A 55,177-nucleotide genomic window follows, 5' to 3' on the forward strand; every position below is an offset into this window, starting at 1 on the left:
TAGCGCGATCGCGCCTGTCGATTGTTTTATCGCCGCCACGGCCGAGGCGAACGGCCTGATCGTGGCCACGCGCGATGTCGCGCCGTTCGAGGCGGTGGGGCTTCGCGTGATCGATCCGTGGGCGCGGTAGCGCCCGGTTTCTGGCACCCATCACCTGCGCTGGAATTGGAAACGCGCCGTGCAACACGGCGCGTTCTGCGTCAGGCAAGCGCGCCCGGCCCGTGAAGCGATGGCGGGCGGGCGCGAGCCCCCGGCGCGACTTAATCGATTCCGTGAAACACCGCGTCCTCCGGCCCGAGATAAGCCGGCGGGCGCCACGTCGCGTCGCGCATCGAATGCTGGACGAGGTTCTCGACGCCGAGCAGCACCGCGAAGATCGCCATCCGCACCGGAATGCCGTTGTCGGTCTGCCGGAAGATCGCGAGGCGCGGGTCGCGGTTCAGGTCGACCGACAGGTCGTTCGCGCCCGGCCGGCTGTCGCGCGGCAGCGGGTGCATGATCAGCGTGTCGGGCTTGCAGACCGAGTCGACGAGCGCCTGGTTGATCTGGAAATCCGGCGTATAGCCTTCGAACGATTCGTCGGTGAAGCGCTCCTTCTGGATCCGCGTCGCGTAGACGACGTCCGCGCCGCGCAGCCCGGCCGCGAGGTCGGTCGTCTGTTCGACCACATGGCCGTTCGTCGAGATCTGGTCGACGATGTAGGCCGGCATCTCGAGCATCGGCGGCGACACGAGCGTGAACTTGAGCCCGCGGTACAGCGCGAGCAGCTTGACGAGCGAGTGCACGGTGCGGCCGTACTTGAGATCGCCGACCAGCGCGATGTGCGCGCCGTCGACGATCTTGCCCAGCCGCGAGAACTCGCGCTGGATCGTATAGAGATCGAGCAGCGCCTGGCTCGGGTGCTCGCCGGGGCCGTCGCCGCCGTTGATCACGGGCAGGTTGGTCGCGCGCGCGAACTCGGCCACCGAGCCTTTCTCCGGGTGGCGGATCACGAGCGCGTCGACGTAGCCGGCCATCACGCGGCTCGTGTCGTAGATCGATTCGCCCTTGGCCATCGACGAGAACGTGAAGCCCGTCGTGTCGCACACCGAGCCGCCGAGCCGGCAGAACGCCGCGCCGAACGATACGCGCGTGCGCGTGCTGGCCTCGAAGAACAGGTTGCCGAGCACGGCGCCTTCCAGCACGCGCGAAATCTTGTGGCGCCGCGCGATCGGCTGCATCACGTCAGCCACGCGAAACAGTGCCTCGACCGATTCCCGCGAGAACTGGTCGACCGACAGCAGTTGCGGTTTGCCTTCGAACAGGAATTGCTTCGCGAGCCCCTGGTTGTCTACGCTTTGCGTATAGACCCCGCCTTCCGGTGCCGAACGCTCGACGATTTCCGACACGAAGCGCTCGACGATCTCGGGCATCCCGCGCGATTCCTGCGAATCGTCGGGCAGCAGCCAGGTATCCAGTGCGCGCCGGCTGACGCCGATTCGATTGGCGAACGCTTCGCGAGTCATGTTGAGGCGGCGCATCGCGTCGCGGAGGAAGGCTTGCTGGGGAACGGTCATCGGCGGCTCCTGGCGGAAAATATACGCGGTGCGTATATTAGTTCCTGGCGCACTGAAGTCAAGGAAAATCTGCGCGATCGGGCTGTGCGGTGCGTGTGACACTCGACGGGCTCGCACTGGCGCGCGGCGTCCGCCTCCGTATAATCAGGTCAGGCCCCGTGTCCTGCATCGGCAGGGCGCCATGCCGCAAACGATTCGCCCGGTCGGGCTTGTTGATTCGAAGGAGAATGAGAATGACGCGTACGATTGCTGCAATGTTGCTGGTTGTGAGCGCCGCACTCGCCGGCTGCAATACGGTCGCCGGCGTGGGCCAGGACATTTCGAAGGGTGGCCAGGCGATCAGCGATACGGCCGAAAAGGCCAAGTAAGCCGACCGGTTCCGGAATGCAGAAAGCGCCGGGCCGTCCCGCGATTGCGGGGCGGCCCGGCGCTTTTTTTGGGGGCGGCGTGGCGTTGACGCCGGCGGCGTCAGGCGTGTTCGACGAACGCGTAGCGGCCTTCGACCTTGCGCGGCGTGAACCAGCCGTAGTCGGGGAACATCCGGTTGCGCACGAACCAGACGTAGCCCACCAGCACCAGCGTGACCGCAAGGCCCGGCAGCGCGGTCGACGGATCGCGTCCGAGCTCGGCGACGGTCTTCGGCAACTGCAGCAGCGACAGCAGTATGAACGCGTGATACGCGCCGACGCGATGGGTCGCGAAGCCCCAGATGAACAGCAGCGACAGCGGCACGGTCAGCGCGAGGAACACCACGACGAGGCCATTGCCGAGCGCGCCCGACACGCCTAGATCGCCGGCAGCGGCGGAGAAGTAATACGCGAGCATCAGGCTGATCGCCAGCTGGAGGGTGCCGAGCGCGACCAGGATCCAGGTGTGCACCTTGTTCTTGCGACAGCGTTCCGGATCGGGGCGCGACGCGATCAGGCTTGCGATCACGCGATCCTTGAGCCCCTGTCCGGACAGCTCGGCCAGTACGTCGGCCTTCCTCGTTCCCGCGGACAGCAGCACCGCGATTCTTGTTTTGGCGTCCTTCCTGTTCATTGCTTGGCGGCTTGTTGTTCGATGGTTGTCAAAGGTTCCGGCCACGCGAATATTGCATCTTGCGCGGTGGTGCGCAACGGTTTTGCCGCGCGCGGACACATTCCTACAGTTGCCGGCGGCGTCGCGCGAACGCGGGGATCGACCGGCCTGGACTTCTTCAACAACGAGATGAGCACGAATTCGGATCAGTCGGCGGCGGTTTGCGCCGACGGCGCGGGACTGGCCGGCTGTACCGAGTTCGCCGGTTGCGCATCGCGTGCACGCGCGGGCGGTTCGCGCCGCCGCGTCGCGCCGACGAGCATGCCCGCGACGACGAGCGCGATGCCGGCGACACGCGTGCCGGTCAGCGTCTCGCCGAACAGCGCGACCGCGAACAGCACGGCCGAGACCGGCGCGACCGCCGTGAACAGCGCGGCCTCGGTGCCGCTCGTGCGCGCGGAGCCCGCATACCAGCACAGGTAGCCGAGCACGGTCGGCACCAGCGCGTAGTAGACAATTGCCGACACGGCGCCGACGGTCCAGCCGGTCGCCGCCGCGCGCCATTCGAACGCGGCCGGCACGACGGCGAGCACGAAGCCGAGGCCCGACATCGCGGTGGACAGCGCGAGCGGCGGCAACGGTGCGGCAACCCGCCGGTTCAGCAGGATGAAGACGGCTTCGCACGCGACGGCGGCCAGCACCAGCGCATCGCCGGCAAGCGTCTGGAGCGACGGCATCGTCTGGCCGGGCGCGAACGTGACGAACAGCACGCCGGCCGTGGCGAGCGCGGCAGCCACCCAGTCGCGCGGCGTCTGCCGCTCGCGCAGCACGACAGCCGCGATCAGCGTCGACATCGCCGGCAGCGTGCCGAGCATCACGCCCGCATCGAGCGGCGACGACAGCTTCGTGCCGCTGATCAGCAGCACCGTATAACCGACGCCGCCCGCCGCGGCCTGGATGACGAGCAGCACGGCGTCGCGTGGGGAAATGCGCGGCCAGCGCATTCGCTGCGCGCGCATCAGCGCGAACAGCAGCGGCGTCGCGATCAGGAAGCGCAGCGCCGTGGCCGCGAACGGCGGCAGGCCGCCGGCCGCGAGACGGCTCGCGATGACGGTGCTGCCGACGCCCGCCATCGCGGCGGCGAGATAGAGATAGCCAATCAGTCGTGTTTTCATGCGCGCATCGTCGCGTACGGCGGCGGTGCGCGTCTTGAATGAAATTGCAGCGGGCGGGAGGGAGGGCGTGGCGAGTGCGGTGCGTGGGGCCGCCTTGCGAGCGTGCGTCAGTGTTGGCGTCAGCCGATGCCGCAGCAGCAGCGTCAGCCACCATCGTCGACGCGGGACCCGCGTTCGATCGCGTTGCGCGCGGACGCCAGTGGCGTCAACCGGCCTGCGTAAACCGCCCCGGCGTGATTCCGAACTGGCGCGCGAATGCGCGCGTCAGGTGGCTCTGATCGGCAAAGCCGGCTTCGGCCGCGGCATCCGCGATCGGCAGGCCGTTGGCGAGCAGCGCGCGCGCCAGCCGCGCGCGCGACTGGATCAGGTACGCGTGCGGCGTGATACCGAGTTCGCGTGCAAACCCGCGCAGCAACTGGAAGCGGCTCACGCCGCTCAGGTCGGCCAGTTCGGCGAGCGAAACGGGCGCGGACGGCGCCGCGTCGAGCCGTTCGCGGGCGATACGGATCGCCGGCGCGACGCCGGCCGCCGGAAGCGTGCGGTTTGCGTGCCGGGCGAGCAACCCGGCGACGAGCATCACCAGCGCCTCGTCGCGGGCGAGCGGCTGGGTTTCCCCGGCGACGATGCGCGCATGCAACCGGCCGACGGCGGCCGTGAGCCGCGCGTCGCGCACCGCCGGATGCGCAAGCTCGACGCCGCCGAGGCCTTCTTCCGCCGCGACGCCCGCGACCAGCGCGGGCGCGAGGTACAGCATCCGCCAGCGCCGGCCCGTGCCGGCATCGATCGGCGAGCCGTCGTGCATTTCGCCCGGGTTGACCATGATCGCGTCGCCGGCCAGCGCGTCGACCTGCCCGCGGCCGCTCCACGACCGGTGCGCGCCGCTCACGATCACGCCGACCCCGAATTCGTCGTGCGCGTGGCGCGGAAACGCGCGGTCGGATTCGAGGCTGATCGCCTCGATGCCTTCGCCGGTCCGTCGGTAGTGGGTGACACGGTGCATGTGCGCTCCTCGCGCCGGGTGCGGCGCGGATCACGTGCACTTTAGCGCGTTCCGGCGCCGCGCGCCCTTCATCCTTTTGGCCGATACCGCGCGCCGCGCGCAGCCCGCACCATGTGCACATGAGCAGCGTACACGGCCCGCCGGGCCTGAAGCTGCGCGGGAGGCGGCAGGTGGAACGACAGGATCCGGTATTCATTCAGGTTGGCGCGCTCGCGGACGGCTTCGCGCCGGAAGCGAACATCCTCGCGCCCGTCGACGCGCTCGCCGGGCGTACGCTGGCGCTCGGCGATGCATCGGGCGCGTGGCGCGTCTATACGTTCGAGCAGGGCGCGCTGCAGTGGCGCGACGCGGCGACCGACGCGAGCGGCCGCGAGCCGTGCCGCGTGACGCGGCTGCGCGACGCGCTGTACTTCGTCGACTACATCGACACGGCCGCGCGCGCGACGTCGGTCAGTCTCGTGATCGATCTCGACAGCCGCGTATGGACGTCGGTCGTCGGCGTGCTGCCGACCGAAGCCGACACGCGCATCGACGCGTTCACGCGCGTCGCGCGCGGGCTGCCGCTGACGGCGGTCGACGCGGAATTCCGGCACGGCACGCTCGGCGGTCACGCACGGCCGGGGCCGCTGCACGGGCCGACGCGCGAGCTGATCGGCAAGCGGACGATGTACCGCTACAGCCCGACCGAATGCTACGAGCACATCTACCTGAACGAGAACTTCTACGCGTGGCAGTGCCTGCAGGGCGTCGAAGGCGGGCTGGCCGATGTCGACCGCTGCCATTACTTCCGGATCGACGACGCGCTGTATCTGTTCGTGTGGCGCGAAAAAGTGGTGCCGACGCTCGGCGTCGTGCTGATCGATCTTGCTCAGCGCAAGACCGACGGCAAGATCTTCGGCTACCACGGCGGCGATTTCGGCACGCTGTCGAACTTCCAGATCGGCGCCCATGCGCAGGTGCTGAACGAAACCGCGCATCCGCTCGGCGGCGAGGCGCAGCGATGAATGCCGTGCCGGGCAGCGGCCGACTGCGTGCGGATTTCAGCGGGCGCGTCGTGCTCGTCACGGGCGCCGCGCAAGGGATCGGCGCGGCGATCGCTCGCCGTTTCGCGGAATCCGGCGCGTTCGTCGCGCTCGCCGACCTGAACGGCGAGGCCGCCGCCGCGCAGGGCGATGCGCTCGCCGGCGCGGGCGGCGCTGCGCGCGCGTATCGGGTGGACGCCGCCAGCCGCGACGAACTGGGCGCGCTGGTCGCAGCGGTCGAGCGCGACGGCGGCCGGCTCGATGTCGTCGTCCACAACGCCGCGTATTTTCCGCTGACGCCGTTCACGCAGATCGACGAGCCGACGCTCGAGCGGACGCTGTCGGTCAACCTGTCGGCGCTGTTCTGGCTCGCGCAGGCCGCGCTGCCCGCATTCGAGCGCGCGGGGGCCGGGCGGCTGCTCGTCACATCGTCGGTGACGGGGCCGCGCGTCGCCTATCCGGGGCTCGCGCACTACGCGGCGTCGAAGGCCGGCGTGAACGGCTTCATTCGCGCGGCGGCGCTGGAGCTTGCGCGCCGCAACGTGACGGTCAACGGTGTCGAGCCGGGGATGATTCGCACGCCGGCGGCCGGCAATCTCGGCGACGCGTCGGTCGCGGCGCAGATCGCGCGCGACATTCCGCTCGCGCGGATGGGCGAGCCGGAGGACATCGCGAACGCGATGCTGTTTCTCGCCTCGGATGATGCTGCGTACATCACGGGGCAGACGATCGTCGTCGACGGCGGTGCGACCTTGCCGGAGAGCGGCGCGGTGCTGGGAGACGTGTGACGGCGGTGTCGAACCGGCATCCGTCGTGGCCGTGGCGGGACCGCGGCCGGCAGGTTCCGGTGGCGGCACCGTCGCAGGTCCGCCGCACGTCGCCGCGACTACAACCAGCCGTTGCGGATGAACTCGACGATCGAATAGCGGCGGTTCTCGAGATCGTGCTGGCGGACGGCTTCGACGATGCGCGACACGCCATCCGCATAGGGCGTCGCACCGTACACGCGCGATTCGAACTGCAGGCTGCACGCGCCGTCGTCAATGCGTATCCGGTGAACCGCATGGCGGCCGAGCTGATCGTCGGGGATCGCGAATTCGCTGCGCTGCACGTCCGGGTCGCGCACGGAGCGGATGTCTTCCGGCCGCACGCCGAGCGACTGGCCGATGCCGACGGCCGTGCCGGGGACGGACGTCTTGCCTGCCTGATGCGACTCCGTCAGGCTGATCTCGCAGTCGCGAAACAGGTGGCCGCTGGTTTCCAGCATGCTCATGAACTTGAGCATCAGGATGTTCGTGTTCGGACACAGCACGACCGGGAAGCCGTGCGTTCCGGTTTCGAGGTCGGAGCCGGTGGACAGTTCGACGAGCGGCGACGCGGTGGCCTCGCAAAACGCGATCGCGGCGGGGAGTTCGCGGCCGGAGCCGGCATGCACGACGATCGATCGGGCGTCGTTACGTCGGGCGTCGCTATGCCGTTCGCCGGTTCGTGCACGGTCCGACCAGGACATCACGCGACAGGTTGCCGGGTCGAGCTTGTGCGAGCCAAGCAGCTCATTGGCCAGCTTGCCGGTTCCAACGACGAGTACTTGCATGGGATTGACGGGTTGAGGTTCAGTATTTGATACGGGATCGGCGTAGGCGTCGGGTAGCCCGGCACGGCCCGGTCGCGGCTCGCGCCACGCCGAACGGGCCTCGTGCATTATGCCCGGCTGTCTGCATGCGTGCCTGTCGGGCCTCGCGTGCGGAGTCGCGGCGCATCGGCTCGCCGACGCCGTCGGCAGCCACGCGGTCGCCGTGTGTAGCCGAACGAGCCGTGCCGCTACGGCGTTGTCACGCCGGTCCCCTCGCGCAATCCGTTCGTCGTCGAGCGCGAGCACCGGGCGAGCCTCGCCTGCGGCGTCGCGGCGGCCCGCGACGTATGGACCGCGTTCCGCTTCGCGATGCCGCCGCCGGGCTGACGTCCGGGCAACCAGCGCGAAACAACGGAGGAACTGCGCCGCAGCGTAGTCGCCGCGCGCACGCAGGCGTGAACGGCGCTACGCTGTCGAAGCGCCGGCCGCGCACGTCCGTGCCGCGGCCGGCATGACTCATGCATCAACCACCCATCTTCGATCCAGGAGAGCACATCGATGGAACACGACCTGAAAGGCAAGGCAGTCGCGATCACCGGCGGATTCGGTCATCTGGGCGTCGCGACGGCCGCATGGCTGGGCCAGCGCGGCGCACGCGTCGCGCTGATCGGCCGCGGTGCCGCGCCGGCTGCGCAGACGCTGCCCGGCGTGCCGGCCGACGCGCTGCGCATCGGCGGCATCGACCTTGTCGACCCGCAGGCCGCCGCACGCGCGCTCGAATCGGTAAACCGCGAATTCGGCCGGGTCGACGCGCTGCTGAACATCGCCGGCGCGTTCGTATGGCAGACGATCGCCGACGGCGACGCCGCCACGTGGGACCGCATGTACGAGTTGAACGTAAAGACCGCGCTGAACGCGTCGAAGGCCGCGCTGCCGTACCTGGTCGCGAGCCCGGCCGGACGTATCGTCAACATCGGCGCCGGCGCGGCGTTCAAGGCCGGCGCGGGCATGGGCGCTTATGCGGCCGCGAAGGCCGGCGTCGCGCGTCTCACCGAGGCGCTGGCGGCCGAACTGCTCGACCGCGGCGTGACGGTGAACGCGATCCTGCCGAGCATCATCGATACGCCGCCGAACCGCGCGGACATGCCCGACGCGGATTACACGCGCTGGGTCCGGCCTGAACAGATCGCGGCGACGATCGGGTTCCTGCTGTCGGCCGACGCACAGGCGATCACCGGCGCGTCGATTCCGGTGAGCGGCCGCGTGGCGTAGCGCGCGCGGGCGGGGCTCGCCGCATTGCGGCTCGCGCCGCGGCCGGCCGTGCGTACAATGTCGCACCGGAAACGCGCGAGCCCAGCCTGAGACCATGAATCAGCCCAAGATCCTGATCGTCGAAGATGAAACGGCGATCGCGGACACGATCGTCTACGCCCTCGGCACCGACGGCATGCAGACCGTCCACTGCACGCTCGGGCAGGCGGCGCTCGACCAACTGCGCGACACGCGCTTCGACCTGGTCGTGCTCGACGTCGGCCTGCCGGACCTCAGCGGCTTTGAAGTGTGCCGGCGGCTGCGCACGTTCACCGACGTGCCGGTGATCTTCCTGACCGCGCGGCACGACGAGATCGACCGGATCGTCGGGCTCGAAATCGGCGCCGACGATTACGTGGTCAAGCCGTTTTCGCCGCGCGAGCTGGCCGCGCGGGTGCGCGTGATCCTGCGGCGCTTCTACCGGACAGCCAGGCCGCAAACGACGCCCGCGCCGGCAGATGCGCAGGCCGCGACAACCGCGCCGGGCTTCGTGCTCGATACCGCCGGCGCGCGCGTGTCGTGGCTCGGCCACGCGCTGGACCTCACGCGCTATGAATTCGGCCTGCTGGCGCTGCTTGTCCGGCATCCGGGGCGCATCTATTCGCGCGAGCAGTTGATGGACCTCGTATGGCACGAGGCGCTCGATTCGGCCGACCGCACGGTCGACACGCACATCAAGACGCTGCGCGCGAAACTGCGCGCGATCGATCCCGAGCGCGACCCGATCCGCACGCATCGCGGGATGGGTTATTCGCTGCAACCGTAACGACCTGCACCGCCATGCATATCGGCCTGCGCATCTTCTTCGGCTTTTTCCTGATCGTCGGTCTTGCCGCGCTGATCACGCTGCGCGTGTTCGTGCAGGAAGTGAAGCCCGGTGTGCGCGAAGCGATGGAGGACACGCTCGTCGACACCGCGCAGGTGCTGGCGACGCTGGCCGCCGACGACATGGCGAACGGGCATATCGCCGACGGCGCCTTCGCGCGGCAACTCCAAAAACTGCACGAGAGCCCGGTCAGCGCGAACGTATGGGGCATGCACAAGAATACGATCAGCTACCGCATCTACATCACCGACGCGCAGGGTATCGTGCGCTACGACTCGACCGGCAGCGCAGTGGGGCAGGACTATTCGCGCTGGAACGACGTGTACCGGACGCTGCGCGGCGAATACGGCGCACGCAGCACGCGCGCCGATCCGAACGACGACAGCAGCACCGTGATGCACGTCGCGGCGCCGATCCGGCGCGGGAACGAGATCGTCGGCGTGCTGACGATCGCGAAACCGAACCAGACGGTCGCGCCGTTCATCGCGCGCAGCCAGCGCAAGATCATGCTGTACGGCGCGTTGCTGATGGGCGGCGCGATCCTGATCGGCGCCGCCTGCACATGGTGGCTGGTGCTCGGGCTACGGCGGCTGCAACGCTATGCGCGCGCGATCGCGGCCGGCGAGCGCGCGGCGATGCCGCTGCAGGGCGCGAACGAGCTGGCCGAGCTCGGGCGCGCGGTGGAGAGCATGCATCAGCGTCTGGAGGACCGGCAGTACGTCGAAACCTACATCCATACGCTCACGCACGAGATGAAAAGCCCGCTGGCCGCGATCAGCGGCGCGGCGGAGCTGCTGCAGGAAGAGATGCCGGTCGCGAACCGCCGGCGCTTCACCGAAAACATCCGCCGCCAGGCCGGCCGACTCGAACAGATGATCCGCAAGCTGCTCGCGCTGGCCGAAGTCGAGCAGAAGCAGCGCCTGTCGGTACACGAGCCGGTCGCGCTGCTGCCGGTGCTCGAACAGCTCGTCGAGGATATCGAGCCGCGCGCGCGCCAGCGCGGCGTGAGCCTGCGGATCGACGCAAACGACGCTTCCGATCCGGCAGTCGTCGAAGGCGATCCGTTCCTGCTGCGCCAGGCGCTCGGCAACCTGCTCGACAACGCGCTGGATTTCGCGCCGCAACGCAGCACGATCCGGATCGCGCTCGAACGGCAGCCGGCGGGCAGGGCGCATGTCGCGGTCGTACGCGTTATCGATGACGGCCCCGGCGTGCCCGACTACGCGCTGTCGCGGGTATTCGAACGCTTCTATTCGCTGCCGCGCCCGGACGGGCAGGATCGCAGCACGGGCCTCGGGCTGTGTTTCGTCCGCGAAGTCGCGATGCTGCATCGTGGCCAGGTCGCGCTCGCGAACCGCGACGAAGGCGGCGCGTGCGCGACGCTCACGCTGCCGTCGCCGGGCTGAGCGCGCTTCACGCTCGCCACACATTCGCTTCACACCGGCTTCAATCGGCCTTCACCGGGCCCGCTCATGCTGACCGCATCTTCCACTCCGGTATCCGTCAGCAATGAATCGAGTCCTGTTGTTCAAGTCCGTGATCACCGCGTTTCTCGCGCTGGCGATCCTGATCCCGCTGCAGATGGTCCAAAGCATCGTGCAGGAACGCGCCGAGTATCGCCGGAGCGCATTGCAGAGCATCTGGGCCAGCTACGCGGGGCCGCAGACGGTGACGGGGCCGGTGCTCGTCGTGCATTACACGGAAGTCACGCGCGTGCGCGACGACACGCCGGCCGGCGGCGCGGCGAAAACGAGCCTGAGAAGCGAGACGAAGCGCCTGCTCGTGTTTCCGAAGACGCTGAACGTCGACGGCACGCTCAAGGTCGAGGTGCGCTATCGCGGCATCCACAAGGCGCTCGTGTACGGGCTGGATAGCCGGCTGACGGGCACGCTGATGCTGCCGGACCTGAAGAAGCTGCCGCAGGCCGACGGCCACGTGAGCTTCGCGGTCGACAGTGCGTATGTCGCGATCGGCATCGGCGACATTCGCGGGCTGAAGGCGCAGCCCGACCTGCGCCTTGGCGGCAAGCGGTACGACGTGGAGCAGGGCACGCGGCTGGACAGCCTGCGCCAGGGCGTGCACGCGACTATCGATCTCGCGGCGCTGGCGGACGCAAATGCAGGGGCCGTCGTGCCGTTCAGCATCGGCCTGCCGCTGGCGGGCGCGGAATCCGTCGCGTTCGCGCCGGTGGCCGACCAGAACGATTTCTCGCTGAAATCGACGTGGCCGCATCCGAGCTTCGGCGGCGCGTTCCTGCCGGGCGAGCGCACGATCGATGCGCATGGTTTCGCCAGCAACTGGCACGTGACGTCGTTCAACACGAAGGCGCGCGAGCAGGTCGCGACCGGCAACGGGGAGGGGGCGATCGAGATGGCGTCGGTATCGGTGATCGAACCCGTGAACGTCTATCTGCAGGCCGAACGCGCGACGAAGTACGGCGCGCTGTTCGTGATGCTCACGTTCGCGAGCTTCTTCATGTACGAACTCGCGAAGCGGCTGCGCATTCACCCGATCCAGTACCTGCTGGTCGGGCTGTCGCTCGCGCTGTTCTTCCTGCTGCTGCTGAGCCTGTCCGAGCACATCGCGTTCGGTCATGCGTATCTCGCGGCGAGCGGCGCATGCATCGGGCTGCTCGGCTTCTACCTGTCGTTCGTGCTGCACAGCGTGAAGCGCGGCGCGACGTTCGCGGCGCTGCTCGCGATGCTGTACGCGGCGCTCTACGGGCTGCTGCTGTCGGAGGACAACGCGTTGATGCTCGGTTCGCTGCTGCTGTTCGCGATCCTCGCCGGCATCATGACGCTCACGCGCCGCATCGACTGGTATGCGCTCGGCGCTGCGTGGCAGCCGCTGGGCGACAAGTCGGGCGCGGATGCCGTGAAGCCGGGTGCGCAGGCGAAGTAAGCGCGGATCTTGCATGCGCGTCGGCCGGTGGTACCCCGTCCGGCGCGCACTGTGGCGCGGGACGGCCGTGATTCACGCGTGAGGCGAAGGCCGCCGAAATCGCGTCAGCGGAATTTCGGCAACGGCCGCGATCTCGATCAGCAAATCCGGATGGTAGAGACGCTCGACCTGAACGGTCGTCGTCACGGGATAGGGTTCGGCAAAGCAGGTCTTGCGGATATCGCCGGCCTGCATGAATGCATCGATGTCGGTCGCGTAGTGGACGAGCGAGATCACATCGCGCATTTGCCCGCCCATCGCGGCCAGCACGTCGCGGATGTTGTCGAGCGTCTGCCGCACCTGCATGCGCATGTCGCCGTGGCCGACCAGTTGTCCGTCGCGGTCGAGCGCGACTTGCCCCTTCAGATGCACGATCCGGCCGTCTCCCTGGATCACGGCCATCGAGAACGCGCCGAACGGCGCCCAGACTTCCGGCGGATTCACTGCTTCAGCCATGACTCGACTCCTGGCGATCGGTGGGAAAGACGCGGCTGCACGGAGGGCGGCATTCAGGAACGCAACGAAAAGCGCGTTTTCGGCGCGCACCGCCCGCTTCGCCGGCAGTCGCGCCATTATGGATGAACGCATGACCACCGCCGCACGACGACCACGACGACATCGCCAGAACGCTGTCCGGTGCGACAGGGGCCTCGCGGCACCCGACGGGATCGCGTGCATCGAACTAACGAGCGGGCAGTGTGCACGCGTCTGCGGACGGACGTGACGCTGCCGGCAGGCCGGGCGGCATACACTTATACTGGTGAACGTTCCTCGTCATTCGATCTTCGCCGTGCCCACGCCTGCCCCTACCGATCCATCCGATCCGTCCGAGGACGATCCCCGTCCGACCCCGCCCGAACAGCCTGAACTGGAAGACTGCTGCAACAGCGGCTGCTCGCCGTGCGTCTTCGACCTGTACGACGAAGCGCTGGCGCGCTATCGCATCGAGCTGGCCGAGTGGGAAGCGCGGCAGGCGCAACGCAAAAAACACCGATGAGCCGAATGCCGGCGAGCGGCTGTGCATTCACCTTTCCGCCGCAGATCCCGCCGGCGGTGCGATCCACGCCCCGCGTCACGCACCTGCATGCAGCCGCCGATGCAGCGGCCCGAGTGCCGTCGACAGTGCGATGCACGCAAGCAATACGGCGGTCAGCGTGAACATCGACGTCCGGAACCCCTGCACGTAATCGACCGCGGCCGGATGCACGCCGAGCCGCGCGAAGAACACGCCGCCGATCGTTGCGGCGCCGACGGCCGCGCCGATCTGCAGCATCGCGCTGACCATCCCTGACGCGACGCCCGCGCGGGCCGCGTCGACTTCCGCAAGCACGATCCGCACGACCGACGGCAGTACGAGCCCTTGCCCGATGCCGATCGCCGCGATGCCCGCGTAGAAGCCTGGCCCCGGCGCGCCTTCGCGGGCGAGCGCGGCGGCGGTCGCGACGCCGGCCGCGAGCATGACGAAGCCGAGCGTGAGCACGCGATAACCGCCGAACCGGCCGACGAGGCGCGGCATCAGCAGCGGGCTCGCGAGGAAGCCGAGCCCGAGCGGCAGGATCGCGAACCCGGACGCGAGCGGCGACCAGTTCAGGCAGCCCTGCAGATAGATCCCGTAGCTCAGGAAGAACGCGCTCAGCATGTAGAACAGGAACGCGAGCAAGAGCCCGAGCGCGACGACCGGGTTGCGGAACAGGCGCACGTCGAGCAGCGGATCGCGGCCGCGCGCAAGCCGGCCCGCCTCGACCGCCAGCAGCGCCCCGAGCATCGGCAGCGCGCCGACGACGCACGCGATCATCCACAGCGGCCAGCCGGCCTCGCGGCCCTGCGTGAGCGGATACACGAGCATCAGCAGGAACAGCGACATCAGCACCGTGCCCGGCACGTCGATGCGCTGGCCGCGCGGTGGCCGGTTTTCCGGGATGAAGCGCCAACTGCCGATCAGCGCAAGGATGCCGATCGGCAGATTGACGAGGAAGATCGCGCGCCAGCCTAGCCCGAACGGATGCAGGCTGATCAGCGCGCCGCCGCCGAGCTGGCCGATCACGGCCGCGAGGCCGAACGCGAAACCGTAGAAGCCCATCACGCGCACCTGTTCCTGCGGGCTGAACACGCTGCGGATCGTCGCGAGCACCTGCGGCGCGAGGATCGCAGCGAACAGGCCCTGCAGCACGCGGCCGCCGACGAGCACCGCGCCGCTGCCGGCGAGCCCGCACAGCGTCGACGCGAGCACGAAGCCGGCCATGCCCAGCATGAACATGCGCTTGCGGCCGTACAGGTCGCCGAGGCGGCCGCCCGTGATCTGCACGACCGCGCTCGCGCACGCATAGGCCGACACGACGAGCTGGAGCTCGGCCGGGCGCGCGCCGATGCCGTCGCGGATGGCCGGCAGCGCGAGATTCACGATGAAGTAGTCGAGCGGCGGCAGAATGGCGCCGACCAGCAGGACCACGAGCGCCCAGCCATGATGGCTGCGCGGCGTCGCCGCGGCAGCCGCGCCGGCCGGTGCGCAAGGGGCAAGAGTGTGGTTCGTCATGAACGAAGGGTCCGAAAAGAATGAGGGCCGTATGCGCGCGCGGTGCAGGCCGGCCATTGACCCCGTATTCTGGGTGCGGTCGACGAATCGGAAAAGCGGGAAAGGATGGTAGCATCCATCGGGTTAATCGATGGATGGAGAATGGCGATGCGCGGTTTCGATCTGGACCAGTTGCGCACTTTCGCGGCGGTCGCGGACGCCGGCAGCCTGACGGCCGCCGCGCCGCTGCTGCACTTGTCGCAGTCGACGGTCAGCGAGCAGGTGCGCAAGCTCGAATTGCGCGCCGGCATGCCGCTGTTCGTGCGCAGCAAGCGCGGCGTCGAGCCGACGCCGGCCGGCACGCGGCTGCTGCAGCACGCACGGCGGATCGTCGCGCTGAACGAGGCCGCGTTCGACGAGCTGCGCGGGCAGGCGATCAAGGGCGAGCTGCGCGTCGCGATCACCGACTATTACCGGACGAATGAAGTCGCGGGCCTGCTGGCGCGGCTGCGGGAGTGCTACCCGCAACTGAGCCTGCACGTGAGCGCGATGAAGAGCGCGGACATCGAGGCGGCGCACGCGAGAGGGCAGATCGATCTCGGCGTCGTGATGAACCTGTCGAGCGGGCCGTTCCGGCCGGCGTCGGCCGACACGCGCTGGGTGCTGCGGCGCGAGCCGCTGTCGTGGGTCGCGTCGCCCGCGCTCGCGGAGCAATTGCCCGAGCCGCTGCCGCTCGTGCTGCTGCCGGACGACTGCATGATGCATCAGATCGCGGTGCGCTCGCTCGACGAGCAGCACATGCCGTACGTGCTCGTGCACAGCGCGTCGGGTGTCGCGGGGCTGCAGTCGATGCTCGCGGCGGGGCTCGGTGTCGGCTGCCTGTGCGCGTCGGCGATCGGCGACGGCATGATGCGGCTCGGCGCGAAATACCGGCTGCCGCCGCTGCCCGACGCGGTGTTTTCGCTGACGCCGCCGATGCCGGGCGAACGCGAAACCGTCACGCAGGCGCGCGAGGTGCTGTCGCGGCAATTGCTGATGTAAAAACGCGCCGCGCGACATGCAGCGGCGCGTATTCGAGAGACGCGGGAGAGGGCCTACGCATGAGCATGAACGACGAACTGAAAAGCCAGATGGCCGACAGGCTGCAGGACGCGCTGGAGCGTGTGGTCGACGAGCGCTCGCTGATCCATTTCCTGCGCGTACTCGGCCATGACTGGAACACGGAGCGGCAGCTCGAAGCCGACGTGCCGCCGTCGCCATACGCGCGTGCCGCGCTCGGCTGGGAAAACCGCTCGATCGGCGAGTACCTGGAGGCGATGGTCGACTGGGCCGAAGCGTCGGAGGAAGGATTGCGCTTCTACGACGTGCCTGACAATCCATGGCGGCGCATGGCGGACATCCTGTTCGCCGGGAAAATCTACGAGTAGTACCGTCCGGGCAATTCGAGCCTTTTATTCGGCGGCTTCTCCGTCGGCATACGCGCGCAGCCCGTCCGCCAGCGCATCGAACACGGCCCGGCAGCGCGGGCTCGTCCGCAGGTCCTCGTGCATCACGACCCAGGTTTCCAGCTTCATCGCGGGCCCGTCCGGCAGCACGCGCACGAGCCGCACGTCGCGCTTCGCGAGCCCCGTCTGGCAGAAACCGACGCCGTAGCCGGCGCGGATCATCGCGAGCTGCGCGAGGTTGCTGTCGGTGCGCAGCGCGAACGCATCGCGCTTCCATAGCGGCATCCCGCGCCCTGCCGAGCGGATGAACGGCGTGATGGTATCGAAGCCGATCAGCGCGTGATGCGCGAGTTCGTCGATCGTCGCGGGCACGCCGTTGCGCGCCACGTAGTCGTCGCGCGCATACAGCCCGACCTCGATCGCGCCGACGCGCCGCGCGACGAGCGCGTCCTGCGCGGGAGGCGCCATCCGCACCGCGATGTCGGCCTCGCGGTTCAGCACGTCCTGGATGCGGTCGGTCGGCACCAGTTCGATGACGAGCCCCGGATGATCGCGCCGCAATTGCGCGAGCATGGGCGGCAGCACCTCGACGGCGATCACGTCGCTGGCCGAGATCCGCACGGTGCCGCGCACGCCGGCGCCGTGGCTCGCGGCCGCGCGCTCGAACGCGGCCGCCGCGCTGCGCAGCGCCTCCGCATGGCCGCGCAGCGCGAGCGCCGCCTCGGTCGGCAGCAGGCCCGACGGCGAGCGCGTGAACAGTGTCTGGCCGAAGGCGGCCTCGAGCGCCGCGACGTGGCGGCCGGCCGTCGGCTGCGTGATGCCGAGCGCGCGCGCCGCGCCGGACAGCGAGCCTTCCGTCAGCACCGCGAGGAAGGTGCGGTAGCGTTCCCAGTTCAGATCGGTGGTCATACATAAATGTATAGCTGATATCCGATACTATGCAATTCCTTATTAGCCTTCCGCCCGCCAGAATGCATCTCACGACGGTTTCATTCAAGGAGAACGGCAATGACGACGAACGCAGGTGCGACGCAACGACAGGCACTCGTACTCGGCGCGAGCGGCGGGATCGGCGGGGAAGTCGCGCGGCAGTTGCGCGATGCCGGCTGGCAGGTGCGCGCGCTCAAGCGCGGGCTCGATGCCGACGTCGTGGAGCGCGACGGCATCACATGGATGCGCGGCGACGCGCTGGATCGCGAGGCGGTGGTGCGGGCCGCGCGCGGCTGCAGCGTGATCGTGCACGCGGTGAACCCGCCCGGATACCGGAACTGGCCGACGCAGGTGCTGCCGATGATCGACAACACGATCGCGGCGGCGACGGTGGCGCAGGCGACCGTCGTGCTGCCCGGCACGGTCTACAACTACGGTGCCGACGCGTTTCCGGTGCTGCGCGAAGACGCACCGCAGCATCCGACGACCCGCAAGGGCGCGATCCGCGTCGAACTCGAGCGGCGGCTGCAGGAAGCGACCGCGCAGGGCGTCCGCACGATCATCGTGCGCGCGGGCGATTTCTTCGGGGCGCGTGCCGGTAACAACTGGTTTGCGCAGGGGCTGATCAAGCCGGGGCGGCCCGTCTCGACCATCAGCGTGCCGGGGCGGCCGGGCGTTGGCCATCAGTGGGCGTATCTGCCGGACGTCGCGCGCACGATGGTCGAGCTGATCGAGCGGCGCGACACGCTGGAGCCGTTTGCGCGCTTCCATCTCGGCGGGCATTGGGACGCGGACGGCACGCAGATGGCCGAGGCCATCAGTCGCGTGGCGCAGCGGCACGGAATGCGGCCGGCGGTGCGGCGCTTTCCGTGGTGGCTCGTGTGGGCCGCGGCGCCGTTCGTCACGACGCTGCGCGAGATGCTGGAGATGCGCTATCTGTGGCGCGAGCCGCTCAGGATGGACAACGCGCGGGTGACGGCGGTGCTCGGCCGCGAGCCGTTGACGCCGCTCGATACGGCGGTGGAGGCGACGCTGGCGGGGTTGGGGTGCTTGCGTTGAACGGCGGCGCGAGAGGCTGAGGCGAACGAAACGTGCGGGCATGAAAGCATGCGTGCACGCCTTTCACTTCGGCATCCGTCAGGCCCGCTGTTCCCCGTCACGCCACGACCGGCAACACCTCGACCGCATACCGGTGCCGAAGGCTGCGCCCGAGCACCGGGTCGTGCAGTTCCATCTCGAACGCGTCGCCGTCGCCCATCGCCGCGATCGCGCCATGCACGGCGACCGTGCCGCCATACATCGCGCAGCGCGCGGGCATCGTGCGGCGATCGTCGAAGCGCTGCCACAGCGCGTCCGGCGCGAGCAGGCCGCTGACCGCGCCGTGCTGATACGCAATCCGCTCGCCGTCACGCGCGATCAGCCACGAACGCATCTCGATCGCATCCCAGTGAGCGGCGACATCCGCGTAAAGCCACGCGTCGCACCCGAGCGGTTTCGCGCACACCTGCTTCGACACCGCGACGCCATACGCCTCGACTTCGCGATCCGTATGATCGGAGCCGACCGTGACCAGCGTGCCGGCCGGGCTGTCGAGCAGCACGCATTCGATCTCGCCGCCCGAGCGTGCGCCGAGTACGCCGATCGACGGCGCCTGCGTCAGCAGCGCGGACGACACGCGATAGAAGCACGGCGTGGTCGAAGGCGGCGCGACGCCGAGCGCCGCGAGTTCGTCGATGTGCGCGCGGATCGCCGCCGGATCGCGGCCGGCCCAGCCGGCAATCACGACGCGCTCGATCTCGACGTCGACGGCGGCAGGCGCGCGTTGCCGGGAAATCACGTTGAACGACAGGGCTTGCATGCGGATATCCGTTTGAAGTGCGAAGGAATGAATCGGCTTGCGGCGGCGCTCATTCCGCGAGCGGCCGGTGCGCGGTCTCGCGCGCGGCGAGGAGTGCGATCGACGTGACGACGAGCGCTGCGGTGACGTACAGCGACACGGCCGTCGTCGTACCCGTCTGCCGGAACAGCGTGGCGATCACGAGCGGCGCGAAGCCGCCGCCGACGATGCCGGCGAGCGTGTACGCGAGCGACGAGCCCGCATAGCGCACGCGCGTCGGGAACTGTTCGGTCACGAACGCGCCCTGCGGGCCGTACATCACCGCATGGATCACGAGGCCGATCGCGACGGCCGCGACGATCGCACCGGGGCGCGCCGAATCGAGCATCACGAAGAATACGAACGCCCACACGACGCCGGCGATCGCGCCGGCGAGGTACACGGGCCGGCGTCCGAAGCGGTCCGACAGCGCGCCGAAGAACGGCACCGCGAGCGCGTTGCAGGCCGTGCCGACCATCACGGCCGTCAGCGCGACGGGGCGCGACAGGTGCAGCACGGTCGTCACGTAGGTCAGCGTGAACACGACGATCAGCGCATACAGCACGTCCGAGCCGATCCGCGCGCCGCCCGCGATCAGCAGGCGCCGCCAGTGGTACTTCAGCACGTCGGCGACGGGCACTTCGGCGGTCGCATGCGATTCGGCGAGCTGCTCGAACTGCGGCGTTTCGTCGACGCCGCGCCGCAGCCAGAAGCCGAACACGACGAGCAGCGCGCTGGCCGCGAACGGCACGCGCCAGCCCCATGACAGGAAGTTCGCGGACGTGGTCGACAGCGTCACGAGCGCAATGCAGCCGGTGCCGAGCAGCGTGCCGAACGACGGGCCCATCTGCGTCCACGACGCGGACAGCCCGCGCCGGTTCTGGTCGCCATGCTCGACCGACAGCAGCACCGCGCCGGCCCATTCGCCGCCGAGCGCGACGCCCTGCACGAAGCGCAGCGCGACGAGCAGGATCGGGCTCAGGATGCCGGCCTGCGCATAGGTCGGCAGCGCACCCATCAGCGCGGTCGTCACGCCCATCAGCACGAGCGTGAGCATCAGCACCGCGCGGCGGCCGATGCGGTCGCCGAGATTGCCGAACACGAAGCCGCCGAGCGGGCGCGACACGTAGCCGACCGCATAGGTCGAGAACGCGAGGATCGTGCCGGCCAGCGGATCGACCGACGGGAAGAACAGGTGGTTGAAGACGAGCGCGGCGAGCGTGTTGTAGATCGTGAAGTCGTACCACTCGAGCGACGTGCCGATCATGCTCGCGGTCGCGAGTCGGCTGTTGCGGACGCGGCGGGGCGCGTGGGCGGCGGGCTGGGCGAGAGTGCTCATGGGTTCGGGCCTGTCGTGACGGAGAACGGGATCAAGCGCTTGGCCGACGCATCGGCCGCGTGCAGAAGCGGCGCGGCCGGCGTCGGCGTTCAGGCAGGCAGCGCGGCGGCGGCCGGTTCGGCGTCGGCTTCGGCGTCGCGGCGCGCAACCGGCAGCGGCGCGGCGGCGCGCCACAGCAGGTCGAAGGTGCGTACGTCGTCGTGCCCGGCGAGTGCGGCGGCCACGCGGCGTGTCGCGGCCGCGTCGCTGCCTTCGATCAGCACGAGCGCGTCGGCGGCCGGGCGGCCGGTCGCATCGGCGCCGATCGGCGCGGACAGGTCGGGCGCGGTGCGGAAGAGTCGCGCCGCGTGAATGCCTGGTTCCTGCAGCGCGGCGTCGAAGCGCTCGCGCAGTTGCAGCACGTCGATGCGTTCCGGCGGCAGCACGAACAGCGCGAGATGCGCGCCTTCGCCGTCGCCGGCCTCGATCGTCAGTTCGCCGACGCGCCGTTGCGTGCCCGTCATCCGTTCGAAGTTCGCGAGCGACCACGCGGTCTGCTGCGTGAATGCGCGCCGGTACGCGTCGCTACGGAACACGTCGAGCGTGTCCGTCACGTACAGCGCGAGATACTGGCGCGGGCCGCCGTCGGTCGCGCGAAAGCGCCGTGCGTGCGTGAAGCCGGGAATCGCGACACGTTCCTGCATGTGCTCGCGGTCGTACCACGCGTTGAAATCGGCTTCGTGCGCGGGGTCGATATCCGTCCAGACGCAAAGCTGGCCGTGCGGAAGGGAAAGGCGGGTCATCGCGGGGTTCCTCGTGACGGGGGTGTGTCAGGAACCGCAGTTTCCCGAAGACGGGCCGCGCCCGTCCAACAAGAAAACAAATTCGCGGTGAACAGGTTTTCTTATGAGCGGCGCGGGCGGCGTTTGGCCGGCGTGGCGGCGGGCTGCGCGGATTTCGCCGTCCGCTTCGCTGTTGTCTTTGTTTTGGCCGTCGTACGGGCGGTCGATGCGTCGACGGGTTCGGGGCTGGCCGATGCGGCCGGCTTCGCGATGCTCGCGGCGGCCGGCATCGCGCGCGCGATCTCGCTCGCCAGTTCCGCGATGCGTGCGGCGACCGGCAGGCCCTGGCTGCGGTAGGTCGCGACGAGCGGCAGCGCGGGGAATTCGGGTTCGACGTCGAGCAGTTCGAGCGCGCCTTCGTGCAGTTCGCGCCCGATGATCGCGGGCGGCAGCGCAGCCACGCCGAGGCCGTCGGCGACGAGGCGGATCATCGCGGCGACCGACGTGATGCAGTTGATGCTGGCCGGCCGCTCGACGGCCGCGAACAGCCGCTCGATCGTCGCGTGCGGCCCCGAGTGGCGCGAGAAGCTGATGATCGGAAATTCCGCGAGGCGTGCGACGTCGAGCGGCTGGCCGCCGAGCCCGAGGCGCGGGCTTGCCGCCCAGCGCACGGGGAATTCGCACAGTGGCAGGTTCGTGAAATCGGGGCCCGGCACCGGATCGGTCTGCAGGATCAGGTCGACGCCGTCGGTGCTGAGCAGGCGGATCAGGTGCAGTGTCGTGTCGCTCGTGATCTCGACGTCGAGCCGCGGATAGCGCTCGCGCAGTTGCGCCATCAGCGCTGGAAACCAGCTGTGCACGATCGATTCGATCACGCCGATCCGGATCAGGCCGGCATCGCTCGCTGCGTCGATGTCGCGCCGCATTTCGCCGTCGAGCCGCACGATCCGCTCGGCATAGGCCAGCATGCGCCGGCCCGCGGGCGTGAGCGTGGCCGAGCGCGTGTTGCGGTCGAACAGGCGCACGTCGAACGCCTCTTCGAGCGATGCGATGCGGCTCGACACGGCGGCTTGCGTCGTGTGCAGTTTTTCGGCGGTCAGCCGGAAGTTTTCGAGCTTCGCGAGCCAGACGAAGGTTTCAAGAAACCGGATGTTCATCGAAGTCCGAGCGGTGAGGCGGCGCCGGGCGGGGCGGCGGGATCGGTCGATGGTAGCGGATTTTTGGAGCGGGAAACGAGCGGGCGGCGCGGTGAGCGTGCCGTTGCGGGCGTCGGAGTGCCGGAGGACGTCGCACGGAACGCCGCCCGCAGCGACGCATCACGCGGGCGGCGTGCCCTCGCGCATCAAAGCTTGTCGAACGCGAGCGTCGGCACGTCGACGACCATCGCACCGCCATCTGCGACGAGCGTCGCGCCGGTCACGAACGATGCATCGGGCGACGCGAGAAACGCGCACACGGCCGCGATTTCGTGCGGATCGGCCGCGCGCCGCAGTGGCACGTCGGCGCTGACGCGTGCATACGCATCGTCGAGCGTGTCGCCATGTGCGGCCATCAACGGTTCCATTTCCGCATCGGCCATCGGTGTGCGGACCCAGCCCGGACACACGGCGTTCGCACGCACGCCGTGCGGGCCGTAGTCGCGGGCGAGCGACCGCGTGAGACCGAGCACCGCGTGCTTGCCGACCGTATAGCCGCATACGCCGGGGCCGGCTGCGAGCGCCGCGATCGACGCGACCAGCACGATGCTGCCGCGCTGCGCGATCAGGTCCGGCAGGCACGCACGCGCGCTGACGAACGCGGTGTCGAGGTTCGCGTGCATTGCGTCGCGCCACTGCGCGTCGCCGGTTTCGTCCGCGCGGCCGACGCCGTGGCCGCCTGCGCACGCGACGAGCGCGTCGACGCGGCCGAAGCGTTCGGCGATCCGCGGCAGGAAGCCGGCCCAGTCGGCGGTGCTTGCGGCGTCGCCGGCTAGCGCGAGGCCGCCCGTCTCGGCGGCCAGCGCGTCGAGCGGCGCCTGACGCCGCCCGATCAGCACGACGCGGTCGCCGCGGCCGGCGAAGCGGCGCGCGCATGCTGCGCCGATGCCGGTGCCCGCGCCGGTGATCGCGATCGTGCGGGGTTGCTGGTGCGTCATGTCGTTCTCCGGAAGGGGGGGCGTTGCCGGTCACTTTAGGCGGCGCGGGCGAGCGCCGGTATCAGCCGAAAGGATGAATGCGGACGGCGTCCGGCCCGCCGCTACGGCCGTGGTCCATTTTGCAAAAGCTGACGATGTCCGGCGCCGAATCGCTCTATCCTCCACATTTTTGGGATAAGTCACGAAAGCCCGGCAAAATAGCGCGGGCGAGCGCGCGCATCGACGCGCGGCGCGTCGGCCGGCCGATTCCGTCGTGCGTGCGAAGCGGCAGGCCGGCGGGATCGGCGCGAGCATGCGCCCGATGCGCAGGCATCGCGTCTGCCGATGGATCGTGTCACCACGGGGTATCGCCCGGTTGCGCGCTGGCGCGGCCGGACCATCGACAAGGAAGGGAGGGGCCGGCAATGAGGCTGGATGACGAAAGAGAAAGCATGAACGTCGAGGACCGCCGCGGCGCCGGCGGTTTCGGCGGCGGGCGCGGCGCGACAATCGGCATCGGCACGATCGTGGTTGCGCTGGCCGCGTCGTATTTCTTCGGGATCGACCCGCGCGTGGTGCTCGAAGGCGCATCGGCGCTGCAGGGCCGCCAGCAGCAGGCGCAGCCCGCGCCGACACAGCGCCAGGGCGCGCCGGCGAACGATCCGGGCTCGGTGTTTACGCGCAAGGTGCTCGGCAATATCGAGCGCACGTGGACAGGCGTGTTCAACACCCAGCTGCATGCGCAGTACGAGCCGCCGAAGCTCGTGATGTTCACGAACTCGACGCCGACCGCATGCGGCACGGGCCAGACGGCGATGGGGCCGTTCTACTGTCCGGCCGACCGCAAGGTCTATATCGATCTCGGTTTCTACGACGAACTGCGCAAGCGTTTCGGCGCGGGCGGCGATTTCGCGCAGGCTTACGTGATCGCGCACGAAGTCGGCCATCACGTGCAGAACCTGCTCGGCATTTCCGACAAGGTCGACGCCGCGCGCAGGCGTTCGAGCCAAGCGCGCGCGAACGCGCTGTCGGTGCGGATGGAACTGCAGGCCGATTGCTTCGCCGGCGTGTGGGCGAACAACGCTCAGCGTGCGAACCAGCGGCTGATGGAACCCGGCGATTTCGAGCAGGGGCTGAAGGCGGCCGCCGCGATCGGCGACGATCGGCTGCAGCGGCAAGGGCAGGGTTATGTCGTACCTGAAAGCTTCACGCACGGCAGCAGCGACCAGCGCGTGTACTGGCTGAGACGCGGGATGGAGGCGGGCGAGGTGAGCGCCTGCGACACGTTCGCCGCGAACGCGCGCTGACAGAAGGCGAGAGGGCGCGCGCACCGTCGCGCCCACATCGTTCTGACCCACGCGGTCAACCCGGCCACACCGGGACGATTTGCCGATTTGTGCTCACCGGCGCTTTTCGGCGCCGGTAGGCTGGCCCGAACTTCGACGCCTTCGCCCGCCAGCCGATTCCTCCGTGCCGACCCCATCCGTTCCCGCCGATCAGGACGCCGCCGACTGGCAACGTGCGCTGCGCGCGTGCGTGGACGCGTTCGACGCGTTCGCGAGCCCGTCCGCGATCGTGTTCTACCGGCTCGACCAGAGCGGCGAACCGGCCGATTTCGAGCTGTTCGGGATGCCGGAGTCGATGCATCGCACCTATGTCGCGCGCTACCGGATGCTCGATCCGCTGCATCCATCGCGTTGCGCGGCGGGTGAGCGCGCGGTCGTCACGCTCGCTTCCCAATTGCCTGACGAAAGACGCGAGGCGTCCGCGTACTGGACCCGTTTCCTGCGGCGGCACGACGTGGCCGACGTCGTCGAGATCTGGCTGCGCGACGCGGGCCGCACGGTAGGTGCGTTTTCGTTGCTGCGCTTCGGAATGGGTGAAGCGGGCGGAGGTGCGGCAGGGAACAGCACGGCGGGCCGGTTCGCGCCGGGCGAGATCGATGCGCTCGTGCGGCTGCAGCCTGTCGCCGAAGCCGCGCTGAGCCCGCTGCTGCGCACGCGGCGCGGGATTCACCGGATCGGTTGCGAGGAACGATTGACCTACCGCGAGGAACAGATCGCGCGCCTCGTGCGCGACGGCCGTTCGAACAAGGAGATCGCGCGCGATCTCGCGCTCGGCCAGCCGACCGTCAAGACGCACCTGATGCGCATGTATCGCAAGCTCGGCGTGTCGAACCGCACCGAGCTGGTCGGGGCGCTGTTTCTGTAACGCCTTTCGTTGCCGATTACGCGGTCCGTTGTTTGCAACTGCAAGCGCACCCCACGCGCTGCCAATTTGCGCTCACCGAGCGCGATCCGTCGTCGATACAGTGGTCCGACGCCCGCGTGCCCACGCGCACGCGGTCCAGCCACGACAATCATCGAGACGCCTATGAGCACCACGAACTTCGTCGCCGTCAGCGACACCGTGCGCACCTTCGTTGCGCGCGATTTCGGCCTCTTCATCGACGGTGAAATGCAGCCCGCGCACGCGGCAGCGCGGCTCGACGTGTACGACCCCGCGACGGGCGAGCGGCTCGCAACGGTCGCGGATGCGGACGAGCACGACGTCGATCGCGCGGTCGCCAGCGCGAAGCACGCGTTCGACACGCGCGTGTGGAGCGGCCTGCGTCCGGCCGACCGCGAACGCATCCTGCTGAAGCTCGCCGACCTGATCGAACGCGACGCCGAAACGCTCGCGCAGCTCGAGACGCTGAACCAGGGCAAGTCGATCCACGTGTCGCGCGCGATCGAGGTCGGCGCGAGCGTCGAATACGTGCGCTACATGGCCGGCTGGGCGACCAAGATCACCGGCCAGACGCTCGACGTGTCGATCCCGTTCCCGCCCGGCACGCGCTATACGGCCTATACGCGCAAGGAGCCCGTCGGCGTGGTCGCCGCGATCGTGCCGTGGAATTTCCCGCTGATGATCGCGGTGTGGAAGCTGATTCCCGCGCTCGCGGCTGGTTGCACGATCGTGCTGAAGCCGTCGCCGGAAACGCCGCTCACCGCGCTGCGCGTTGCCGAACTCGCGCGCGAAGCCGGCGTGCCGCCCGGCGCGTTCAACGTCGTCACGGGCGGCCGCACGTGCGGCGCCGCGCTCGCGAGCCATCCGTCGATCGCAAAGATCTCGTTCACGGGTTCGACCGCGACCGGCAAGCTGGTCGGCGCGGCGGCCGTGCAGAACATGACGCGCTTCTCGCTCGAACTCGGCGGCAAGAACCCGATCGTGATGCTCGACGACATCGACGTCGCGCAGGCGCTCGACGGCGTCGCCGCCGGCGCGTTCTTCAACCAGGGGCAGGTGTGCGCGGCCGCGTCGCGCATCTATGTGCATCGCAGCAAGTTCGCGCAGCTCGCGGACGGCCTCACGGGCGTCGCGCAGTCGATGAAGCTCGGCGCGGGCCTCGACACGACCGCGCAGATCAACCCGCTCGTCTCCGCGCACCATCGCGACAAGGTCGTCCAGCACATCGAAGGCGCGCGCCGCGCCGGCCTCACGTTCCTTGCGGGCGGCACGCCGGCCGACGACCTGCCCGGCTATTTCGTGAAGCCGGCCGTGATCGCCGATCCGCATCCGGACAGCGCGATCGTGCGCGACGAGGTGTTCGGCCCGGTGATCGTCGTCGTGCCGTTCGACGACGCGGCCGACGCCGTGCGCCTCGCGAACGCGTCGCCGTACGGCCTCGCCGCGAGCATCTGGAGCAACGACCTGAAGCGCGTGATGAATCTCGTGCCGCAGATCGAGGCCGGCACCGTGTGGGTGAACTGCCATATCCCGCTCGACCCGTCGATGCCGTTCGGCGGCTACAAGCAATCGGGCATCGGCCGCGAGTTCGGCCAGTACGCGATCGAAGGCTTCACCGAAACCAAATCCGTCTGCATCGCGCACTGACGCGCGGCGCGAACCTAGAACCTCGAACCCGAACGACCAGGTTCAAACGATCCGACAGTGGAGACTGCAATGAGCTACAACGAAGCAAAATTCTGGCATCCGATGGTGCACCCGAACGAAATGAAGCAGCGCAAGCCGATCCGCATCGTGCGCGGCGACGGCTGCTACGTGTTCGACGAAGAGGGCCGGCAGCTCGTCGACGGCGTCGCGGGCCTGTGGAACGTCAACGTCGGCCACAACCGCAAGGAAGTGAAGGACGCGATCGTGCGCCAGCTCGACGAGCTCGAATACTTCCAGCTGTTCGACGGGATCTCGCATCCGCGTGCGGAAGAGCTGTCGAAGAAGGTGATCGACATGCTCGAACCGGAAGGGATGCGCCGCGTGCTGTACAGCTCGGGCGGCTCCGACGCGATCGAGACCGCGCTGAAGATCGCGCGCCAGTACTGGAAGGTGCGCGGCCAGGCCGATCGCACGAAGTTCATCTCGCTGAAGCAGGGCTATCACGGCACGCACTTCGGCGGCGCGTCGGTGAACGGCAACACGGTGTTCCGCCGCAACTACGAGCCGAACCTGCCCGGCTGCTTCCACGTCGAGACGCCGTGGCTGTACCGCAACCCGTTCACGCAGGATCCGGAGGAACTCGGCCGGATCTGCGCGGAAATGCTCGAGCGCGAGATCCAGTTCCAGAGCCCCGACACGGTCGCCGCGTTCATCGCGGAGCCGATCCAGGGCGCGGGCGGCGTGATCGTGCCGCCGGCCAACTACTGGCCGCTCGTGCGCGAGGTGTGCGATCGCTACGGCGTGCTGCTGATCGCCGACGAGGTCGTGACGGGCTTCGGCCGCAGCGGCAGCATGTTCGGCAGCCGCGGCTGGGGCGTGCGCCCGGACATCATGTGTCTCGCGAAGGGCATCTCGTCGGGCTATGTGCCGCTCGGCGCGACGGTCGTGAACGCGCGGATCGAGGACGCGTTCGCCGCGAATGCGGACTTCGGCGGCGCGATCATGCACGGCTACACGTATGCGGGCCACCCGGTCGCGTGCGCGGCCGCGATCGCGAGCCTCGACATCGTCGTCAAGGAAGACCTGCCGGCGAATGCGGCGAAGCAGGGCGCGTATCTGCTCGAAGCGCTGCAGCCGTTCGCGGAACGCTTCGCGTCAGTCGGCGAGGTGCGCGGCAAGGGGCTGATGCTCGCGCTCGACCTCGTCGCGAACAAAGAGACGCGCGAGCCGATCGACCCGCTGTCCGGCTATGCGAACGCGGTCGCGGAAGTCGCGCGCGAGAACGGCGTGCTGGTGCGGCCGGTCGGCACGAAGATCATCCTGTCGCCGCCGCTCGTGATCCAGCGCGAACAGCTCGACCGGATCGTCGACGCGCTCGCGGCGGGCTTCGAGGCCGTGCCGTTCGCGTGACGGATGACGGCATGATTGCGTGACCGCAAACCGGCGGCGGGCAGCCTGGCCGCTGCCGGTTTGCCGATTTGCGCTATGACCGGATTATTTTGCCTGCGTATTTTTTCGACATCGGATCGAGGTGTGATCGACAGGGGGCCCGGGTGCCGAAGCGCGGGTTCAGGTCAACAACGGAAGGAGACGACGATGTCGGGATGGTCAGAAGTTACCGGCGCCGCGGGCGATACGTCCGCCGGCACGCCGGCCGGAGCGGGCGGAGGCACGGTATTGAAGGCGGGCGCGGTCGGTTTTCCGACCGCGCTGGCGAGCGCCGTCGGCCTCATCATGGCGAGCCCGGTGATCCTCACCGCGACGTCGGGCTTCGGGATGGGCGGCTGGGCGTTCGCGGTCGCGATGATCATCGCGTTCGTGATGATGCAGGCGCAGGCGACCACGTTCTCCGAAGCGGCCGCGATGCTGCCGACGGCCGGCTCGGTTTACGATTACCTGTCGTGCGGGCTGGGCCGCTTCTGGGCGATCACCGGCACGATTTCCGCGTATTTCCTCGTGCACGTGTTCGCCGGCACGGCGGAGACGATCCTGAGCGGCATCATGGCGCTCGTCAATTTCGAATCGCTGAACGCCGCGTTCGAGAAGCACAACAGCTCCTGGCTCGTCGGCGTCGGCCTCGTGATCACGTTCGCGATCACCAATATCATCGGCATCAAGGTGTTCAGCAAGCTCGAGATCGTGCTGACGGCCGGCATGTGGCTGTCGCTAATGATCTTCGGGATTCTCGGGCTCGCGGCCGCGCCGGCCGTGCATCTCGACGGCTGGTTCGGCGGCTCGGAAGTCGGCACGTCGGTACCGGCCGTGCTGTCGCTGGTCGGGATGGCGATGTTCATGTTCGTCGGCTGCGAGTTCGTCACGCCGCTCGCGCCGGAAATGAAGGCGCCGGGCCGCACGATTCCTCGCGCGATGACGATCGGCCTCGTCGGCGTCGCGATCTGCATGTTTCTGTACGGCGCGGCGATCCGCCGCCAGGTCGCGAACGTGCCCGTGAGTCCCGACGGCCTCACGCACCTGCTCGACACGCCGGGCGCGATTCCCGCGTTCGCGCTGCAGGTGCTCGGCCCGTTCGGCCGCATCTGGTTCGGCATCGCATTCCTGTTCGCGGGCGCCGCGACGATCAACACGCTGATGGCCGGGCTGCCGCGGATCCTGTACGGGATGGCGATCGACGGCGCGCTGCCGCGCTGCTTCGCGTACCTGCATCCGCGCTTCAAGACGCCGGTGGTCGGCATCGTCGTGGCGGCGGTCGTGCCGATCTTCCATGCATGGCTGATCAACGGCAATCTCGACAGCATCCTGCATCTCGTGCTTGCCGCGACCTGCGCGTGGGGCACCGCGTACCTGCTCGTCACCGCGTCGGTCGTGATGCTGCGCATCCGCCGCCCGGACCTGCCGCGTCCGTACCGTTCGCCGCTGTTCCCGCTGCCGCAGATCGTGTCGAGCGTCGGCATCGTGCTCGCGATCTGGTACATCACGCCGCCCGGCATGAACGCGCGCGACATCTACGTGCCGTTCGGCGCGATGCTCGGGCTCACCGCGCTGTACGCGCTGTTCTGGACGCTCGTCGTGCAGCGCCGGCATCCGTTCAAGCCGGTGCCGGTCGAGGAAGTGCTGCGCAACGAGCACGTCGCGTCGTGAAGGCCGCGCTCGCCCGATGGCGTGCGGCGCCCGATGCGCCGCCGCCCGGCCATCGGCCCGGCGCGATCGCCGCGCGCGTGCTCGCCGATTTGCATGCCGTGCGCGATACCGACGGTGTGGGCAGTCGGACGGCAAGGCTACCGAACGGCGTGTGCGTGAACGTCGAAGAGCGCGTCGAGCGCCAGTTCCTGATGCATACGGTCAGCGTGAAGGTGACGGTGACCGTACACGGCCCGGCTGTGCAGGGCAGCGCCCGCGTGCGGCAGACCGGCTGGCTGCGCCGCACAGGCATCGATGCGGTGCCCGCGTCGGGATGCGACCCCGGATTCGTCGACACGGTGGCCGCACTGGTCGCCGAGCCGTTGCTGGCCGATGCGCTGCGGCCGCTGCACCTGACCGACTGCGCGATCGACGCGCGCGACGGCCGCTGGACGCTCGCGATCGTGCCGTTCGGTGGCAGCGAGGTCGTGAACCGGATGCCGTCGTTTCGCCGCTACGTTCGGCTGACCGGCGAGCAGGCTGTTGCGCTGTCGGCGGCCTGTCTTGCGTTCGAAACGGCACTGCGCAGGTTTTTGCGCGGGTAAGCTGTGGCGTTGCGGCGGGGCGAACGCCTCGGTCGCATCCAGGAATCAGGGTTTTACCGGAGGCGCCGATGTTGTTCCAGTCACGCTCGCACGAAGACGTGCACGATCACGGGCTCGCGATCGCGGGCTGGCATCAGGTCTATCGCCAGATGACGCCGGGCCGCTTCAAGGGCACGGTCACGCAGGTGCTGTACGACGATTTCCACTTCTTCCGCGAAACGACCAACCGGCGCGTCGCGCAAACCGGGCTCGCGCCGGCCGGGCGCACGTCGCTCGCGGTGCCGCTGTCCGTGCCGCTTGCGGGCACGTTCCAGGGCCAGCCGGTCGACGGCTATGCGCTGCTCGCGCTGCGCGCCGGCGAGGATTTCGAATTCCATACGCCGGAAGGGATGGGGCTCGTCGGGATCAGCGCGGCGTCCGACATGGTCGACGAGCTGTGCGAGGCCGAATTCGGCGCGGCAGGCGCGCGCAAGCTGCGGCACGTGACGCGGCTGTCCGATGAGCAGGGCGTCGCGCTCGGCGTGCGGCTGTCGTCGTTGATCGACGATGCGCAGCGCAACCCTGGCCACCTCGAATACGCGGCCACCCGCAAGATGTTCCGCGACGCGATGCTCGGCATGTTCCTCGATGCGCTTGAACAGGGCATCGGCGTCGAGCGGCGCGACATCACGCATGCCACCTACAGCGACATCGTGAGCCGCTGCGAGAAGCATCTGCGCGACCGGCCCGAAGAACCCGTCACCGTGCTCGAACTGTGCCGCGCGCTGCGCTGCAGCCGCCGCACGCTGCAAACCAGCTTCCAGCGCGTTGCCGACGTCACGCCGGTCGGTTATCTGCGCACGATCCGGCTGAACGCGGTGCGGCGCATGCTGCGCACGACGCCGGTACAGCAGCTCGGCGTCGGCGAGGCCGCCGCGAGCTGGGGTTTCACGCATCTCGGCTATTTCGCGCGCGAGTATCGCGACCTGTTCGGCGAGCTGCCTTCCCAGACGACGCGTCCCGACTGACGCACGCGCACCGCGACGGCGTCGTCGGACATCGTCGCGGGCAGCGCGATCCATCGTTTGCCGATTTGCGATAGAGGTCCTGAATTTTCGCTGGATAGAGTCCCGTCACCCCTATCGACAACACGATCGATTTGCACTGCGAATCGACGACACCAGAGGACGGGACATGAAGATCGGACGACGACTGGCCGCGGCCGCGGCTACGCTGGGTTGCATGCACGCGCATGCGCAGGCCTCCGGCAGCGTGACGCTGTACGGCACCGTGGACACCGGTGTCATCTACTCGACGAACCAGCAGTTCACGCGCGCCGACGGCAGCACGGGCGGCGGCCATGCGTGGCAGATGGGCGGCGGCAACCTCGTGCCGTCCCGCTTCGGCTTCCAGGGCGCCGAGCCGCTCGGCGGCGGGCTCGACGCGGTGTTCACGCTCGAACAGCAGTTCCTGTCCGCGAACGGGCAGGCGCTGCAGGGCGGCACCGCATTCAGCCGGCAGGCGTGGGTCGGGCTGCGCCAGGACGGGATCGGCACGCTCGGCCTCGGCCGGCAATACGACTCGTATACGGACATGCTGGGCGCGTATGTGTCGAGCAACAACTGGGCGACGCCGTATGGCTCGCATCTCGGCGACGTCGACAACCTGAACGCCGCGTTCAATTTCAACAATGCGGTGAAGTTCACCAGCGCCGATTTCAACGGCCTCACGTTCGGCGGTACGTTCAGCTTCGGCGGGCAGGCCGGCGATTTTTCCGCGAAGCGCGGTTATGCGGTGGCCGCGACATACGCGCGCGCGCCGGTGGCGTTCTCGGTCGGTTACCTCGACCTGCACCAGCCGCTCGATGCGGCGCTCGGCGGCGCGAGCGGCTATATCGGCGATTTCGCGTGCAGCAATCCGGGCGCGATGTATTGCCTGCTTCAGGACGCCGGCTCGATGCGCGCGTTCGGCGCGGGCGGCTCGGTGACGTTCGGCGCGGCGACGGTCGCACTCACGTACACGCATACGCGCCTCGGCGACAGCCGCTATTTCTCGACTGCCGCGCAGCCGCGTACACAGGCGTTCACGTTCGACATCGGCGAGCTGAACGTCACATACATGTTCACGCCCGCGCTGCAGGGCGGCGTCGCGTACATCTTCAACGCCGCGCATACCGACGGGCGCGGCACGACGCGTTTCCACCAACTGAACGTCGGCACGAACTACAGCCTGTCGAAGCGCACGGCACTGTATGCGGTCGCGATCGGCCAGATCGCGAGCGGCACGGGGCTCGGCACCGATACGAACGGCAATGCGGCGAACTACGCGCAGATTCCAGTGCTCGCCAACAGCAACTCGAGCCGGCAACTGGCGGTGATGGCCGGGATCCGCGTGAACTTCTGACGGGGCCCGTGTGGTCAGGCGGGCAGGCGGCCGCCGGGCCCGGCGGCTGTCTCTTCCGCCGCGTGCCATAAATTCTTAACGATCGGCGTGAACAATGGCGTTCGCTTCAGGCAGCCGGAAGCGTCGCCCGCGTTGCACACGTGTGCAACGCCCGGCTGTCCCGCCACCACGCCGAACGAGAGAGACCCCATGACCTTGCTGAGCCGCCTGCGCGCGCTGTCCGCCGCCCTTGCGCTGTCCTTCGCCGCCACGCACGCCGTTGCCGCGGATCTCGTCATCGCAGGCCGCGACGACATCTACGGCAAGGGGCTGGCCGACGCCGTCGCCGGCTTCAACAAATTGCACCCCGGCACCGAGATCGAGCTGCTCAAGCTGCCGAACGCGAACCTGTACCAGAAGCTCAAGCTGTCGATGCGCGAAGGCACCGGTGCGTACGACCTCGTGATGATGGACGACACGTGGGCGCCCGAATTCATCGGCAACGGCTGGCTGAAGCCGCTGCCCGCGTCGCTCGCGGACGCCGATCTCGTGCCGTCCGCCGTCGCGCTCGGCCGCAACGCGGCCGGCGCGCTGTATGCGTTGCCGATTGTCGGCAACGTCGAGATGTTCGCGTACCGCAAGGACCTGCTCGCGAAATACAAGCTGCAGCCGCCGCGCAACTGGGACGACGTGCTGAAGATCGCGCAGACCGTCGGCGGCGCGGACAAGAGTGTGTCGGGCGTCGTGTTTCGCGGCACGAAGGGCAACCCGGTCGTGACCGGCTTCCTGCCGATCCTGTGGGCCTACGGCGGCGACGTGTTCGACCATGCCGGCAACGTGACGATCGATTCGCGCGAAGCGCAGGCCGCGCTGAAGACGTTCCTCGCGCTGAAGGCGTCCGCGCCGAAGGACGTCGACGTGTACGGCGCGGCGGAAGTGCGCGATGCGCTGCAGCGCGGCACGGCCGCGCAGTCGATCGAGGTGTGGCCTGCATGGGTGCCGGCGCTCGACGATCCGAAGCAGTCGCGCGTGGTCGGGCAGATCGCGCTGCAGCCGCCGCCCGGGCAGACCGCCGGCCCGGCGCCGATGCTCGGCATCTGGCAGATGGGCATTCCGAAGGACGCGCCGCACGCGAAGCTCGCGCAGGACTTCCTGGCTTACCTGACCGCCCGCGACACGCAGACGCGCCTCGCCGGAATCGGCATTCCGCCGACCCGCCGCAGCGTGTTCGCCGATCCGGCGCTGGTGCGCCAGTACCGCTGGTATCCCGATCAACTGAAGGCGCTCGAGGCTGGCCGTGCGCGGCCGCGCGTGAAGGACTGGCAGCAGGTCGAGAGCATTCTCGGCGACCAGCTCCAGCTCGCGCTGACCGGGCAGGCCGCACCCGACGCCGCGCTGCGCCAGGCGCAGCAGAAGATCGCGCAGGCGATGGCCGCGGCCGGCAAGTGACGGCCCGCCTCGATACGTCGCCCGGAACCCGCGCATGAAAACCTTCGGCCGCAGCCTGCCGTTCGTCGCGCTGCTCGGTCCCGCACTGCTGGTGCTCGTCGCGCTCGCGCTGTATCCGGTCGCGCAGGTGCTGATCGACTCGTTCTGCCGGGTCGACTACGCGGCCGGCCGCCGCGCGTTTGCGGGGCTCGCGAACTATCGCACGGTGCTAGGCGACGACGCGTTCACGGCCGGCTTCGGCAATACGCTGCGTTTCACGATCGTGGCGTCGCTCGCCGAGGTCGCACTCGGCTTCGGCCTCGCGCTGCTGTTCGTGCGCGCGTTTCCGGGGCGGCGCATCGCGCTGCCGCTCGCGATCCTGCCGATGATGCTGTCCACGCTCGTGTGCTCCGCGATCTGGCGCAACTGGCTCAACTTCGACGGATTCCTGAACAAGTTGCTCGCGGCGTTCGGCATCGAAGGCGTGCGCTGGCTGTCGGATCCGCATCTCGCGCTGTGGTCGCTCGCGCTCGTCGACGTATGGCAGTGGACGCCGATGGCGTTCCTGATCGTGCTGGCGGGGCTGCAATCGATTCCCGGTGAACTGTACGAAGCCGCGCGCACCGACGGCGCGAGCGAGTGGCAGTGCCTGCGCGACATCACGCTGCCGCTCGCGGCGCCGCAGATCGGCCTCGCGCTGCTGCTGCGCTCGATCGACACGTTCAAGCTGTTCGACAAGGTCTATGCGCTGACGGGCGGCGGCCCCGGCAACGCCACGCAGACGCTGTCGACCTATATCTACGACACGGGCTTCCGCTTCTTCAACGTCGGACCGGCGAGTGCCGCGTCGGTGCTGATGCTCGCGGCGTCCGCGCTGCTGGTCTCGGGGTATGTATGGCAGACGGTTCGCAAGCGGCGCGCATGACGGCGCGACCCTCGGGCATCTCACGCACGCGAACGGGCGCCGCATTCGATCGCGCGGTGCCGTGGGCGCTGCGTGTTGCCGCGCTCGCGCTGTTGCTGTTGCCGTGCCTGTGGATGGCCGGCGCGGCCTTCATGCCGACACTCGAGCGCCTCGATCATCCGTTGCGGATCTGGCCGGCCGCGCCGACCTTCGAGCATTTCGCGTCGGTGTGGTCCAACGGCATCGGCGCGCCGCTCTTCAATTCGCTGCTGGTCGGATTCGGCACGACGCTGCTCGCGCTGGCGCTCGCGTTTCCGGCTGCGTATGCGCTCGTGCGGCTGCGTTTTCCGGCACGGCTCGACCTGCTGTTCCTGGTGCTGGTACTCGCGTTGAAGCTGATGCCGCCGATCACGATCGCGGTGCCGCTGTTCGCGCTCGCGAAGCGGCTGCACCTGCTCGATTCGACGCTCGGCCTGATGCTCGCGTATCAAATCTACGCGCTGCCGATGGCGATCTGGATGCTGCTCGCGTTCGTGCGCGACGTACCGGTCGAATACGAGGAAGCGGCCTGCATCGACGGCGCGGGGCTCGCGCGGCGGCTTGTGCAGATCGTGCTGCCGCTGTGCGCGCCGGGGCTGATCGCGACCGCGATCTTCGTGTTCATCGCCGCGTGGAACGAGTTCCTGATCGCGCTGCTGTTCGTGTCGACGCCGAGCCGCTTCACGCTGCCGCTCGCGATCGCCGGCTATGTGACGGAGAACGGCATCGACTGGGGCGACCTGATGAGCGCGGGCTTGATGGCGTCGCTGCCCACGCTGGCCGTGGCCGGCTATGTGCAGCGCTACCTGTTGCGCGGGTTCGCGGGCGGGTTGAAGTGACGCGCGGCAACGCCGCGCCCGATTTCACCGTGTCACGCGCAGCTATGCCGCCCCACCTGCGTGATCGGCACGACACGCGTGCGCGACGGGCCGTCGAACGTCCGCATCCGGTCGGCGAGCAGGTCGACCGCCGCGTGCGCGAGGCCGCGCGTGTCCTGCCGGAGCGTCGTCAGCCGATAGGCGTCGTATTCGGCGGCCGGGATGTCGTCGAAGCCGACCACGCGCAGGTCGTCCGGCACGCGCAACCCGAATTCGCTGCGCGCGGCGTCGATCACGCCGAGTGCGAGCAGGTCGGACGAACAGAACACGCCGTCGGGCAGTTCGCCGGACGCGAACAGTTGCCGTGCGGCGTCGATCCCGCATGCGTGCGTGTCGGACGGCGTGTCGAGCACGCGCGTGAGCGTCGCGTCGAATGCGTCACCGCGCCCGATCGCATGCTCGAACGCCGCGGCGCGCGACTGCGCGCTGTAGCTCGCGCCGCGCGGCCCGACGAACGCGAGCCGGCGCGCGCCGGCCCGCACGAGCCGCTGCGCCGCATGAGCGGAGCCTGCCGCGTTGTCGCTGACGACGACATCCGCGCCCGGCAGGTTCGCGTCGCGGTTGATCATCACGACGGGGATCCGGTGTTCGAGATACTGCTGCGCCACCGACAGCGGCGGCGACGCGGACGTCATCACGAGACCCGCGATCCGGTAGCTGAGCAGTTGCTCGAGCGATTGCCGGACCTGGCGCGGGTCTTCCGCGTTGGTCACGAGCGGCGTGAGCGCGCGCTGCCCGAGCGCGGCCATCAGGTCCGTCAGCAGCCGCGCGCGAAACGGATTCTCGAAGCCGGCCGTTACGACGCCGATCATGCTGCTGCGCTGCGTGATCATGTCGCGCGCGATCAGGTTGACCTGATAGCCGAGAGCGCGCGCGGCGACCATCACGCGCTCGCGCGTTTGCGGCGCGATGCTCGCCGTCGGCGAGAACGCGCGCGACACCGCGGAGCGCGATACACCGGCCCGCGCCGCGACATCCGACGCCGTTACCCACGGTTTTCTTTCCTTGTCATTCATCGATCATGATCCGTTCGAGCCACGATACGTGCCCGCCGCCCGCCGACTGGATGTCGGCGCTCGACGATGCGCGGCTGCTGCATACGCTGACCCTACCGGGCAGCCATGACACCTGTGCGTATACGGTCGACGATCGGCTCGTTCGCACGCAGCGCGCGCCGCTCGATGCGCAGCTCGCGCACGGCGTGCGGCTGCTCGACATCCGCTGCCGGCACGTGCGCGATGCGTTCGACATTCATCACGGCGGCGTTGCGCTCGGCATGACGTTCGACGACGTGCTGGCAACCTGCTCGCGCTTTCTCGATGCGCATCCGCGCGAATGCATCGTGATGTCGGTGAAGGACGAATGGCCGGCGCATGCGTGCACGCGCGGCTTCGATGCGACGTTCGACGCGCATCGCGCGCGCCACCCGCGGCTGCGCTGGCATGCCGGCGGCACGCTGCCCGCGCTCGGCGACGTGCGCGGCGCGGTCGTGCTGCTGCGGCGCTTTCGCAGCGGCCGGCCGCTCGGCATCGACCTGACCGCGTGGCCCGACAACGCGACGTTCACGATCGATCATCCCGACGGTGCGTTCGTGATCCAGGACGAATACCGCGTGCCGGTGGCTGCGTCGATCGGCTGGAAGTGGCGCGCGATCGACGCGCTGCTCACGCATCTGCCGACACCGGAAAGCGGCCGCTGGGCGATCAACTTCTGCAGCGGGACGGGGATGGGCGCGAATCCGTCGACGGTCGCGCATGGCGACGGCCGGGTGCAGGGCATTCATGCGCGGCTGGCCGAACGATTGCACGAGCAGCGCGGCCCGTGTGGTGCGATGCTGCTTGATTTCTGCGATGACGACGATTGGGCGCTGGTGCGCGCGCTGATCGAGTGCAACGACCATGCGCGGGCGCCGGCCGTCTGGCGCAAGGCGTTTCGCTGTTAGCGGAGCTTCGCGGTGAAGAACGCGAGCGCCTTTGCGTCGAGCGCTCGGTGAAAAGCGGCGCGATCGAATCCGTTTGCGTCGGTGCAAATCCGCGGCGCAATTTGTTTCAATGCGTCGGAACACGGCGCGACAAACGCGAAATGCGCGGTGTTCGGAACGACGCGGAATTCCGGCCGCTGCGGCAGCAAGCCAGCCAGCGCGGGGATCGTTTCTGGCTCCACGCCGTCGCCGCCCGATTCGGATGCCCATAGCTGGATCGGCGCATGTATATCTTTCAGCGTGTCGGTGCTCGGGAATTCGTCGAGCGGGCCGCCGAGCCGGCGTGCGTCGGCCGGATCCATGCCGCCGAACGTGTCGCGCCGACGATGGAGCGTCTGTTCTTCATCGAGTGCTTGTTGCCTCCAGGGCAAAAGAGCACTCATTCTTCAAACGGTGGAAGAAGCGCCCCCTAGTCAGGAGCACGTGGATCGCAATTGATCATGCCCTGGTTCATTTCCTGTCGACGCAAATACTTGACTCGTGCATTCTTATGAGTATTCATCCGGCCGGCTTCCCGAAGCTTGAGGGTCGCGAGACTTTTAGTCATCCAGACTTTGACCGAATGAACGATAGTTTCAGCCTATTGAAGCTTCATCACTCGTGGAGGTCAATCATGGTTTTGAAACTTTACCCGGAGCATAAGAAACTGGCGCTGAACAGGGACATTGTTCACCGGGGTGCCGGTACCAAGGGCGTCATGCAATACGGCGTTGTGGTCTTTCACTTGCAACAGGTGTTGAGTCATTTCGCCAGACAAAAAAAATACGATATGTTCTATATCGGCGTCACCAGCAATAAGGAAGCCCGGCTGAAGGATCACCAAGTCAACAAGCCCGATTACACATGGATGGTTCCGGTATACGAGGAGGATGCCATCAATGTGAGTAACGCTTTCGATCTCATGGAACAAGAGGCCATCGATTTTTTCAGGACCGGCTTCACAGACACCAACAGTGGTCAGAAATTGGCATGCGGGAACGGTCCGAGGGGGGCTTCACCGAAGATGTGTCTCTATGTATTGGTCCGCGAAAAGCCAGGATTGAACGGAAAGACCTGAGCGCCCGGTACTACCAGGTTGAGCGACGGCCGTTCTGAACGAACCAGCCCGATCGCCGCGGCTGTCGTCGTGCTGGTGGCATGGCTCGCCGACAATCGACGCTTGAGGAAGCGCCTGCGTGACCGGGGGAAGATCCGCGCTCACGGAGGTCGTGTCCCCGTACATCAGGCATGGCCGGATTCCACGGCAACGCCGCGATACCCTATCACCGCGTCGCGATCGCCACCGCCGCCCCCGCCATCGCGGCCGCGCTCGTGCGGTTCGCGATCCGCTTCGCGCGCGCCGACGTCAGGAAGGCCCGCGCACGCACCGCGAGCAGCGACCAGAAGCAGTCGGCGAGGATCAGCACCGCGAACATCGTGCCGACGAGTTCGGCCCACGCGAGAACGCCCACGTGCGTCAGATCGACGATGGTCGGCAGCAGCGCAAGATAGAACAGCATGATCTTCGGGTTGCCGAGCGTGACCAGCATGCCCGCGACGAACATGCGCCACGGCGACTGGCCGCGCGGCAGGTCGTCCGCGCCCGTCCCGGTCGGTGCGGTCCACATCTTCCACGCGAGGAACAGCAGGTATGCCACGCCGAGCAGTTTCAGCACGATCAGGCCCGTCTCGAACGTGCGTGCGAACGCGGACAGCCCGGCGACCGCGAGCGTGAGCCACAGTGCTTCGCCGAGCCACATCGCCGCGAGGAACGGCAGCACGTCTCGCACGCCGTTCGTCAGCACGCGCGCGACGAGCGCGGCGACGCTCGGGCCGGGCGTGCCGGCGGTGACGAGCAGGGCGAAGGCGAAGACGGCAAGCGCGGACAACGTCATGACGGACCTCGTGGATGGGCATTCGAAACGTATGAAGTTTCGATTATAGTGACGGCCGTTCCAGACTGCCTGAATTGCCGTCATGACTCCATCGATCCTGATCCGTCCCGCCACGCGGGAAGACGCGGCCGCGATGGCTGCCGTGGAAGTCGCCGCCGCGCAGCGGTTTCGCGAGATCGGCATGACCGACATCGCCGATGGCGAGCCGACCGATACGACCGACGTGCTCGCACGCATCGACGGCGGCCGCGCGATTGTCGCGGTCGATGCGCAGGGCACGTGCGTCGGGTTTGCGTTCTACCGGCTGCTCGATGCGCAGCGGCTGTATCTGGAGGAACTGGATGTCGCGCCGTCGCATGCCGGACAGCGGATCGGCGCGCGCCTGATCGAACAGGTGACGGCGCGCGCGGTGCAGCAGGGTATCGCGCAGGTCGTGCTGTCGACGTTCCGCGACGCGCCGTGGAATGCGCCGTACTACACGCGCCTCGGTTTCCTGATCATCGACGACGCGTCGCTCGACGATACGTTGCGCGCGGTCCGCGCGCATCACGTCGCGCGCGGGCTCGACGAGACCCAGCGCGTGTTCATGCGCGCGGACGTGCGCGCCTGAACACGTGCTGCCCGGCCGTCAGGCCGCGTCGCTCAGCGCCGGGTAGTCGGTGTAGCCCGTTTCGCCTTCCGCGTAGAACGTCTCCGGCACCGGCTTGTTCAGCGGTGCGCCGAGTTCGAGGCGGCGCGGCAGGTCGGGGTTCGCGATGAACAGCTTGCCCCATGCGATTGCGTCGGCGCTGCCGCTCGCGAGTGCGGCCTGCGCGGTGTCGGGCGTGAACTGCTCGTTCGCGATCAGCGGGCCGCCGAACGCTTCCTTCAGGCGCGGGCTCAAGTGGTCGCCCGAATACGATTCGCGCGTGAAGATGAACGCGATCTTGCGGCGGCCGAGTTCGCGCGCGACATAGCCGAACGTTGCCGCCGGATCGGAATCGCCCATCGTGTGCGCGTCGCCGCGCGGCGCGAGGTGCACGCCGACACGGCCGGCGCCCCACACGTCGACCGCCGCGTCGACCACTTCGAGCAGCAGGCGCGCGCGGTTCTCGATCGGGCCGCCGTAGGCATCGGTGCGGCGATTGGTGCTGTCCTGCAGGAACTGGTCGAGCAGGTAGCCGTTCGCGCCGTGGATCTCGACGCCGTCGAAACCGGCCGCCTTCGCGTTTTCGGCACCCTTTCGGTACGCGGCGACGATGCCCGGAATTTCGTCGAGTTCGAGCGCGCGCGGCGTCACGTACGGACGCTGCGGACGCACGAGGCTCACGTGGCCACCCGCGGCGATCGCGCTCGGCGCGACCGGCAGGTCGCCGTTCAGGAACACCGGATCGGAGATCCGGCCGACGTGCCAGAGTTGCAGCACGATGCGCCCGCCGGCCGCGTGTACGGCCTGCGTCACCTGCTTCCAGCCTTCGACCTGCTCATCGGACCAGATACCGGGCGTGTCCGCGTAGCCGACGCCCTGCGGCGTGACCGAGGTCGCCTCGGTAATGATCAGGCCGGCCGACGCGCGTTCGGCGTAATAGCGGGCCATCAGTGCGTTCGGCACGCGCGTCGCGCCCGCACGGGAGCGGGTGAGCGGCGCCATCACGATGCGGTTCGGCAGGGTCAGGTCGCCGAGGGTAACGGGATCGAACAGCGTGGGCATGACAGATAACCTCTTCTCGAAAGGCGGGCGCGCCATCGCGTCATGCGCAACGCGGGCCCGCGTGGCCGATACGGCCGGTTGGCTAGAGATCGCGGCGCAAAGCGTCGTGAAATGCGTCGATGACGGCCTCGTTGCGCCGGAAGAACGCCCACTGGCCGATCCGCGTCGACGTCACGAGCCCCGCGCGCTGCAGCGTCGCGAGGTGCGCGGAGACGGTCGACTGCGACAGCCCGCAGCGCGCGTCGATCTGTCCCGCGCAGACGCCGTGATCGTACGGCAGCGTCTGCGCCGGAAAATGCTCGCCCGGCGTTTTCAGCCAGTTGAGAATTTCACGGCGCACAGGGTTGGACAGCGCTTTAAGGATCGCGTCGATGTCGATTTCGGTCGGCATGGATGGAGCAGGTGTTTTCGGTCGGGCAGACGGGTATCGTCGATGGGCGAATCATATATCGTAATTTGACGATATGTTTGAAAGCACTGTTGGCTATGGGGTTGATAGCTGTCGACTAAGGCGATTCGCTATCGTCGTGCGAGGTTGACCGGCACTGCACGCATGGCTGCCGCAGGCGCTCCTTCTACAGTTGGCGGACGCAACCAATTCCGGCTTTGCGTTGTCTCGCGCGGACCGCGGGTAATGCAATCAGATGTCGCGTGTACGGGGAATGACGACTGCCTGGCCGTGCAATCTGCCGTCCGTATCGAGAAGTTGCCACAGTGTTGCTTCCTCGATCATGAAGCGCTGGCCGGATTTCGTGATGCGAACCCCTTTGTAACCGGTCTCGTAACCAAGCCGCTGTACGCGAGCGAGGAATTGCTGCCGTTCCTCGCGATTCGGAGCTTCGGCAGAGAGCCGGGACGGAAGCCGGGTGATTTCATCCCAGCCATATCCGAATCGGCGCTGCGCGGCCTTGTTGGCATAGATAAAAAGCGGATCGGGGTCGGTATTGTGTGCAAGCACTGCGAACGGCGCGCTCTCGTAGAGCCACTCGGTTGCGTCATTCTCGGGAATGGTGGCCGGCACGAGCGGGCGACCGAGCAGTCGGGCATGGCTGTCGGCAAGCAACTGATAGAAGGCTGGATTGCGAAAGAGCGGAGTCATCTGACACATCACGGGAATATTGGACGCCGTTACGATACAGCAGCTTCATGCGACGCTGCGCATCGTGCCGGATCACGCGGATACGCCATTCCGAACATGGCAGCCGGGGGCGAAGCGCTGAACATGAGTGCGAGACTCAGCGCACCGATGCAAAACAGGTATTCGACTGAACCGCTTTCCCCAACGGATCGGCAGCGCGCGACGGATTCTGCGTCCATCGCCGTTAAAGTCATACCCGCAACCAGGTCTGTCGCCATGTCACTCATTTCCGTCGCCTTTGCAAGAATCCGGCTCTCTCGCGTGCTGCCGGCCGCCCGAACCCTGTCGTGCGCGATTCCGCTCGCGGCCGCCGGTGCCGCAATCGGCGTGCTGGGCGGCGCGTGTCCGGCCGATGCCGCCACGCAGCGCGAACGTCTCGAGGCCCCGGTCAAGGCCGTGGCCGACCAGCGCGTGGCGGTCGATACGCCACAAGGCAGCGCGGTGCTGCCCGTCTATGCCGATCATCCGCTCGACACGGCCGCGCCCGACGTCACGCGCGTCTTCATCGTGATTCACGGCACGCTGCGCAATGCCGACGCGTACTATGCGTCGGGGCTCAAGGTCGTCGAGAAGGCCGGCACGGCCGGGCAGGGCACGATGGTCGTCGCTCCGCAGTTCCTGACACGCGCCGACACGCGCGCGTTTTCGCTGCCCGCGCAGACGCTGGCCTGGACCCAGGAAGGATGGAAGGGCGGCGAGCCGGCGCGCCAGCCGGGCCCGGTCAGTTCGTTCGCCGCGCTCGATGCGTTGCTCGCGCATTTCGCCGATCGCAGCCTGTACCCCGCGCTGTCGACCGTGGTCGTGATCGGTCATTCGGCCGGCGCGCAATTGCTGCAGCGCTACGCGGTGGCCGGGCACGAAGGCGATGCGCTGGTGCAGGCCGGCATCGCCGTGCGCTATGTGGTCGCGAACCCGTCGAGCTACCTGTATTTCGACGACGAACGGCCGGACGCGCAGGCAATCGCGGGCGGCGCCTGCCCGCGCGCGACGCAATGGAAATACGGGCTGAAGTCGGCGCCGCCTTACGTCGCGTCGCAGAACGTGCGCGAACTCGAAACGCGCTACGTCGCGCGCCACGTCGTGTACCTGCTCGGGCAGGCCGACACGAACCCGTATACGCATTTCATCGACCGCTCGTGCGCGGCGATGGCGCAAGGGCCGTACCGGCTCGCTCGCGGGCTCGCGTATTTCGATTACCTGAAGAAGCGGCACCCGGACGATCTCGCGCAGCAGGTCGTCGAAGTGCCGGGCGTCGGGCACGACAATCTCGGCATGTTCACGTCCGCTTGCGGGCTGGCCGTGCTGTTCGGCCAGGCGTTGCCGCAATCGTGTCCGGTCGTCGCCGGAACGGCGCCGGTCGTGCGCGCGGCGGGGCAGTGAGCGCGCGTGCGATAGGCGCGGCGACAATGGATCGATCAGGAAAATGCAGGAATCGACAAGATAAATTCATTTCCCAAGCTGGGGCTCACGGTTCAGGATGACGGCGTTGCCAGGAGCGCTCCATGGACATCACGATCCTCGACGATTACTTCGACACGCTCCGCACGCTGCGGAGCTTTCGCAAGTTGGACTGTCACGCGGTCACGATCTGGAACGGTCACGAGCCGGGCGTCGACGCGCTGGCTGAACGCCTGCGCGAAACGGCGACGATCGAGCCGTTGATCCTCGACCTGCTCGAATGGATCGGGCCACGTGCGCGGCCTTATGACGAGGTGATCGACGCATGGCGCACGTCGTGCCCGCACCTGCCGGTGTGGGAGGAAGCCTGCGCGCGCGGCTACGTGGTCCGGCACCATGTACCCGGTGGCATCGCGGAGGTCAACGTGAGCGATGCCGGCCGCGCCCACCTCCGGGCCGCGCGCACCTGATCGCGCCGGGGCGATCGACATGCGGTTGCGACGCCGCACGTCATGCCGTTTTTTCCCCAACCGGCGGCGCGTCCGGATCGAATACCGTCAATCCTTCCGTCGGGTCCATCGGCAGGTCCCACGGACGGGCGGCGATGGCCCGTCTCGCAGCGTCGTAGCCGGCCTGCCGGCGCGCCGCGATGCCGGCCGGCGTGAAATCGATGTCCTTCAACTGATTGTCGCCGTCGAGTCGCGGTGCCGCGAGCTTGATCAGGTGCATCGTGGTTTCGCACCCCCACGCGGCGAGCCGGCGCACGGCCGGCGACGCGCGTTCGGCTTCCGGCACGTGCCGGACCAGTTCGCGGATCACGTGGCGCAGCCGGTGGATCTGCTGCTGGCGCGCGATGTGGCTGTCGGTGCGGCTCGCGTACTGGATGTCCTTCTGCCGTTCCGACACCTGCCAGATGCTCTCGGGCTCGGGGCCGGCCGGATTCCACATCTGCACCGAGAAGATGATCGAGCTCCGGCGCGGATTGTCGTCGAGCACGACCTCGACCGGCGTATTCGAATACACGCCGCCGTCCCAGTACGGCTCGCCGTCGATTCGTATCGCCGGGAACGCGGGCGGCAGCGCGCCCGAGCTCATGATGTGGTCGATTCCCAGGTGCGTGTCGCGCGAATCGAAATAGCGCATCGTGCCCGTGCATGCATTGACCGCGCTGACGGTCAGGCGCGGGCGGCCCGCGTTCAGCAGGCCGGGATCGATCAGCGACGCGAGCGTGTCGCGCAGCGGCGCGATCCGGTAGTACGACGCGCGATCGACGCCGAGGCGGACCATCGGGCCGAGCCACGATGCCGGATTGGGCTGGAAGAATCCCGCGATGCCGCCGCCGATGATCGTCAGCTCGGCCAGCATCTTGTCCCAGCCGGGCAGCAGCGCGGGCACGTCGAAGCGGGTCCGTTCGGTCACGCGCTGCCAGAACGTCAGCATCTTCTCGTAGCGCCGCTCCGGCGGATTCCCGGCGATCAGCGCGGCGTTGATCGCGCCGATCGACGTGCCGACCACCCAGTCGGGCCGGATGCCGGCTTCGTCCATCGCCTGGAAGACGCCGAGCTGGTACGCACCCAGTGCGCCGCCGCCCTGAAGCACGAGCACGACTTGCCCGGGGAGATCCATTCGTGCCGGCTGGCTCGCGGTCATGGCTTGCCTCGCTGCGTGTGACGGTGGGTCGGATCCGAACAGTTCGATTCAGTGTAGGCGATCGGCGGCGGGGGATCGGCATTGCCACGCGCATCGGCAGGCATGCGCCGCCGTACGGCGGGCGTCACGCGTCCGGGTACGGTGTGCCGTCCTTGTGCAGGAACCGGCCGTCGCTGCTCGGGCTCATCATGTCGATGTCGGGGCAGGTGATCACGTCGTCCGGCGAGCGCGAGCCCACCTCGAGATAGACGGCGACCGCGTTCGACCGGTTGACGAGGTGATGGCCGTTGCCGGAGCCTTTCGGAAACGCCGCGCAGTCGCCCGCGCGCAGCACGGTCTCGCCGCCGTCCTCGATCATCACGAGTTCGCCTTCGAGCACGTACACGAATTCGTCTTCGTCGGAATGCCAGTGGCGCTGGCTCGACCAGCCGCCCGGCGGCACGCGCATCAGGTTGACGCCGAAATCGCGCAACCCGCCTGCGTCGCCGAGGCGCTGGCGGATGCGCTGCGTGCACGGCGCGTCGAACGGCCGCGGATAGCCGCTGCCGCGGCGTTCGGGCACGGTGCGGAGGTCGATCCTGGGCATGGGCGGCTCCGTTTGCCACGCGGGCGAATGGGACGATGACCATTGTAGGCGGCCGCCGCCCGCAGTTCGTCCGCGCGTTTCGTGGCGGGCCGCTTCATTCGACGGTGATCGTCTCCTTCATGTACGGATGAATCCCGCAGAACACCTTGTAGACGCCCGGCTTGTCGAAGCGGAACGAGTACGTCTCGTCCTGGTCGAGCGCCTTCGAATGAAAGATGCCGGCGTCGTTGACGACGGTGTGCGGCTCCGCGTCGAGGTTCTTCCACGTGATCGTCGTGCCGGCCTTGATCGTGGTCGACATCGGCGAAAACATGAAGTTGCGGATCGTGACCAGCGGGCCGTCCGGGCCCTGCGCGAACGCGGCGAGCGGCGTGCCGGCGGCGGCCGCGCACAGGATCAGCGCCGCGATGATTTTTGGTTGCTTGAAGCGGGTCATGTCGGTCTCCTTATGTCTATCAGGCCAGCGTCGCGTCGTGCAGCGCCGACGCGGCCGGGTGGCCGGCGAACTCCACCGTCGTCACGCCGAGCATCTTCGGCAACTGGTCGCGCGGCACCGTGAGCGGCACGGGGCCCGGGCCGTTGCCGGCCGTCGGCTGCGGGAACGCGGTGGAACGCGCCGTGTGGAACGTCACGTTGCCCTCGACCTTCGACACGATCTGGTGGATGTGCCCGTTCAGCACGGTGACCGAGCCGAAGCGGCGCAGCAGCGCCATCGTCTGCGGCGCATCGCCGGTGCCCCAGCCCCACGGCTCGTAGATGGTCCACATCGGCATGTGCGAGAACACGACGATCGGTGTGCTCGACGAGCGGCCCTTCAGATCCTGCGCGAGCCACGCGAGCTGGTCGTCGCCGAAGCTGCCGAGCCCGTTCGGCTTGAAATGCATCACGTTGACGAGGCCGATGAAGTGCACGCCCGCATGATCGAAGCTGTAATAGCCGCGGTTGTCCGACGCCTTGCCGAACCGGCCGAAATATTCGGCGCCCGAACCGTCGGTGACGTCGTGCTCGCCGGGCACCGTATGCAGTTCCGACACGCGCAGCGCGGACAGCAGTTGCGACGCGTGGTCGAATTCCTCCGGCTTGGACAGGTGCGTGATGTCGCCGGTATGGATGGTCAGCGCGGGCATCGCCGGCATCCCGTTGACGAGTTCGATCGTCTGCCGCAGCGTGGCCGACACGTCGGGGTTGGCATCCTTGTTGAAGCCGATGTGCGTGTCGCTGATCTGCACGAACAGCGGCCGGCCCGCGTCGGCCGGGCGTGAGTCGCCGGTTTGCGCGAGCGCGAGGTCGAACGGCGTCAGGATGCCGCCCGACAGCGTAAACAGCGTGCCGAGGCCGCCGAAGGCCATGCATTGCAGGGCCTTGCGGCGCGACGGGCGGGTGGGATTCGATGAAGACATGGGAGCCTCGCAATCGTATGACGAAACGGGACGGCCGGATCGTCCTGGAATAAACCGGCGCCTTCGTGTGCCATACCGGCGCAGCGACGGTTTTATTCCCGCGATGCGTGAATTCGGCCACCGGTGCCGGCGCACGCGCAAGGCGGCCGTCGGGATGCCGAACGATGACTTGTTAATGTCCTGTAATCGATACGTCACATTTGCGTCATGGCCGCCCGATAGCCTGCGACACCGAGTCACCTCTCCGGAGCCCCCTTCATGCCGAATCTCGCGGCAACGGAAACCAGCGGCGCGGCCAGCCAGCGCACCCGTACCCTCAGCTTCGCGCTGTTTTTTCTGATCATTGCCTGCGGCATCGTCTATAGCCTGCGCTGGGACACGGTGCGCAACCTCATGCTCGCGCGGGTGCTGACGTTGCCCGCGTCGATCGCGCTGTCGGCAGTCCTGTACCGGGCGCTGCGCGGGCTGTTCTGACCGGCGTTGGCCGACGCAACGCCTGGTCGCGCGGCACGCGGCCGGTCCCATCGAATTTCAATCCGACACAAGACGCTACCGATGGATATCAGTTTCGATCCGAACCGCACCGCGCACGCCTCGGCGTGGCGCGTGCTCCCCAACCGCTGGGATGCCGTCGCGTTTCCGCTGATCATCTGCCTGCTGGCGATGGCGATCGTCGGCTTCCATCAGACGATGGCGCCGATCGGCGTGCTGCAGACGCAGAAGATCTCGCTCGATCCGTCGAACCTGCCCGAATACGCGTTGCGCACCACGCTGCGGATGCTGGCCGCGATGGTCGCGTCGCTCGTGTTCACGCTCGTCTATGGCACGCTCGCCGCGAAAAGCCGCCGTGCGGGCATGGTGCTGATCCCGATCCTCGACATCCTGCAGTCGGTGCCGGTGCTCGGCTATATCTCGTTCACGGTCACGTTCTTCCTCGCGCTGTTCCCGGGCCGCGTGCTCGGCGCGGAGCTTGCGGCGATCTTCGCGATCTTCACGAGCCAGGCATGGAACATGACGTTCAGCTTCTACCAGTCGCTGCGCACGGTGCCGCGCGACCTGAGCGAAGTGTCGCGCGGCTTTCACCTGACGCCGTGGCAGCGCTTCTGGAAGCTCGATGTGCCGTTCTCGATGCCGGGCCTGATCTGGAACATGATGATGTCGATGTCGGGCGGCTGGTTCTTCGTCGTCGCGTCGGAGGCGATCACCGTCGGCAACCAGACGATCACGCTGCCGGGGATCGGCGCGTATCTCGCGCAGGCGATCTCGGCGAAGAATATCGGCGCGGTCGGCTGGGTGATCGTCGCGATGTCGGTCGTGATCCTGGCGTACGACCAGTTCCTGTTCCGCCCGCTCGTCGCGTGGGCCGACAAGTTCCGCATGGAGAACACCGCGTCGGGCGATGCGCCGCAATCGTGGCTGCTCGACATGATGCGCCGCACGCACCTGATTCATCAGTTGCTCGTGCCGGCCGGCTGGCTGCTGTCGCAGGCCGCGCGGATTCCGCTGCGCGTGCCGTCGCTGAAGGGAGTACGGTCGCGCAGTGCGTCGGCACGCGGCTCGTCGCGCATCGGCGACATCGTGTGGGGCGTGTTCGTGGTCGTGCTGACGGTGTACGTCGTGTGGCGCGTCGTCAGCTTCGTCGCGACCGGTGTGACGATGGGCGAAGTCGGGCACGTGCTCGTGCTCGGGCTCATCACGCTGCTGCGCGTGATGGTGCTGATCGCGATCGCGTCGGTGATCTGGGTGCCGCTCGGCGTGCTGATCGGGCTGCGCCCGGCGCTGGCCGAGAAGATCCAGCCGCTCGCGCAGTTCCTTGCCGCGTTCCCGGCGAACCTGCTGTTCCCGGTGTTCGTGATCGTGATCGTCCACTTCCACCTGAATGCGGATATCTGGCTGTCGCCGCTGATCGTGCTCGGCACGCAGTGGTACATCCTGTTCAACGTGATCGCCGGCGCGATGTCCTATCCGAACGACTACAAGGAAGCGACGAAGAATTTCCGCATCCGCGGCTGGCAGTGGTGGCGGCAGGCGGTCCTGCCCGGCATCTTCCCGTACTACGTGACCGGCGCGATCACCGCGTCGGGCGGCGCGTGGAACGCGAGCATCGTGTCCGAGTTCGTGCAGTGGGGCGATACGAAGGTCGTCGCGCACGGCCTCGGCGCGTACATCGCGCAGATGACTGCCGCCGGCGATTTCCCGAAGATCATCCTGGGCATCGCGGTGATGTCCCTGTTCGTTACCTTGTTCAACCGTCTGCTGTGGCGTCCGATGTACGCCTATGCGGAATCCCGGCTCCGTCTCGATTGAGAGTAAGCGCGATGCAAAATTCGACCGTTATCAACGCCCCTGTCAAGACATCCCAGCCGCTGCAGCCGCCGCGCCTCGGCGAGGAAATCCTGCGCGTCGAGCATGTGAACCGCGGCTTCAACAAGTCGCAGGGCGAACTGCTCGTGCTCGACGACGCGAACCTGTCGCTGCGCGAAGGCGAGATCGTCGGGCTGCTCGGCCGTTCCGGCTCGGGCAAGTCGACGCTGCTGCGAATCATCGCCGGCCTGATCGAGCCGACCGGCGGTGAAGTGACCTACCTCGGCCAGCCGCTGCGCGGCCCGGCCGAAGGCGTCGCGATGGTGTTCCAGACCTTTGCGCTGTTCCCGTGGCTCACCGTGCTGCAGAACGTGGAGGCCGGCCTCGAGGCGCTCGGCGTCGGCGCGCGCGAGCGGCGCGAGCGCGCGCTGGCCGCGATCGACCTGATCGGTCTCGACGGCTTCGAGAACGCGTATCCGCGCGAACTGTCGGGCGGCATGCGCCAGCGCGTCGGCTTCGCGCGCGCGCTCGTCGTCGACCCGACGATCCTGCTGATGGACGAGCCGTTCTCCGCGCTCGACGTGCTGACGGCCGAGACGCTGCGTACCGACCTGCTCGACCTGTGGACGCAGGGGCGGATGCCGATCAAGTCGGTGCTGATCGTCACGCACAACATCGAGGAAGCGGTGTTCATGTGCGACCGGATCCTCGTACTGTCGTCGAACCCGGGCCGCGTGATCGCCGAGATCAAGGTGCCGTTCAAGCACCCGCGCAACCGGCTCGACACCGAGTTCCGCAAGCTCGTCGACGATATCTACGCGAAGATGACGGCCCGCCAGACCGGCGAGGCGACGAAGAAGGGGCTCGAGCTCGGCAGCTGGCTGCCGCAGGTGTCGACCAACCTGATGGCCGGCCTGATCGAAACGCTCGCGATGGCGCCGTACCATGGCCGTGCCGACATGCCGGAAATCGCGCGCACGCTGCATCTGGAAGTCGACGAACTGTTCCCGATCGCCGAAGTGCTGCAGTACCTCGGTTTCGCGGACGTGCGGGAAGGCGACGTATTTCTGACGCCGCCCGCGCGCGTGTTCGCGGAATTCGGCACGCAGGAGCGCAAGCTGATGTTCGCGGATCACCTGCTGAAGCACGTGCCGCTCGCCGCACGGATCAAGAAGGTGCTGAACGAGCGCCCGGGCCATCGTGCGCCGCGCGTGCGCTTCGAGCAGGAGCTGGAAGATTTCCTGTCGGACGAAGCGGCCGAGGAAACGCTCGACGCGGTGATCGACTGGGGGCGTTACGGCGAAGTCTTTTCGTATAACGACAAGACCGAGGTGTTCAGTCTCGAGGATGTCGAGAGCTGACGCCCGCACCCGAATGGCGAGCGATCGTCATTCGGGCAAATCGCGCTGGTTGGCGTCCAGATCGATCCCCCCGGTATTGAGATGCTCGATCTTTTCCATCCGCTGCCGCGCCAGCTCCGGCAGCCGGTTCGTCACGCCGATCACGAGCGCTTCCGCGAGCGCCAGCGCCGGCACATTGGTCTGCAGCATCGCGAACGGGCGTCCGTGGATCCGCAGCACGATCTCCGCGAACTTGCCGATCGGCGACATCCATTCGTCGGTGATCAGCAGGATCCGCGTGCCGAGCCGGTGCGCGGCTTGCGCGAAGCGGATGCTGTCCTTCTGGTAGCGGCGAAAGTCGAAGATGACGAGCACGTCGTTGCGCCCCATGTCGGTCAGTGCGACCGACGCGAGATTCACGTTCGGTTCGACGTACTGCACGTGCGGGCGCGCATAGGCCAGCGTGAACGAAAACAGCGACGCGAGCGGCGCCGTGTAGCGCCCGCCGCCGCAGAAGATGCGGACGTCCGGATCGGCCAGCAACGCCACGGCTGCGTCGAACGCGGCCGCGTCGAGCCCTTCGATCGTGGCCGCGAGCGATTCTGACAGCCGCTGGAAAATCGCCGAATGGCTGTCGCGCAGGCCCGTTTCCGAATGGAACGCGTCCATTCGCGCGAGCGGCGAATTCATCGCCGTGTCGATCTCGTCGTACAGCGCCTGCTGGAACGACGAGTAATTCGGAAAGCCGATCCGGCCGACAAAGCGGAACACGGTCGGATCGCTGACTTCAGCCTGCTTCGCGAAGCTCGCGATCGGCCCGAGGCCGAGGCTCGGATAGCGATCCAGCAACGCGTGCGCAACCTTCTGTTCCGACGGCGTGAAGCTATCCATCTGGGATAACAGCAACGCCCTGATGCTCGTCCCCATCGGGCACTCCAGCTCTCTTATCTGAATGACAAACGGCAGACGTGCGTCTGCCGGGACTCCACGCATATTAGCCGATCGACGTGCGGCGGGACGCGCGCGGGCCGAAATTAGAGGGACGTATCACTCGGCCAGATGGCCCGTTCATCAATGTAATGAAATGAACATTTCCCCGGAAGCGTTTTCGCGCGCATTCGCTGCAAAATTCAGTACTAACCCTAGGTTTTGGCGAAAAAAAGCGAGTGCTATGATCGCGGCCTCGCCGGAATGTACCGTTTATTACATGCCGGATCGGCAGCGTTGGCACGCGATGACGCGGCGGCGCATCCCGGCATGGTCCGGTTATTTGTCTGGAGGATTCCGCATGAGGCGGCTCGTCGTACTCACCCTGTTGTCGGCTTTGAGCGTGTGCGCGTTCGCCGCTTCGGACCCCGCGGTTGAAGCGAAGAACGGCATGGTCGTGTCGTCGCAGCACTTCGCGTCGCAGATCGGCGTCGACATCCTGAAGCAAGGCGGCAACGCGGTGGACGCGGCGGTGGCGGTCGGTTATGCGCAGGCGGTGACCAATCCGTGCTGCGGCAACATCGGCGGCGGCGGCTTCATGACCGTGCACCTGGCCGACGGCCGCGACCGCTTCATCAATTTCCGCGAGACCGCGCCGGCCGCGGCCACGGCGAACATGTATCTCGACGCGTCGGGCAACGTGCGCCCGGGCGAAAGCCTGTACGGCTATCGCGCCGTCGGCGTGCCGGGCACGGTCGCCGGCCTCGATCTCGCGCAGCGCAAATACGGCAAGCTGACGCGCAAGCAGGTGATGGCACCCGCGATCCGACTCGCGCGCGACGGCTTCATCCTGACGCGCGGCGATACGGACATCCTCGACACGACGATCGACCGCTTCAAGAAGGACCCGGACGCGGCGCGCATCTTCCTGCGGCCCGACGGCACGCCGCTGCAGCCGGGCGACCGCCTGGTGCAGAAGGATCTGGCCCGCACGCTGGAGCGGATCGCGGCGCAGGGGCCCGACGCGTTCTATCACGGCGAGATTCCGAAGATCGTCGAGGCGGCGTCGAAGCAGTCGGGCGGCCTGATCACGGCGGCCGATTTCGCGTCGTACCGGGCCGACGACATGGCCCCGCTGAAGTGCACGTACCGCGGCTACGAGTTCGTGTCGGCGCCGCCGCCGAGTTCGGGCGGCGTGACGATGTGCGAGACGCTGAACATCCTCGAAGGGTATGACCTGCGCAAGCTGGGCTATCACTCCGCGGCGTCGGTCCACTATATGACCGAAGCGATGCGGCACGCGTACGAGGATCGCAACACGCTGCTCGGCGATCCGAACTTCATCGACAATCCGGTCGCGAAGCTGACGAGCAAGGAATACGCGGCGCAAATCCGCAAGAGCATCCATGCCGATACGGCGACGCCGTCGGTCGACGTGCAGCCCGGCGTCGGCGTGCACGAGAAGCCGGAGACGACGCATTACTCGATCGTCGACCACGACGGCAATGCGGTATCGACGACCTATACGGTCAACGGCCGCTTCGGCGCCGTGGTCATCGCGCCGGGCACGGGCTTCTTCCTGAACGACGAGATGGACGACTTCACCACGAAGGTCGGCGCGCAGAACCTGTTCGGCCTCGTGCAGGGCACGCGCAATTCGATCGCGCCGGGCAAGCGCCCGCTGTCGTCGATGGCGCCGACCATCGTGACGAAGGACGGCAAGGTGTTCATGGTGGTCGGCTCGCCGGGCGGGTCGCGCATCATCACGATCACGCTGCAGACCGTGCTGAACGTGATCGACTACGGGATGACGCCGCAGGACGCGGTCGCCGCGCCGCGCATCCATCACCAGTGGCTGCCCGACGAGGTCTATTACGAAACCTACGGCCTGTCGCCCGATACGCTCGCGATCCTGCGCAACATGGGCTACAAGATGGTCGAGCAGACGCCGTGGGGCGCGGCCGAGCTGATCATGGTCGGCCTGCCGGGCACCGAAGCGGCGAGCCGCCAGAGTTCCGGGAACGATTCGTCCGTGTCCGGCAACGTGCGTGTCGGCTTCATCTACGGCTACAACGATCCGCGCCGTCCGGCCGGATCGGCGATCGGCTACTGACCTGATCGCATCATGCTGAACCGCCGCCGCCCGCATTCGCGTTTCCGCGAAGGCCGCGACGGCGGCAGCGCGTCCGTTCGCGGACATCCGCAAGCACGATCGGCGCCTGTGCGTGGCATTGCGCGTACGACCGGCTTGCCACACACGTGCCCTGACACGCACCTTTCATCCGTCAACCCCTTCACCGTGCGACGAATCCCGTTATGAA

General features: G+C 67.9%; 57 protein-coding genes (2 of these 57 running past the window's edge). 33 read left to right on the top strand and 24 right to left on the bottom strand.

The annotated features are described in order from the left end of the window. Positions 1-130 carry the end of a type II toxin-antitoxin system VapC family toxin gene (locus BT264_RS26790; protein WP_072442372.1) on the top strand. The gene continues 290 nt to the left of window position 1, outside the view, so the window shows 130 of its 420 coding nt (coding positions 291-420); its start codon lies off the left edge, out of view; its stop codon occupies positions 128-130. A gap of 130 nt (positions 131-260) precedes the next feature. Here the strand turns inward: BT264_RS26790 and BT264_RS26795 are convergent, their stop codons facing one another. Beyond that, positions 261-1,556, bottom strand: coding sequence for an aspartate carbamoyltransferase (locus BT264_RS26795; RefSeq protein ID WP_072442374.1), 1,296 nt, complete (start codon positions 1,554-1,556; stop codon positions 261-263). Positions 1,557-1,789: 233 nt separating this feature from the next. Between BT264_RS26795 and BT264_RS26800 the strand changes: the two genes are divergently transcribed. Continuing rightward, positions 1,790-1,924, top strand: a complete 135-nt coding sequence (locus BT264_RS26800; RefSeq protein WP_072442375.1) for an entericidin A/B family lipoprotein — start codon at positions 1,790-1,792, stop codon at positions 1,922-1,924. A gap of 100 nt (positions 1,925-2,024) precedes the next feature. Here the strand turns inward: BT264_RS26800 and BT264_RS26805 are convergent, their stop codons facing one another. The 3 genes from BT264_RS26805 to BT264_RS26815 all read right to left on the bottom strand — a co-directional run bounded on the left by BT264_RS26805 (position 2,025) and on the right by BT264_RS26815 (position 4,751). Then, positions 2,025-2,597, bottom strand: coding sequence for a permease (locus BT264_RS26805; RefSeq protein WP_072442377.1), 573 nt, complete (start codon positions 2,595-2,597; stop codon positions 2,025-2,027). A gap of 185 nt (positions 2,598-2,782) precedes the next feature. Further along, the gene (locus tag BT264_RS26810) at positions 2,783-3,751 is read right to left on the bottom strand and encodes a DMT family transporter (protein WP_072442379.1); all 969 of its coding nucleotides are present in this window, start codon (positions 3,749-3,751) and stop codon (positions 2,783-2,785) included. Between the two features lie 205 nt (positions 3,752-3,956). Further along, the gene (locus BT264_RS26815) at positions 3,957-4,751 is read right to left on the bottom strand and encodes an AraC family transcriptional regulator (protein ID WP_072442381.1); all 795 of its coding nucleotides are present in this window, start codon (positions 4,749-4,751) and stop codon (positions 3,957-3,959) included. A 119-nt stretch (positions 4,752-4,870) separates the two neighbouring features. On the opposite strand from BT264_RS26815, the gene BT264_RS26820 reads away from it, so the two are divergent. Beyond that, complete coding sequence (locus BT264_RS26820) at positions 4,871-5,755, top strand: molybdenum cofactor biosynthesis F family protein (protein ID WP_371287116.1); 885 nt, start codon at positions 4,871-4,873, stop codon at positions 5,753-5,755. After that, positions 5,752-6,561 carry an SDR family oxidoreductase gene (locus BT264_RS26825; RefSeq protein WP_072442383.1) on the top strand — a complete coding sequence of 270 codons (810 nt, stop codon included), beginning with the start codon at positions 5,752-5,754 and terminating at the stop codon, positions 6,559-6,561. The genes BT264_RS26820 and BT264_RS26825 overlap by 4 nt, the downstream gene beginning before the upstream one ends. Positions 6,562-6,659: 98 nt before the next feature. Here BT264_RS26825 and BT264_RS26830 read toward each other — a convergent pair whose 3' ends face one another. Then, the gene (locus BT264_RS26830) at positions 6,660-7,367 is read right to left on the bottom strand and encodes a dihydrodipicolinate reductase C-terminal domain-containing protein (protein ID WP_072442385.1); all 708 of its coding nucleotides are present in this window, start codon (positions 7,365-7,367) and stop codon (positions 6,660-6,662) included. Between the two features lie 537 nt (positions 7,368-7,904). Here BT264_RS26830 and BT264_RS26840 point away from each other — a divergent pair. The 4 genes from BT264_RS26840 to creD all read left to right on the top strand — a co-directional run bounded on the left by BT264_RS26840 (position 7,905) and on the right by creD (position 12,384). After that, complete coding sequence (locus BT264_RS26840; RefSeq protein ID WP_072442388.1) at positions 7,905-8,618, top strand: SDR family NAD(P)-dependent oxidoreductase; 714 nt, start codon at positions 7,905-7,907, stop codon at positions 8,616-8,618. A gap of 94 nt (positions 8,619-8,712) precedes the next feature. Then, complete coding sequence (gene creB, locus BT264_RS26845; RefSeq protein ID WP_072442390.1) at positions 8,713-9,423, top strand: two-component system response regulator CreB; 711 nt, start codon at positions 8,713-8,715, stop codon at positions 9,421-9,423. A gap of 14 nt (positions 9,424-9,437) precedes the next feature. Next, positions 9,438-10,889, top strand: coding sequence for a two-component system sensor histidine kinase CreC (creC, locus tag BT264_RS26850; protein ID WP_072442392.1), 1,452 nt, complete (start codon positions 9,438-9,440; stop codon positions 10,887-10,889). A 103-nt stretch (positions 10,890-10,992) separates the two neighbouring features. Continuing rightward, entirely contained in the window at positions 10,993-12,384 is a 1,392-nt protein-coding gene (gene creD, locus BT264_RS26855; RefSeq protein ID WP_072442394.1) for a cell envelope integrity protein CreD, read from the top strand. Positions 12,385-12,456: 72 nt separating this feature from the next. Here the strand turns inward: creD and BT264_RS26860 are convergent, their stop codons facing one another. After that, on the bottom strand, positions 12,457-12,879 hold the full coding sequence (locus tag BT264_RS26860) for a RidA family protein (RefSeq protein ID WP_072442396.1): 423 nt from the start codon (positions 12,877-12,879) through the stop codon (positions 12,457-12,459). A 334-nt stretch (positions 12,880-13,213) separates the two neighbouring features. On the opposite strand from BT264_RS26860, the gene BT264_RS26865 reads away from it, so the two are divergent. Beyond that, positions 13,214-13,420, top strand: a complete 207-nt coding sequence (locus BT264_RS26865) for an oxidoreductase-like domain-containing protein (protein WP_072442398.1) — start codon at positions 13,214-13,216, stop codon at positions 13,418-13,420. 75 nt (positions 13,421-13,495) lie between these two features. Here the strand turns inward: BT264_RS26865 and BT264_RS26870 are convergent, their stop codons facing one another. Continuing rightward, positions 13,496-14,956, bottom strand: a complete 1,461-nt coding sequence (locus BT264_RS26870) for an MFS transporter (RefSeq protein WP_072442400.1) — start codon at positions 14,954-14,956, stop codon at positions 13,496-13,498. Between the two features lie 147 nt (positions 14,957-15,103). Between BT264_RS26870 and BT264_RS26875 the strand changes: the two genes are divergently transcribed. Together BT264_RS26875 and BT264_RS26880 are read left to right on the top strand one after the other, a co-directional pair. Next, on the top strand, positions 15,104-15,976 hold the full coding sequence (locus BT264_RS26875) for a LysR family transcriptional regulator (RefSeq protein WP_072442515.1): 873 nt from the start codon (positions 15,104-15,106) through the stop codon (positions 15,974-15,976). Between the two features lie 65 nt (positions 15,977-16,041). After that, complete coding sequence (locus BT264_RS26880; protein WP_072442517.1) at positions 16,042-16,362, top strand: DUF7660 family protein; 321 nt, start codon at positions 16,042-16,044, stop codon at positions 16,360-16,362. A gap of 24 nt (positions 16,363-16,386) precedes the next feature. On the opposite strand, the gene BT264_RS26885 is transcribed toward BT264_RS26880, so the two are convergent. Beyond that, positions 16,387-17,289, bottom strand: a complete 903-nt coding sequence (locus BT264_RS26885) for a LysR family transcriptional regulator (RefSeq protein ID WP_072442402.1) — start codon at positions 17,287-17,289, stop codon at positions 16,387-16,389. A 99-nt stretch (positions 17,290-17,388) separates the two neighbouring features. Here BT264_RS26885 and BT264_RS26890 point away from each other — a divergent pair, with 99 nt between their 5' ends. Next, positions 17,389-18,369, top strand: coding sequence for an NAD-dependent epimerase/dehydratase family protein (locus tag BT264_RS26890; RefSeq protein ID WP_072442404.1), 981 nt, complete (start codon positions 17,389-17,391; stop codon positions 18,367-18,369). A gap of 97 nt (positions 18,370-18,466) precedes the next feature. On the opposite strand, the gene BT264_RS26895 is transcribed toward BT264_RS26890, so the two are convergent. The 5 genes from BT264_RS26895 to BT264_RS26915 all read right to left on the bottom strand — a co-directional run bounded on the left by BT264_RS26895 (position 18,467) and on the right by BT264_RS26915 (position 23,420). Beyond that, positions 18,467-19,168, bottom strand: coding sequence for a DUF2848 domain-containing protein (locus BT264_RS26895; protein ID WP_072442406.1), 702 nt, complete (start codon positions 19,166-19,168; stop codon positions 18,467-18,469). Positions 19,169-19,217: 49 nt separating this feature from the next. Then, positions 19,218-20,525 (bottom strand): MFS transporter, encoded by a 1,308-nt coding sequence (locus BT264_RS26900; RefSeq protein WP_072442408.1) that lies wholly within the window; start codon positions 20,523-20,525, stop codon positions 19,218-19,220. An 89-nt stretch (positions 20,526-20,614) separates the two neighbouring features. Next, positions 20,615-21,307: a DUF4286 family protein gene (locus BT264_RS26905; protein WP_072442410.1), complete on the bottom strand. Its 693-nt coding sequence runs from the start codon at positions 21,305-21,307 to the stop codon at positions 20,615-20,617. Positions 21,308-21,408: 101 nt separating this feature from the next. Continuing rightward, positions 21,409-22,443, bottom strand: a complete 1,035-nt coding sequence (locus tag BT264_RS26910) for a LysR family transcriptional regulator (protein WP_072442411.1) — start codon at positions 22,441-22,443, stop codon at positions 21,409-21,411. 185 nt (positions 22,444-22,628) lie between these two features. Continuing rightward, entirely contained in the window at positions 22,629-23,420 is a 792-nt protein-coding gene (locus tag BT264_RS26915) for an SDR family NAD(P)-dependent oxidoreductase (RefSeq protein WP_072442413.1), read from the bottom strand. A 404-nt stretch (positions 23,421-23,824) separates the two neighbouring features. Between BT264_RS26915 and BT264_RS26920 the strand changes: the two genes are divergently transcribed. The 11 genes from BT264_RS26920 (at position 23,825) to BT264_RS26970 (ending at position 36,529) form a co-directional block, all read left to right on the top strand. Next, positions 23,825-24,706, top strand: a complete 882-nt coding sequence (locus BT264_RS26920) for a KPN_02809 family neutral zinc metallopeptidase (RefSeq protein WP_072442415.1) — start codon at positions 23,825-23,827, stop codon at positions 24,704-24,706. 163 nt (positions 24,707-24,869) lie between these two features. After that, positions 24,870-25,610: a helix-turn-helix transcriptional regulator gene (locus BT264_RS26925; protein ID WP_072442417.1), complete on the top strand. Its 741-nt coding sequence runs from the start codon at positions 24,870-24,872 to the stop codon at positions 25,608-25,610. Positions 25,611-25,772: 162 nt separating this feature from the next. Next, the gene (locus BT264_RS26930; protein ID WP_072442419.1) at positions 25,773-27,275 is read left to right on the top strand and encodes an aldehyde dehydrogenase family protein; all 1,503 of its coding nucleotides are present in this window, start codon (positions 25,773-25,775) and stop codon (positions 27,273-27,275) included. Positions 27,276-27,344: 69 nt separating this feature from the next. Further along, positions 27,345-28,685 carry an aspartate aminotransferase family protein gene (locus tag BT264_RS26935; protein WP_072442421.1) on the top strand — a complete coding sequence of 447 codons (1,341 nt, stop codon included), beginning with the start codon at positions 27,345-27,347 and terminating at the stop codon, positions 28,683-28,685. Between the two features lie 186 nt (positions 28,686-28,871). After that, complete coding sequence (locus tag BT264_RS26940; RefSeq protein WP_072442423.1) at positions 28,872-30,374, top strand: APC family permease; 1,503 nt, start codon at positions 28,872-28,874, stop codon at positions 30,372-30,374. After that, a complete protein-coding gene (locus BT264_RS26945) occupies positions 30,371-30,958 on the top strand; it encodes a DUF3156 family protein (protein ID WP_072442425.1) in 588 nt (195 codons plus the stop codon). Before BT264_RS26940 ends, BT264_RS26945 begins: the two co-directional genes overlap by 4 nt. 68 nt (positions 30,959-31,026) lie before the next feature. After that, positions 31,027-31,965 (top strand): helix-turn-helix domain-containing protein, encoded by a 939-nt coding sequence (locus BT264_RS26950; RefSeq protein ID WP_072442427.1) that lies wholly within the window; start codon positions 31,027-31,029, stop codon positions 31,963-31,965. A gap of 166 nt (positions 31,966-32,131) precedes the next feature. Next, positions 32,132-33,340, top strand: a complete 1,209-nt coding sequence (locus BT264_RS26955; RefSeq protein WP_072442429.1) for a porin — start codon at positions 32,132-32,134, stop codon at positions 33,338-33,340. A gap of 189 nt (positions 33,341-33,529) precedes the next feature. After that, positions 33,530-34,768, top strand: a complete 1,239-nt coding sequence (locus BT264_RS26960; RefSeq protein WP_072442431.1) for an ABC transporter substrate-binding protein — start codon at positions 33,530-33,532, stop codon at positions 34,766-34,768. Positions 34,769-34,802: 34 nt separating this feature from the next. After that, positions 34,803-35,672: a carbohydrate ABC transporter permease gene (locus tag BT264_RS26965; RefSeq protein ID WP_072442433.1), complete on the top strand. Its 870-nt coding sequence runs from the start codon at positions 34,803-34,805 to the stop codon at positions 35,670-35,672. After that, entirely contained in the window at positions 35,669-36,529 is an 861-nt protein-coding gene (locus tag BT264_RS26970; RefSeq protein ID WP_072442435.1) for a carbohydrate ABC transporter permease, read from the top strand. Before BT264_RS26965 ends, BT264_RS26970 begins: the two co-directional genes overlap by 4 nt. 32 nt (positions 36,530-36,561) lie before the next feature. Here the strand turns inward: BT264_RS26970 and BT264_RS26975 are convergent, their stop codons facing one another. Then, positions 36,562-37,584, bottom strand: coding sequence for a LacI family DNA-binding transcriptional regulator (locus BT264_RS26975; RefSeq protein ID WP_072442437.1), 1,023 nt, complete (start codon positions 37,582-37,584; stop codon positions 36,562-36,564). A gap of 5 nt (positions 37,585-37,589) precedes the next feature. On the opposite strand from BT264_RS26975, the gene BT264_RS26980 reads away from it, so the two are divergent. After that, a complete protein-coding gene (locus BT264_RS26980; protein ID WP_177318410.1) occupies positions 37,590-38,510 on the top strand; it encodes a phosphatidylinositol-specific phospholipase C in 921 nt (306 codons plus the stop codon). Here BT264_RS26980 and BT264_RS26985 read toward each other — a convergent pair. Further along, positions 38,507-38,920: an alpha/beta hydrolase gene (locus BT264_RS26985; protein ID WP_256260714.1), complete on the bottom strand. Its 414-nt coding sequence runs from the start codon at positions 38,918-38,920 to the stop codon at positions 38,507-38,509. The two genes, BT264_RS26980 and BT264_RS26985, sit on opposite strands and share 4 nt — an antisense overlap. 242 nt (positions 38,921-39,162) lie before the next feature. Between BT264_RS26985 and BT264_RS26990 the strand changes: the two genes are divergently transcribed. Then, complete coding sequence (locus BT264_RS26990; RefSeq protein WP_072442521.1) at positions 39,163-39,606, top strand: hypothetical protein; 444 nt, start codon at positions 39,163-39,165, stop codon at positions 39,604-39,606. Positions 39,607-39,811: 205 nt separating this feature from the next. Here BT264_RS26990 and BT264_RS26995 read toward each other — a convergent pair whose 3' ends face one another. Next, positions 39,812-40,423, bottom strand: a complete 612-nt coding sequence (locus BT264_RS26995) for a LysE family translocator (RefSeq protein WP_072442439.1) — start codon at positions 40,421-40,423, stop codon at positions 39,812-39,814. 82 nt (positions 40,424-40,505) lie between these two features. Here BT264_RS26995 and BT264_RS27000 point away from each other — a divergent pair, with 82 nt between their 5' ends. Continuing rightward, the gene (locus BT264_RS27000; RefSeq protein WP_072442440.1) at positions 40,506-41,033 is read left to right on the top strand and encodes a GNAT family N-acetyltransferase; all 528 of its coding nucleotides are present in this window, start codon (positions 40,506-40,508) and stop codon (positions 41,031-41,033) included. Positions 41,034-41,051: 18 nt separating this feature from the next. Here BT264_RS27000 and BT264_RS27005 read toward each other — a convergent pair whose 3' ends face one another. The 3 genes from BT264_RS27005 to BT264_RS27015 all read right to left on the bottom strand — a co-directional run bounded on the left by BT264_RS27005 (position 41,052) and on the right by BT264_RS27015 (position 43,212). After that, positions 41,052-42,113 carry an alkene reductase gene (locus tag BT264_RS27005; protein WP_072442442.1) on the bottom strand — a complete coding sequence of 354 codons (1,062 nt, stop codon included), beginning with the start codon at positions 42,111-42,113 and terminating at the stop codon, positions 41,052-41,054. 82 nt (positions 42,114-42,195) lie between these two features. Then, positions 42,196-42,504, bottom strand: coding sequence for an ArsR/SmtB family transcription factor (locus BT264_RS27010; RefSeq protein WP_034180436.1), 309 nt, complete (start codon positions 42,502-42,504; stop codon positions 42,196-42,198). Between the two features lie 249 nt (positions 42,505-42,753). Next, positions 42,754-43,212: an MEKHLA domain-containing protein gene (locus BT264_RS27015; RefSeq protein ID WP_072442523.1), complete on the bottom strand. Its 459-nt coding sequence runs from the start codon at positions 43,210-43,212 to the stop codon at positions 42,754-42,756. A gap of 255 nt (positions 43,213-43,467) precedes the next feature. On the opposite strand from BT264_RS27015, the gene BT264_RS27020 reads away from it, so the two are divergent. Continuing rightward, positions 43,468-44,631, top strand: coding sequence for an alpha/beta fold hydrolase (locus BT264_RS27020; protein WP_072442444.1), 1,164 nt, complete (start codon positions 43,468-43,470; stop codon positions 44,629-44,631). A gap of 122 nt (positions 44,632-44,753) precedes the next feature. After that, positions 44,754-45,119 carry a 3-phosphoglycerate dehydrogenase gene (locus tag BT264_RS37560; RefSeq protein WP_083534203.1) on the top strand — a complete coding sequence of 122 codons (366 nt, stop codon included), beginning with the start codon at positions 44,754-44,756 and terminating at the stop codon, positions 45,117-45,119. A 40-nt stretch (positions 45,120-45,159) separates the two neighbouring features. On the opposite strand, the gene BT264_RS27030 is transcribed toward BT264_RS37560, so the two are convergent. The 4 genes from BT264_RS27030 to BT264_RS27045 form a co-directional block, all read right to left on the bottom strand. After that, positions 45,160-46,299, bottom strand: coding sequence for a patatin-like phospholipase family protein (locus BT264_RS27030; protein WP_072442446.1), 1,140 nt, complete (start codon positions 46,297-46,299; stop codon positions 45,160-45,162). Positions 46,300-46,423: 124 nt separating this feature from the next. Beyond that, positions 46,424-46,885, bottom strand: a complete 462-nt coding sequence (locus BT264_RS27035; RefSeq protein WP_072442448.1) for a cupin domain-containing protein — start codon at positions 46,883-46,885, stop codon at positions 46,424-46,426. 94 nt (positions 46,886-46,979) lie between these two features. Continuing rightward, complete coding sequence (locus BT264_RS27040; protein WP_072442450.1) at positions 46,980-47,321, bottom strand: cupredoxin domain-containing protein; 342 nt, start codon at positions 47,319-47,321, stop codon at positions 46,980-46,982. A 19-nt stretch (positions 47,322-47,340) separates the two neighbouring features. Beyond that, on the bottom strand, positions 47,341-48,285 hold the full coding sequence (locus BT264_RS27045; protein WP_072442452.1) for a metallophosphoesterase family protein: 945 nt from the start codon (positions 48,283-48,285) through the stop codon (positions 47,341-47,343). A gap of 258 nt (positions 48,286-48,543) precedes the next feature. Here BT264_RS27045 and BT264_RS27050 point away from each other — a divergent pair, with 258 nt between their 5' ends. The 3 genes from BT264_RS27050 to BT264_RS27060 all read left to right on the top strand — a co-directional run bounded on the left by BT264_RS27050 (position 48,544) and on the right by BT264_RS27060 (position 51,950). Then, positions 48,544-48,759 carry a hypothetical protein gene (locus tag BT264_RS27050; RefSeq protein ID WP_072442453.1) on the top strand — a complete coding sequence of 72 codons (216 nt, stop codon included), beginning with the start codon at positions 48,544-48,546 and terminating at the stop codon, positions 48,757-48,759. A gap of 81 nt (positions 48,760-48,840) precedes the next feature. After that, positions 48,841-50,592, top strand: a complete 1,752-nt coding sequence (locus BT264_RS27055; protein ID WP_072442454.1) for an ABC transporter permease — start codon at positions 48,841-48,843, stop codon at positions 50,590-50,592. An 11-nt stretch (positions 50,593-50,603) separates the two neighbouring features. Beyond that, on the top strand, positions 50,604-51,950 hold the full coding sequence (locus tag BT264_RS27060) for an ABC transporter ATP-binding protein (protein WP_072442455.1): 1,347 nt from the start codon (positions 50,604-50,606) through the stop codon (positions 51,948-51,950). A gap of 27 nt (positions 51,951-51,977) precedes the next feature. Here BT264_RS27060 and BT264_RS27065 read toward each other — a convergent pair whose 3' ends face one another. Next, entirely contained in the window at positions 51,978-52,856 is an 879-nt protein-coding gene (locus BT264_RS27065; protein WP_072442456.1) for a MurR/RpiR family transcriptional regulator, read from the bottom strand. Positions 52,857-53,217: 361 nt separating this feature from the next. Here BT264_RS27065 and ggt point away from each other — a divergent pair, with 361 nt between their 5' ends. Both ggt and BT264_RS27075 read left to right on the top strand, forming a co-directional pair. Continuing rightward, positions 53,218-54,969, top strand: a complete 1,752-nt coding sequence (gene ggt / locus BT264_RS27070) for a gamma-glutamyltransferase (RefSeq protein WP_072442457.1) — start codon at positions 53,218-53,220, stop codon at positions 54,967-54,969. Positions 54,970-55,172: 203 nt separating this feature from the next. Beyond that, positions 55,173-55,177: the start of a dicarboxylate/amino acid:cation symporter gene (locus BT264_RS27075; RefSeq protein ID WP_072442458.1), read on the top strand. It continues 1,324 nt past the right edge of the window; 5 of the gene's 1,329 nt are visible here — the first part of the coding sequence; it begins with the start codon at positions 55,173-55,175; the stop codon falls past the right edge of the window.

Source organism: Burkholderia sp. NFPP32 (genome assembly GCF_900119325.1).
GTDB classification, from domain to species: domain Bacteria; phylum Pseudomonadota; class Gammaproteobacteria; order Burkholderiales; family Burkholderiaceae; genus Burkholderia; species Burkholderia pyrrocinia_C.

Excerpts from the sequence above, each read along its gene's own strand:
- BT264_RS26795 (WP_072442374.1), bottom strand. The coding sequence starts at position 1,556 with ATGACCGTTCCCCAGCAAGCCTTCCTCCGCGACGCGATGCGCCGCCTC.
- BT264_RS26800 (WP_072442375.1), top strand. The coding sequence starts at position 1,790 with ATGACGCGTACGATTGCTGCAATGTTGCTGGTTGTGAGCGCCGCACTC.
- BT264_RS26805 (WP_072442377.1), bottom strand. The coding sequence starts at position 2,597 with ATGAACAGGAAGGACGCCAAAACAAGAATCGCGGTGCTGCTGTCCGCG.
- BT264_RS26810 (WP_072442379.1), bottom strand. The coding sequence starts at position 3,751 with ATGAAAACACGACTGATTGGCTATCTCTATCTCGCCGCCGCGATGGCG.
- BT264_RS26815 (WP_072442381.1), bottom strand. The coding sequence starts at position 4,751 with ATGCACCGTGTCACCCACTACCGACGGACCGGCGAAGGCATCGAGGCG.
- BT264_RS26820 (WP_371287116.1), top strand. The coding sequence starts at position 4,871 with ATGAGCAGCGTACACGGCCCGCCGGGCCTGAAGCTGCGCGGGAGGCGG.
- BT264_RS26825 (WP_072442383.1), top strand. The coding sequence starts at position 5,752 with ATGAATGCCGTGCCGGGCAGCGGCCGACTGCGTGCGGATTTCAGCGGG.
- BT264_RS26830 (WP_072442385.1), bottom strand. The coding sequence starts at position 7,367 with ATGCAAGTACTCGTCGTTGGAACCGGCAAGCTGGCCAATGAGCTGCTT.
- BT264_RS26840 (WP_072442388.1), top strand. The coding sequence starts at position 7,905 with ATGGAACACGACCTGAAAGGCAAGGCAGTCGCGATCACCGGCGGATTC.
- creB (WP_072442390.1), top strand. The coding sequence starts at position 8,713 with ATGAATCAGCCCAAGATCCTGATCGTCGAAGATGAAACGGCGATCGCG.
- creC (WP_072442392.1), top strand. The coding sequence starts at position 9,438 with ATGCATATCGGCCTGCGCATCTTCTTCGGCTTTTTCCTGATCGTCGGT.
- creD (WP_072442394.1), top strand. The coding sequence starts at position 10,993 with ATGAATCGAGTCCTGTTGTTCAAGTCCGTGATCACCGCGTTTCTCGCG.
- BT264_RS26860 (WP_072442396.1), bottom strand. The coding sequence starts at position 12,879 with ATGGCTGAAGCAGTGAATCCGCCGGAAGTCTGGGCGCCGTTCGGCGCG.
- BT264_RS26870 (WP_072442400.1), bottom strand. The coding sequence starts at position 14,956 with ATGACGAACCACACTCTTGCCCCTTGCGCACCGGCCGGCGCGGCTGCC.
- BT264_RS26875 (WP_072442515.1), top strand. The coding sequence starts at position 15,104 with ATGCGCGGTTTCGATCTGGACCAGTTGCGCACTTTCGCGGCGGTCGCG.
- BT264_RS26880 (WP_072442517.1), top strand. The coding sequence starts at position 16,042 with ATGAACGACGAACTGAAAAGCCAGATGGCCGACAGGCTGCAGGACGCG.
- BT264_RS26885 (WP_072442402.1), bottom strand. The coding sequence starts at position 17,289 with ATGACCACCGATCTGAACTGGGAACGCTACCGCACCTTCCTCGCGGTG.
- BT264_RS26890 (WP_072442404.1), top strand. The coding sequence starts at position 17,389 with ATGACGACGAACGCAGGTGCGACGCAACGACAGGCACTCGTACTCGGC.
- BT264_RS26895 (WP_072442406.1), bottom strand. The coding sequence starts at position 19,168 with ATGCAAGCCCTGTCGTTCAACGTGATTTCCCGGCAACGCGCGCCTGCC.
- BT264_RS26900 (WP_072442408.1), bottom strand. The coding sequence starts at position 20,525 with ATGAGCACTCTCGCCCAGCCCGCCGCCCACGCGCCCCGCCGCGTCCGC.
- BT264_RS26905 (WP_072442410.1), bottom strand. The coding sequence starts at position 21,307 with ATGACCCGCCTTTCCCTTCCGCACGGCCAGCTTTGCGTCTGGACGGAT.
- BT264_RS26910 (WP_072442411.1), bottom strand. The coding sequence starts at position 22,443 with ATGAACATCCGGTTTCTTGAAACCTTCGTCTGGCTCGCGAAGCTCGAA.
- BT264_RS26915 (WP_072442413.1), bottom strand. The coding sequence starts at position 23,420 with ATGACGCACCAGCAACCCCGCACGATCGCGATCACCGGCGCGGGCACC.
- BT264_RS26920 (WP_072442415.1), top strand. The coding sequence starts at position 23,825 with ATGAGGCTGGATGACGAAAGAGAAAGCATGAACGTCGAGGACCGCCGC.
- BT264_RS26930 (WP_072442419.1), top strand. The coding sequence starts at position 25,773 with ATGAGCACCACGAACTTCGTCGCCGTCAGCGACACCGTGCGCACCTTC.
- BT264_RS26935 (WP_072442421.1), top strand. The coding sequence starts at position 27,345 with ATGAGCTACAACGAAGCAAAATTCTGGCATCCGATGGTGCACCCGAAC.
- BT264_RS26940 (WP_072442423.1), top strand. The coding sequence starts at position 28,872 with ATGTCGGGATGGTCAGAAGTTACCGGCGCCGCGGGCGATACGTCCGCC.
- BT264_RS26950 (WP_072442427.1), top strand. The coding sequence starts at position 31,027 with ATGTTGTTCCAGTCACGCTCGCACGAAGACGTGCACGATCACGGGCTC.
- BT264_RS26955 (WP_072442429.1), top strand. The coding sequence starts at position 32,132 with ATGAAGATCGGACGACGACTGGCCGCGGCCGCGGCTACGCTGGGTTGC.
- BT264_RS26960 (WP_072442431.1), top strand. The coding sequence starts at position 33,530 with ATGACCTTGCTGAGCCGCCTGCGCGCGCTGTCCGCCGCCCTTGCGCTG.
- BT264_RS26965 (WP_072442433.1), top strand. The coding sequence starts at position 34,803 with ATGAAAACCTTCGGCCGCAGCCTGCCGTTCGTCGCGCTGCTCGGTCCC.
- BT264_RS26970 (WP_072442435.1), top strand. The coding sequence starts at position 35,669 with ATGACGGCGCGACCCTCGGGCATCTCACGCACGCGAACGGGCGCCGCA.
- BT264_RS26975 (WP_072442437.1), bottom strand. The coding sequence starts at position 37,584 with ATGAATGACAAGGAAAGAAAACCGTGGGTAACGGCGTCGGATGTCGCG.
- BT264_RS26980 (WP_177318410.1), top strand. The coding sequence starts at position 37,590 with ATGATCCGTTCGAGCCACGATACGTGCCCGCCGCCCGCCGACTGGATG.
- BT264_RS26990 (WP_072442521.1), top strand. The coding sequence starts at position 39,163 with ATGGTTTTGAAACTTTACCCGGAGCATAAGAAACTGGCGCTGAACAGG.
- BT264_RS26995 (WP_072442439.1), bottom strand. The coding sequence starts at position 40,423 with ATGACGTTGTCCGCGCTTGCCGTCTTCGCCTTCGCCCTGCTCGTCACC.
- BT264_RS27000 (WP_072442440.1), top strand. The coding sequence starts at position 40,506 with ATGACTCCATCGATCCTGATCCGTCCCGCCACGCGGGAAGACGCGGCC.
- BT264_RS27005 (WP_072442442.1), bottom strand. The coding sequence starts at position 42,113 with ATGCCCACGCTGTTCGATCCCGTTACCCTCGGCGACCTGACCCTGCCG.
- BT264_RS27010 (WP_034180436.1), bottom strand. The coding sequence starts at position 42,504 with ATGCCGACCGAAATCGACATCGACGCGATCCTTAAAGCGCTGTCCAAC.
- BT264_RS27015 (WP_072442523.1), bottom strand. The coding sequence starts at position 43,212 with ATGACTCCGCTCTTTCGCAATCCAGCCTTCTATCAGTTGCTTGCCGAC.
- BT264_RS27020 (WP_072442444.1), top strand. The coding sequence starts at position 43,468 with ATGTCACTCATTTCCGTCGCCTTTGCAAGAATCCGGCTCTCTCGCGTG.
- BT264_RS37560 (WP_083534203.1), top strand. The coding sequence starts at position 44,754 with ATGGACATCACGATCCTCGACGATTACTTCGACACGCTCCGCACGCTG.
- BT264_RS27030 (WP_072442446.1), bottom strand. The coding sequence starts at position 46,299 with ATGACCGCGAGCCAGCCGGCACGAATGGATCTCCCCGGGCAAGTCGTG.
- BT264_RS27035 (WP_072442448.1), bottom strand. The coding sequence starts at position 46,885 with ATGCCCAGGATCGACCTCCGCACCGTGCCCGAACGCCGCGGCAGCGGC.
- BT264_RS27040 (WP_072442450.1), bottom strand. The coding sequence starts at position 47,321 with ATGACCCGCTTCAAGCAACCAAAAATCATCGCGGCGCTGATCCTGTGC.
- BT264_RS27045 (WP_072442452.1), bottom strand. The coding sequence starts at position 48,285 with ATGTCTTCATCGAATCCCACCCGCCCGTCGCGCCGCAAGGCCCTGCAA.
- BT264_RS27050 (WP_072442453.1), top strand. The coding sequence starts at position 48,544 with ATGCCGAATCTCGCGGCAACGGAAACCAGCGGCGCGGCCAGCCAGCGC.
- BT264_RS27055 (WP_072442454.1), top strand. The coding sequence starts at position 48,841 with ATGGATATCAGTTTCGATCCGAACCGCACCGCGCACGCCTCGGCGTGG.
- BT264_RS27060 (WP_072442455.1), top strand. The coding sequence starts at position 50,604 with ATGCAAAATTCGACCGTTATCAACGCCCCTGTCAAGACATCCCAGCCG.
- BT264_RS27065 (WP_072442456.1), bottom strand. The coding sequence starts at position 52,856 with ATGGGGACGAGCATCAGGGCGTTGCTGTTATCCCAGATGGATAGCTTC.
- ggt (WP_072442457.1), top strand. The coding sequence starts at position 53,218 with ATGAGGCGGCTCGTCGTACTCACCCTGTTGTCGGCTTTGAGCGTGTGC.